Origin of the sequence: Lactobacillus sp. UMNPBX6 (assembly GCF_002553975.1) — a bacterium.
GTDB classification, from domain to species: Bacteria; Bacillota; Bacilli; order Lactobacillales; family Lactobacillaceae; genus Lactobacillus; species Lactobacillus gallinarum.
Genome location: NZ_PCZD01000012.1, coordinates 1 through 40,643 on the forward strand (window position 1 = coordinate 1; position 40,643 = coordinate 40,643).

General features: G+C 36.4%; 34 protein-coding genes and 1 pseudogene. 32 read left to right on the forward strand and 3 right to left on the reverse strand.

The window, feature by feature from the left end; translation table 11 throughout:
• Window positions 1-99 precede the first annotated feature (99 nt).
• Entirely contained in the window at window positions 100-1,128 is a 1,029-nt protein-coding gene (locus tag CP357_RS03310; protein WP_098036535.1) for a lactonase family protein, read from the reverse strand.
• 153 nt (window positions 1,129-1,281) lie between these two features.
• Between CP357_RS03310 and CP357_RS03315 the strand changes: the two genes are divergently transcribed.
• From CP357_RS03315 to CP357_RS03385, 15 genes and pseudogenes are all read left to right on the forward strand, one after another.
• A complete protein-coding gene (locus tag CP357_RS03315; RefSeq protein ID WP_098036536.1) occupies window positions 1,282-1,467 on the forward strand; it encodes a cation-transporting P-type ATPase in 186 nt (61 codons plus the stop codon).
• Between the two features lie 60 nt (window positions 1,468-1,527).
• Window positions 1,528-2,970 (forward strand): annotated as a pseudogene (locus tag CP357_RS03320) (cation-translocating P-type ATPase); the annotation flags it as partial.
• Between the two features lie 70 nt (window positions 2,971-3,040).
• The gene (locus CP357_RS03325; RefSeq protein ID WP_025005491.1) at window positions 3,041-3,421 is read left to right on the forward strand and encodes a PTS glucitol/sorbitol transporter subunit IIA; all 381 of its coding nucleotides are present in this window, start codon (window positions 3,041-3,043) and stop codon (window positions 3,419-3,421) included.
• Between the two features lie 16 nt (window positions 3,422-3,437).
• Window positions 3,438-4,637, forward strand: a complete 1,200-nt coding sequence (locus CP357_RS03330) for an AI-2E family transporter (protein ID WP_098036537.1) — start codon at window positions 3,438-3,440, stop codon at window positions 4,635-4,637.
• Window positions 4,638-4,688: 51 nt separating this feature from the next.
• Window positions 4,689-5,249 (forward strand): tRNA (cytidine(34)-2'-O)-methyltransferase, encoded by a 561-nt coding sequence (locus tag CP357_RS03335; protein WP_025005493.1) that lies wholly within the window; start codon window positions 4,689-4,691, stop codon window positions 5,247-5,249.
• Entirely contained in the window at window positions 5,249-5,638 is a 390-nt protein-coding gene (locus CP357_RS03340; protein WP_098036538.1) for a DUF1149 family protein, read from the forward strand. The genes CP357_RS03335 and CP357_RS03340 overlap by 1 nt, the downstream gene beginning before the upstream one ends.
• A 20-nt stretch (window positions 5,639-5,658) precedes the next feature.
• Window positions 5,659-8,070, forward strand: a complete 2,412-nt coding sequence (locus CP357_RS03345; protein ID WP_098036539.1) for a DNA translocase FtsK — start codon at window positions 5,659-5,661, stop codon at window positions 8,068-8,070.
• Window positions 8,057-9,271 carry a pitrilysin family protein gene (locus CP357_RS03350; RefSeq protein ID WP_025005495.1) on the forward strand — a complete coding sequence of 405 codons (1,215 nt, stop codon included), beginning with the start codon at window positions 8,057-8,059 and terminating at the stop codon, window positions 9,269-9,271. Before CP357_RS03345 ends, CP357_RS03350 begins: the two co-directional genes overlap by 14 nt.
• Window positions 9,268-10,524, forward strand: coding sequence for a pitrilysin family protein (locus tag CP357_RS03355; RefSeq protein WP_087363030.1), 1,257 nt, complete (start codon window positions 9,268-9,270; stop codon window positions 10,522-10,524). Before CP357_RS03350 ends, CP357_RS03355 begins: the two co-directional genes overlap by 4 nt.
• Entirely contained in the window at window positions 10,525-11,253 is a 729-nt protein-coding gene (ymfI, locus tag CP357_RS03360) for an elongation factor P 5-aminopentanone reductase (protein ID WP_098036540.1), read from the forward strand.
• Between the two features lie 67 nt (window positions 11,254-11,320).
• On the forward strand, window positions 11,321-12,436 hold the full coding sequence (locus CP357_RS03365) for a RodZ family helix-turn-helix domain-containing protein (RefSeq protein WP_087175637.1): 1,116 nt from the start codon (window positions 11,321-11,323) through the stop codon (window positions 12,434-12,436).
• Between the two features lie 22 nt (window positions 12,437-12,458).
• Window positions 12,459-13,019 (forward strand): CDP-diacylglycerol--glycerol-3-phosphate 3-phosphatidyltransferase, encoded by a 561-nt coding sequence (pgsA, locus tag CP357_RS03370; RefSeq protein ID WP_025005498.1) that lies wholly within the window; start codon window positions 12,459-12,461, stop codon window positions 13,017-13,019.
• A gap of 183 nt (window positions 13,020-13,202) precedes the next feature.
• Window positions 13,203-14,300 (forward strand): recombinase RecA, encoded by a 1,098-nt coding sequence (gene recA, locus CP357_RS03375; protein ID WP_025005499.1) that lies wholly within the window; start codon window positions 13,203-13,205, stop codon window positions 14,298-14,300.
• A 116-nt stretch (window positions 14,301-14,416) separates the two neighbouring features.
• Window positions 14,417-16,048, forward strand: coding sequence for a ribonuclease Y (rny, locus tag CP357_RS03380; RefSeq protein WP_098036541.1), 1,632 nt, complete (start codon window positions 14,417-14,419; stop codon window positions 16,046-16,048).
• A gap of 105 nt (window positions 16,049-16,153) precedes the next feature.
• Window positions 16,154-17,311 carry a glycosyltransferase family 4 protein gene (locus CP357_RS03385; RefSeq protein WP_056945578.1) on the forward strand — a complete coding sequence of 386 codons (1,158 nt, stop codon included), beginning with the start codon at window positions 16,154-16,156 and terminating at the stop codon, window positions 17,309-17,311.
• 25 nt (window positions 17,312-17,336) lie between these two features.
• Here the strand turns inward: CP357_RS03385 and CP357_RS03390 are convergent, their stop codons facing one another.
• Complete coding sequence (locus CP357_RS03390) at window positions 17,337-17,999, reverse strand: YigZ family protein (RefSeq protein ID WP_056945512.1); 663 nt, start codon at window positions 17,997-17,999, stop codon at window positions 17,337-17,339.
• 44 nt (window positions 18,000-18,043) lie between these two features.
• On the opposite strand from CP357_RS03390, the gene CP357_RS03395 reads away from it, so the two are divergent.
• The 16 genes from CP357_RS03395 (at window position 18,044) to whiA (ending at window position 38,039) form a co-directional block, all read left to right on the forward strand.
• Window positions 18,044-19,330: a DEAD/DEAH box helicase gene (locus tag CP357_RS03395; protein WP_098036542.1), complete on the forward strand. Its 1,287-nt coding sequence runs from the start codon at window positions 18,044-18,046 to the stop codon at window positions 19,328-19,330.
• Window positions 19,327-20,022, forward strand: coding sequence for a ComF family protein (locus tag CP357_RS03400; protein WP_025005161.1), 696 nt, complete (start codon window positions 19,327-19,329; stop codon window positions 20,020-20,022). Before CP357_RS03395 ends, CP357_RS03400 begins: the two co-directional genes overlap by 4 nt.
• Before the next feature lie 80 nt (window positions 20,023-20,102).
• Window positions 20,103-20,645, forward strand: coding sequence for a ribosome hibernation-promoting factor, HPF/YfiA family (gene hpf, locus CP357_RS03405; RefSeq protein WP_087175641.1), 543 nt, complete (start codon window positions 20,103-20,105; stop codon window positions 20,643-20,645).
• Window positions 20,646-20,787: 142 nt separating this feature from the next.
• A complete protein-coding gene (gene secA / locus CP357_RS03410) occupies window positions 20,788-23,187 on the forward strand; it encodes a preprotein translocase subunit SecA (RefSeq protein WP_098036543.1) in 2,400 nt (799 codons plus the stop codon).
• A gap of 66 nt (window positions 23,188-23,253) precedes the next feature.
• A protein-coding gene (gene prfB, locus CP357_RS03415) for a peptide chain release factor 2 (RefSeq protein ID WP_164477382.1) occupies window positions 23,254-24,370 on the forward strand; the annotation gives its coding sequence in 2 pieces (ribosomal slippage) (window positions 23,254-23,325 and window positions 23,327-24,370; 1,116 coding nt in all).
• A 7-nt stretch (window positions 24,371-24,377) separates the two neighbouring features.
• The gene (locus CP357_RS03420) at window positions 24,378-24,653 is read left to right on the forward strand and encodes a hypothetical protein (protein ID WP_025005157.1); all 276 of its coding nucleotides are present in this window, start codon (window positions 24,378-24,380) and stop codon (window positions 24,651-24,653) included.
• Window positions 24,654-24,670: 17 nt separating this feature from the next.
• Window positions 24,671-25,642: an HPr(Ser) kinase/phosphatase gene (gene hprK / locus CP357_RS03425; protein ID WP_098036545.1), complete on the forward strand. Its 972-nt coding sequence runs from the start codon at window positions 24,671-24,673 to the stop codon at window positions 25,640-25,642.
• On the forward strand, window positions 25,635-26,474 hold the full coding sequence (gene lgt, locus CP357_RS03430) for a prolipoprotein diacylglyceryl transferase (RefSeq protein ID WP_198995851.1): 840 nt from the start codon (window positions 25,635-25,637) through the stop codon (window positions 26,472-26,474). Before hprK ends, lgt begins: the two co-directional genes overlap by 8 nt.
• A gap of 40 nt (window positions 26,475-26,514) precedes the next feature.
• Complete coding sequence (locus CP357_RS03435; RefSeq protein WP_025005155.1) at window positions 26,515-27,534, forward strand: NAD(P)H-dependent glycerol-3-phosphate dehydrogenase; 1,020 nt, start codon at window positions 26,515-26,517, stop codon at window positions 27,532-27,534.
• A 236-nt stretch (window positions 27,535-27,770) separates the two neighbouring features.
• Window positions 27,771-29,495, forward strand: a complete 1,725-nt coding sequence (locus tag CP357_RS03440; RefSeq protein WP_098036547.1) for a phospho-sugar mutase — start codon at window positions 27,771-27,773, stop codon at window positions 29,493-29,495.
• A gap of 105 nt (window positions 29,496-29,600) precedes the next feature.
• Window positions 29,601-31,649, forward strand: coding sequence for an excinuclease ABC subunit UvrB (gene uvrB / locus CP357_RS03445; protein ID WP_098036548.1), 2,049 nt, complete (start codon window positions 29,601-29,603; stop codon window positions 31,647-31,649).
• The gene (uvrA, locus tag CP357_RS03450; protein WP_098036549.1) at window positions 31,639-34,485 is read left to right on the forward strand and encodes an excinuclease ABC subunit UvrA; all 2,847 of its coding nucleotides are present in this window, start codon (window positions 31,639-31,641) and stop codon (window positions 34,483-34,485) included. The genes uvrB and uvrA overlap by 11 nt, the downstream gene beginning before the upstream one ends.
• A gap of 57 nt (window positions 34,486-34,542) precedes the next feature.
• Window positions 34,543-35,085, forward strand: a complete 543-nt coding sequence (locus CP357_RS03455) for an HdeD family acid-resistance protein (protein WP_098036550.1) — start codon at window positions 34,543-34,545, stop codon at window positions 35,083-35,085.
• 90 nt (window positions 35,086-35,175) lie between these two features.
• Window positions 35,176-36,057, forward strand: coding sequence for an RNase adapter RapZ (rapZ, locus tag CP357_RS03460; protein ID WP_098036551.1), 882 nt, complete (start codon window positions 35,176-35,178; stop codon window positions 36,055-36,057).
• A 10-nt stretch (window positions 36,058-36,067) separates the two neighbouring features.
• A complete protein-coding gene (gene yvcK / locus CP357_RS03465) occupies window positions 36,068-37,111 on the forward strand; it encodes a gluconeogenesis factor YvcK family protein (RefSeq protein ID WP_025005151.1) in 1,044 nt (347 codons plus the stop codon).
• Window positions 37,104-38,039, forward strand: a complete 936-nt coding sequence (gene whiA, locus CP357_RS03470; protein ID WP_025005150.1) for a DNA-binding protein WhiA — start codon at window positions 37,104-37,106, stop codon at window positions 38,037-38,039. Before yvcK ends, whiA begins: the two co-directional genes overlap by 8 nt.
• Window positions 38,040-38,087: 48 nt before the next feature.
• Here whiA and clpP read toward each other — a convergent pair whose 3' ends face one another.
• On the reverse strand, window positions 38,088-38,672 hold the full coding sequence (clpP, locus tag CP357_RS03475) for an ATP-dependent Clp endopeptidase proteolytic subunit ClpP (RefSeq protein WP_005718663.1): 585 nt from the start codon (window positions 38,670-38,672) through the stop codon (window positions 38,088-38,090).
• Between the two features lie 187 nt (window positions 38,673-38,859).
• Between clpP and CP357_RS03480 the strand changes: the two genes are divergently transcribed.
• The gene (locus CP357_RS03480; protein ID WP_098036552.1) at window positions 38,860-40,485 is read left to right on the forward strand and encodes an SH3-like domain-containing protein; all 1,626 of its coding nucleotides are present in this window, start codon (window positions 38,860-38,862) and stop codon (window positions 40,483-40,485) included.
• The last annotated feature ends 158 nt before the right edge of the window (window positions 40,486-40,643 follow it).

The window sequence follows — 40,643 nt, forward strand, 5'->3', positions numbered from 1 at the left end:
CAAGAAAAAGACGGTCAAGCAACTCAAATTAAGAGTTGGATTGATCGTCTTTTGGTATCTGAAAGTTAGTTTTTTCCCAGACACATTTTTCATTATGGGTTATTTGGTGAAAAGTACGCGAGTGCCTTCAGGAACAGGAATTTTTGTTTGAATTGGAGTTAAAGTTCCATTACCGCCATTTCTGATATACAAGGTAGCGTTATCTGTATTTTGATTTGCAGCTACTACGTATTTTTGATCGGCATCCCAGTTGAAGTCACGAGGGAAATCACCAAATGTAGAAATGCGCTGAACTAAGCTTAGGGTGTGGTCATCATTAATCTTAAAGACGGTGATAGAATTGTGGCCTCTGTTGGAGTTATAAACATATTTACCATCTTTACTAATGTAAAGTGCTGCGGCACCATTGTGTTCAGTAAAATCTTCTGGAATGGTCTTGTATGTAGCGATATTTTCGAAGTCCCAAGTGTCTTCATTAAATTTAACTACGTTGATTTTGCTAGATAATTCACCAACAACGTAGAAGTAGTTACCATCTTTTGAAAAGACGATGTGGCGAGTTCCAAAACCAGCTTCATTTTTATATTGAGCTAGGTGATGTAACTTGCCGTTTTCTAACCGGTAGAAGTCGACAGTGTCATTACCTAAATCGCAGCTAACTAAATTACCTGCGGGTGTTTCATCGAAGAAGTGTGGGTGAGGGCCATCGACTTGTTCTGAACGTGGGCCCAATGTTTCGGCCTTGTGAGTGACTTGATCGAGTAATTCTAACTTGCCGCTTTTATTGTAGTGGAATACAGATAAAACGGCGGTGTGGTAATTTGCGGTATAGATAAGCTTTTGCTCGCGATCAATACCAACATATGCTGGTGAAGCGCCAGGTGTTAAATAGCGATCGACTTCACTTGAACCATGTTCACCTAATTTAAAGACGCTGATACCACCTTCGTCACCTGCGTTGTTAATAGTAAAAATTAAATCGCCATCTTTTTGGAAATAAGTAGGGCCACCTACACTAATAATATTTTCAGCCTTGCCTAACTTAGCTCCATTATCTTCACCAGTAAAAGGCAATTCATAAATACCTTTAGAGGTCTTCTTAGTATAGCCACCGATTAAAACTTTCATATAATGCCTCCGATTTTTTAGAAAAAGTATTAACTGAGATAAGTATAGCATGGAAAATAATGAATCAGATTGTGACTTGTTCTCGTGAAAAGTGCTAGAGTAGGAAATATAAGGGAAAAATAATAATTGTAAAAATGAGAAGGTGCGTATAGGATGGATGAAAATAAAATCCGTAAATTATATGCCCAGAATGAGGTTCAACAAGTTTTTACAAATTTGCAATCTTCTTCTTCTGGATTATCAGATGAGGAAGCCGCTAAGCGACTTAAAAATATGGTACTAATACTATTAAAAAAGCCGCAGCTGAATCAGAATGTTTCAAAAACTTTTTTAGTATGATGGCAATTTTGCTTTGGATATCAGGGTTAATTGCAATAGTTTCCGGAACGTTAGAATTAGGAATTGCCATTTGATTCTGATCGTAAAAGAATGTCAATTGTTCATCGTTGGGATGATACGCATTATATTGTTCTCACTAAAGGTTCTTATAGCGACACGATTAAGCAATGTGATCAAATCCAGGTTGATGGTAAAATTCGTCCGATGACTGAAGCAGATCGTCTTCGCGCTAAAAAGGCAAACGCTGATTATGCTTCTCGCGGATTGCGCAGTATGGCCCTCGCTTATAAAATAATCGATCATGGTGTCGATATTAATAAAATAAGTATTGCGGATGCGGAAAATCATTTGATCTTTGTGGGTTTAGCAACAATGAGCGATCCACCACGTCCAGAAATTTATGATGCAGTTAAACGTTGTCATCAGGCCAAAATTAGAATAATCATGGTAACTGGGGATTCAAAATTAACTGCTAAGTCAGTGGCTGTTCAAATTGGTTTAACTTCTGATCAAGCACGTGTAATTTCCGGTAATGAATTAGATCAAATGAGCGATGAAGAATTGCGTCATGCATTAAAAGATGAGGTAATCTTTGCCAGAGTTGCTCCAGAACAAAAATACCGCATTGTAAAGAATTGTCAGGCTAACGGTGAAGTTGTAGCTTCCACCGGTGATGGAGTTAATGATGCTCCGGCTTTAAAGCAAGCCGATATTGGAATTGCAATGGGAATGACTGGTACTGACGTGGCTAAAGATGCAGCCAATATGATTTTGACCGATGATAACTTCGCCTCGATTGTAGCTGCCATTGAAGAAGGACGTGCAGTTTATAGCAATATCCGCAAGTTCTTAACATATATTTTGACTTCTAATGTACCCGAAGCTATTCCGTCAGTGCTATTTCTTTTCTCGGCTGGATTAATTCCACTTCCTATGACAGTTATGCAAATTTTAACGGTTGATCTAGGTACCGATATGCTTCCAGCCTTAGGATTAGGTGCGGAAGCTGCCGATCAAGATGTTATGAAGCAACCACCACGTAAAAGATCAGAACATTTATTGAACAAGGGTGTTATTATTAAAGCCTTTTGCTGGTATGGTCTTTTATCAAGTATTATTTCTACAGCTGCCTATTTCTTTGTGAACTATCAAAATGGTTGGCCTAACGTAGCTTTGGCTGCTAATGGCTCAATTTATATGCGAGCTACAACTATGGCTTTAGGTGCAATTGTCTTCACTCAGGTGGCAAATGTATTAAATTGTAGAACTAATACAGTTTCTGTTTTTAAAAAGGGATTATTTGAGAATAAAAATATTTGGTACGGCATTATTTTTGAAATCATTCTATTCGTTATTTTGACTATTACACCAGGCATTCAGCAGGTGTTCAATACAACTATCTTGACTGCTAGTGATTGGCTATTCCTATTCTTGTTACCAATTCCTTTAGTATTATTAGATGAACTAAGAAAATGGTTGATGTATCATCACAAAAATATCTAATAATTTGGGCTGCTTAAGTTTTTAAGCTGCTATTCTTATGCTAAAATTATTTTTAAGGAGATATAAGATTATGAAATGGATTTCAACTATTAAAAAAATTGGTAAAAAAGCTATCGATAATAAAGATGGCATGGTAATTTTGTTCGGCGAGGGTGCCAACAAAGACTTAGAAGATGTTTCAGTTATTCAAAAATTTAGTGATGAAACTCCAGTTAATGGCTTTGTCTTTAAAAAGGGTGATACGATTACTGTAGATGGTCAAACTTATGTAGCTAATTATGTAGGTCCAATGGTTGAAAGTAATATGAAGGCTTTGGGTCACGCTACTTTATTCTTTAACCGTCCAATTCCTAAAGCACCTTTAGCAAATGCGGTATATTTTGATCCAGATGTTGCTCAACCACTTCCAACCTTTAAAGTGGATGATGATATTGTTTACGAACACATTTAAATACTAGGACAGGTAGATGGATTATAAACAAAAAAGTAAAAAAGAAACCTTATTTAAAAAATGGTTTTTAGATAATCGGTTTAGTATTGTTTTATTAAACATCTTATTGTTCTTTTTAATTATCTGGATTTTTAATAAAATTTCTTTTGTATTGAATCCTGCTTGGGTATTTTTTAGTGCGATTTTGCCGCCATTACTTTTAGCGGTTATTCAATATTATGTAATGAATCCAGTAGTAGATTGGTTTGAAAAGAAGTTTAAAGTACCTAGAGTTGCTACAATTCTTGTCTTGTTTCTGTTTGTTTTAATAGCTTTAATCTGGATCATCAATATCCTGGTTCCTATTGCCCAGAATCAGATTAATTCGCTGATTAAAAACTGGCCTCATATTTGGAACGATGCTGTTAATGCAACGCAGAATGCTTTGCGTGATCCTCGTTTGCATGAGGTAAAAGGTAGCTTACAAGGCATGATAGACAATACGCAAAAAACTTTGTTTAAATCAGGGCAAAGTACTATCAACGCTACTTTAGGCAATATATCATCTGCGGTAAGTATCATTACAATGATTGTGATGACTCTGCTTACTGCACCGTTTATCTTATTCTTTATGCTCAAAGATGGGCATCAATTGCGTCCTTACATTACGAAATTTGCACCGGAGCATTGGCAACCTAGTTTTAGTCAGCTGTTGTATGATATCAACTATGCATTGGCTTCATATATTCGTGGTCAAATAACAGTTGCTTTTTGGGTAGGCGTCATGTTTGTAATTGGCTACATAATAATTGGCCTACCATATGGATTAGCTTTAGCTATCCTAGCCGGTTTTATGAATTTGATTCCATATTTTGGGACACCATTGGCTCTTATTCCGGTATTCGTAATTGCAATTATGACTTCAGGATCAATGTTAATTAAGGTTTTAGTGGTCTTTTTAATTGAACAAACAATTGAAACTAGAATTTTAAGTCCTTTAGTCATGGGGAATAAAATGGAAATGCATCCCGTAACTACTATTTTACTTTTAATCGGTGCTAGTTCCGTTTGGGGACTATGGGGTGTAATTTTTGGTATTCCGATCTATGCAATCTTGAAGATTATCGTGTCTCGCGTGTACAATTATTATCGAAGAGAATCTGAAATTTTTAGTGAAACAGATGCTGTTTCTTCGACCACGGGAGATGCAGATACAAAAGCAAATAATGCTAAATAAATTAAAGCGTGGTTTAAAAGCTGCGCTTTTTTAGTTTAAGGAGTTTTTGAAATGACAAATCACGTAGTTTTATATGAGCCGTTAATGCCAGCTAATACTGGTAATATTGCACGTACCTGTGCAGGTACCAATACAGTTTTAGATTTGATTGAACCTTTGGGGTTTCAAATTGATAATAAAAAAATGAAACGAGCAGGGCTCGATTATTGGGACAAAGTTGATGTACGTCGTCATGATGATCTGAATGCTTTTTTAAAGACTTTAGGGCCTAATGACGAAATGTATTTAATTTCTAAGTTTTCATCAAAGAATTATGTAGATGTAGATTACACCGACCCAAATAAAAATTATTATTTTGTTTTTGGTAAGGAAACTACAGGGTTACCTGAAACTTTTATGCGTGAATATTATGACAGAAATTTAAGAATTCCAATGTCAGATAATATTCGTTGCTATAATTTGTCGAATTCTGTAGCAATGGTCTTGCTTGAAGCATTGCGTCAACAAGGATTTCCAAATATGGAAACTGCACACCATTATGAAAATGATAAATTGAAGGATGATTATGATCGTCCAGAAAGATATGAACGTAATTTAGGAAGTGAAGAATAATGGATTTTGAGAGAAAAACACCAGTAACTGTACAAGCATTTCACTATGATTTAGTTAATGAAGATACAGAACCAAAGAGCGATGTTAGAACTGGCATTCAAAAATTGGATGTAAGTCAAGATGATGAGCATTCAGAAGAAAATGGCAGCTATTATGATGTAGCTGTGTTCTATGATGTAGTTCCTGCACCAAGTGAATTTAGAGTAAGTGGAACTATTCATCAGGTTGTTCAATTGAAAGATTATCATGGTGATGGTTCTGATATCAGTAGCGCAGATTGGCAACTTTTAAGTCGACCATTGGTTGAATATATTGAGACTTTAACGTATGAAGTAACTCAAGTAACTTTTGACCAACCGGTTAACTTGAACTTTAAAGCCAATTTTTAATCACTAATTAGGGTGAGTACATGCCTGTAAAAAGGAAAAAAAGAAAGACAAAAAAGACATATTCTAAAAAGAAAACAACTAAAAAACAAAATTTAAATTGGAGTATTTTGGGGCTAGTATTTATTTTGCTAGCTGTTTTTGCCTTTGTTAGATTTGGTATTTTAGGTAAACAGATTGCTAATTTGATTCGCTTGTTTTTTGGTGATTCGTATCTATTAGCTGCTAGTTTATTAGCCCTTTTTGGGCTGGTAAATTTGATTTATAACCAGCCAGTTCATTTGTCAGTTAAACGTACAATTGGGCTTTCTTTAGCATTCATTGGTATTTTATTGATTCAAAGTAGCTTGTATTACGAGCATGAATTAGTAAATAGTAATTTCTTGAATTCATTCTGGCATGCGATGACTGCAGAATTTGGTCGTGCCGCTGTTACAGAAAGTGTTGGTGGCGGCCTGATTGGTTCGCTAGGTTATCAGATTTTCTATCCGCTATTAGGACAAATTGGGATCAAGATTTTTGCGTTCTTACTAATTCCTATTGGAATCTTGATGTTCTTTGATGTGAAATTCAGGACGATTATTGAAAAATTTCAATCCAGTAGTCAATTATTTATTCAAAAAAATAAAACCGCTGGTGTTAAGTTGAAGGACAAATATAGCGACGTATTGGAAAAAAGAAAACAAAAACGTGCTAATGACGATGATAAAAATATTTTCCCAGACGTTGCAGATTTTGATTCTGATGACAATGAGGAAGATACTAGTGTTAAACCTTCAAGTGAAGACGTGATGGTCGAACCAGATCCAGAGCCGGCTCCTGAGCCGCAAATCCAAATTGCACCACAGCATGAAGAACCTGACAGCAAGGATTTACCTAAATCGCATTCTTTTGCTCAAGAAGATCAAAAATTGGTGCAAGAATTAGCCAATGTGGATCATGGTGAGTTAAAAACAGATACTATAGTTAACAAGTCATATAAAAAGCCTCCTTTGAGTTTATTAGATCCAATTAAATCAACTGATCAGAGTACAGACCGTGATTTAATTAAGAAAAATACTCAGGTTTTACAATCTACTTTTAAGAGTTTTGGTGTAAAGGTAATTATTAAAAAGGCCATTTTAGGCCCTACTATTACTCGGTATGAGGTTCAACCTGCCGTCGGTGTAAAAGTTAGTCGTATTGTTAATTTGGCTGACGATTTGGCTTTGGCACTTGCAGCCAAGGATATTAGAATTGAAGCTCCAATTCCAGGAAAACCTTTTATTGGTATTGAGGTGCCTAATCGGGCAACTTCAGTTGTATCTTTTAAAGATGTAATGGAACATCAAGATGCAAAGGCAAAAAAGGATCCAATGAATGTGCCATTAGGCAAAGACGTTACTGGAAGTACTATTTCCGCTAATTTGGCAAAAATGCCACACTTATTAATAGCTGGGTCTACTGGTTCTGGTAAGTCTGTTGCCATCAACACTATTTTGGCAAGTATTTTGATGAAAGCCAGACCAGAAGATGTAAAGCTAGTTTTAATTGATCCTAAAATGGTAGAACTTTCTGTTTATAACGGAGTACCACACTTGTTAATTCCGGTTGTAACAGATGCTAAATTGGCTTCTAATGCATTGCGCAAAGTAGTTAAAGAAATGGAACGCCGCTATAAGTTATTTGCGGCAGGTGGCGTTCGCAACATGGGCGAATATAATCAAAAAGTCGCTGAAAATAATCAGGATAAATCTAAGCCTGCAATGAAGCCATTGCCGTATATTTTAGTAGTGGTTGACGAACTTAGTGACCTGATGATGGTTGGTGGCCATGATGTTGAAGGAGCAATAGTTCGACTAGGACAAATGGCTCGAGCTGCCGGAATTCATATGATTTTAGCTACTCAGCGTCCAAGTGTAGATGTTATTACTGGTTTAATTAAAGCCAATGTTCCATCTCGTATTTCTTTTGCTGTATCTAGTGGTGTAGATTCTAGAACTATTTTGGACCAAACAGGAGCTGAAAAACTTCTAGGTCGTGGTGATATGCTTTATATGCCAATTGGTGCTTCAAAACCTGAACGTATTCAAGGTGCTTATATTGCGAGTGATGAAGTTGAACGTGTAATCGATTGGGTAAAGAAGCAACAAAAAGTTGACTATGATGAGACTATGATTCCTAAAAAGGGCGAAAGCTCATCGGCTTCTGATAATGGAAACGATGAACCGGAAGATGAATTTTATAATCAAGCTGTTGATTTGGTTCGTCGTCAGCAAACAGCAAGCGTATCTATGTTGCAGAGACGTTTTAGGATCGGTTATAATCGGGCTGCAAGAATCGTGGATGAGATGGAAGCTAAAGGAATTGTGGGACCTTCTGAAGGTTCAAAGCCACGTCAAGTATTAGTCCCACCAGTAAAGAATGAAGGTAATGGAAATAATGCTAATGACTAATATTACAATTAGGAAAAATAAGAAATTTACAACAGCCGCGTTGGGCTGTTTTTTGCGTTTACCGCTGACAAGTCACAATTTAGCTTTTGCAAGCTTGCTATCACGTTTGCAGTCAAACACCAGTATGTTATATCCACAAATTGCGGAGCAGACTCGAAGATTGGCCGATTTATATGATTTGCAATTGGATATTATGCCTCAGCTTTTTGGTAAAGAAATAATTTTGACTTATTATGCAAATTTTGTTGAACCAACTGAAGTACTGGATCCAGAGTATGTATGTCAAGAAATAATTCAAACTATTAGCGAAATTATTACTAAGCCAGATTGTACTCCGGAGATGTTGGCCTATGCGAAAAGACAACTAGAAGATGATTATCGCGAGTTAATGGAGCAGCCTGCCAATTATGCCATCGATCAATTCTTTAAATTATGGTACCGGGATCAGCCAGATTATGCTGAGAATTTTATGGGACCAATTGATGAAATACAAAATGCTACTGTAGATGAGGTAAATCGTTACATTGAGAGTCTGCGTGATGTCCCTGTAGCCGTAATTGGCATGGGACGTGACCACCAGTTAATGACTAAACTAGCTAAATTTTATTTCACCCAGGCTGGTATTATAAAAAATTTCCAAACCACTGGCTTAACTATTCCTGCTAACAAAAACTTAATTGAAAAAGTTGATGAACAAGGCAATGCGCAAGCACAATTGTTAATGGGCTTTGGCATTAATCATACAATTAATTATCAGGAACAAATTGTAGGCTTACTTTTAAGTCAATATTTAGCAGGAGACCAATCATCTAAGTTGTTTAGTAAAATTCGTGAAGAATTAGGTGCAGCTTATGCTGTCGAGGCTAGCTGTTTTGCTAATAATTCTCTGTTTTTAATTAATGCTGGATTGGATCCCGATCAAGTAGAATCTGCTAAGCGAGTGATATTAAATGAAATAGAGAATTTGGCTGCTGGCAATGTAGATGAAGAACTTTTTAAGAAAGCTCAAAAGGCCTTGTATAGAAATACTAAAATTGGTTTAGACAGTCAAAATTGGCAAATGGGTCAAGCCTTTCGAGGAGAATTATTTTCAGACTATTTAGATTTTGATCGAGAGACTGCTATTAAAAAGGTCACAACTCATCAATTAGTCAGTTTTGTTCAAAATTTATTCTTTAATGAAAGCTATATTTTAAAATGATTACACCAAAAATTATTAAAAGAGAATATAAATCTGGTTTTAAAGCCGAGATTATCCTGAAGCCCCATTTTTATCAACGCTTTTTTGGTATTATTATTGATTTCGGCAGTAGTGATCCCCAAAAAGTAGCGGGTTCTGCCCACTTTTTGGAACATAAATTATTTGCTAAAAAAGATGGAGATATTTCTTCACAATTTGAGGAAATTGGCGCAGATGTTAATGCATTTACCTCCTTCAATGAAACTATGTTTTATTGCAGCGGGATTGAACACACCCCCAAGATGATTGATCTGTTGTTTAGATTAGTAGGCGAGCCATATTTTACTAAACAAAATATTGCCAAAGAGGCTCCTATAATTGAGCAAGAATTGGCAATGTACCAGGATGATCCGATGTGGAAAGTAAACAATGCCATTATGACGAGCATGTTTGGTAATTCCAATTTAGGGACCGAAGTAGTTGGGACTAAAGAATCGATTAATCAGGTAACCAAGCAAAATTTGACTAAGGTTTATACTGAAAATTATGTGCCTACTAAAATGCAATTTGTTGCTTGTGGTGATTTTTCGGATAATCAAGTTCGAACCATTTTGCGTCAAGTAGGTAAATTGCAAACTAAGTATCTAGCTGATCGTAAAGATGTTTCGACTCCGGTTTCTCAACCAGTGGGTGAGCTTTCAGATCAAGTTTTGCAAGCTAAAGGAAATTCAAAAGCTTTTGGATTGGGTATTCGATTTAAAAACTTTAAGAAAGTATTATCTAGTTCTGATTTGACTCAAATTCTGCTAGAAATAATGTTAGAATCAAAATTAAGCGTGATGAGTCCTTGGTTTGAGAAAATGCGCAAGGAAAAGCTGTTGGCTAATCCTTTGCAAATTTCAGTTAACTATACTAGACAAGGCGATTTTGCTACTATTTTTGGAGTTAGTGCAGATAATCAAAGAATAATTGAGGAGATTAAACGCGTTTTAACCCAACCTATAGATCCTAATTCTGAGCAATATCGTTTTATTAAAGAGAATTTTGTTTTGCAGAAGAAAGAATGGCTGGCCCGTACTATTCGGACAATGAATAATCTTTCATATTTTGCAATTGAAATGATTGAAGAAAATCTTGACCATGAAGATTTACAACTTAATTTATTAAAGTTGCAGACGATGGGCTTTGAAGAATTCGATCAAATTTGTCAAAAGCTGATGAAAGATAGCACTATTTGCTCGGCTTATTTAAACTCTGATAAGGAGGAGCAATAAATGAAGCGTGCAATTGTATTCGGTGCTACAGGTGGCATAGGACAAGCAATTTGTCGTGATTTGGCTGAAGATGGCTGGTCTCTTTATTTGCATTACAATTCCAAAAAGGAAGCTGCTGAAGAATTAGGTCAAAAGTTGTTTACTAAATATCCTGACCAGGATTTTATGCCGATTAAGTTAGATTTTGAAGTTGATGATGCACAATTAAGTGAATTTGTTCAGAATTTATTGCCGGTTAATGCAGCAGTTTTTGCTCAAGGGGTCACTAATTACGGCTTTCTAGGGGATGAAAATCTTGATAATATTACAAGATTAATAAAAATCAATCTGACTGTACCCATTAAATTAACTAAATTACTGGAGCCGCAGCTAATGAAACAAGGTTTTAGTCGAATCGTTTACTTAGGTTCGGTTTATGGAGGCTACGGTAGTGCTCTGGAATCGGTATATAGTGCCACTAAAGGTGGGTTAAGTCGTTTTGCGCAGGCTTATGCACGTGAAGTAGCATCAAATAATTTGACGGTTAATGTAATTGCACCAGGTGCTGTAAAGACTAATATGAACAGTATTTTTTCAGAAGATACTATTGAGGAAGTTCAAGAAGAGATTCCTGTTGGTCGTTGGGCTGATGGAAAAGATATTTCATATTGGATCAAAGTGTTGCTGAATGAACGAAGCAGTTACCTTACTGGTCAAACAATTTATGTTACTGGAGGCTGGCTTTTATAACTAAGAAGTTGTAAACGAAATTTTATGGTATACTCAATTTGTTAAATTTAATTTTGAAGAGGTTAATATGGCAGACATCGGAGAGAAATTAAGGAGTGCTAGAGAGGCTAAGGGACTTTCAATTGAAGATATCGAAAAGGCAACTAAGATTCAAAGTAGATATCTAACAGCAATTGAAAAGGATGAATTTGATAAGCTTCCTGGTGACTTTTATGTTAGGGCATTTATTCGACAATACGCTCAAGTAGTTGGATTAGATGGGAAAGAATTACTCAGTGACTATCATGAGGATGTTCCAGAAGCGGATCCTGATGAATATGTAGAGAATTCAATTGACAATAAGAGCGAAGAGGTTCGTGAAACCACAAATAACAAGAAGAATTTGTGGAAGAATTACTTGCCAAGAATCGCAATCGCATTAGGTGTAATTATCGTAATCTTAGTTGTATACGTATTGTATGCACGTATTTCATCAAGTGGTCAGCATCATGATACTGATAACAGCGGCGTAACTGTATCATCACAGAAGACATCATCGTCATCTTCTAAGAAGACTAAGCCAGTTGCTGTAAATACAGTTAAGATTAAAAAGATTAATGACAATGAATACCGTGTTCTTGGTCTTAAGAGGAATCGTCGTTTAGTTGTTAAGGCAGGTTCAACTCAAAATACTTCTGCGGGAGTACAAATTAATGGCAATGCAAATAGCTGGCAAGGAACTTTAATTGCTAAGCAAAAGCATACCCTTACTTTACCTTCAAACGCTGAACGAGTTGTAATTACCTTGGGTAATGATAATGGTAGTTCGATTAAGATCGGTGGCAAGAAGGTCCCATACGTACCTAATAATAGCTACAGAACAATTACTTTGTTAATTGGAAAGGCTAAGAAGACTACTACTCATCATACTGATGACAATACTAGTCAAAATGGAACGACTAGCGATAATAATACTAATAACAGTAATACTACTACTCAAAATCAAACTCAGAGCAGCTCTACTACTAGACACAACACTCAAACTAGTCACCAACAATCATCAGCTGCTCAAAGCAGTCAAACAAGACAAAGTAGTCAAACACAACAATCATCAGCTACTCAATCATCAACAACCACTACGCAAAATAACAATGCCGGTGGAAATGATAATGGTGGCAGCGGTGATGAAAATAATGGTAATTAAAGCTTAGGAGAAAATAAGAAGAATGAATTTACCTAATAAACTTACTGTTTTTAGAATCTTTTTGATTCCAGTATTTATGTTAATTATAATTTTCGGTGGGGATGCTCATACTGAAGCCGCTGGTTCAACTGTTGTTTGGAGCTGGGTAATTGCAGCTATTGTTTTTGCCGTAGCTTCAGCTACTGACTGGTTTGATGGTCATATTGCTCGTTCACGCAACATGGTTACCAACTTTGGTAAGTTTGCTGATCCTTTGGCAGACAAGATGTTGACTATGACTGCATTTATTTTCTTAGTTGAATTGAAGCTTGCTCCAGCTTGGGTTGTTGCAATCATCGTTTGTCGTGAATTAGCAGTTACTGGTTTGCGCTTGATTTTAGCTGAAAACAAGGGCCAAGTTTTAGCAGCTAAAATGCCTGGTAAGATCAAGACTACTTGCCAAATGTTATCCATCATCTTCTTATTGATCGGTAACTTCTGGTACATCGGTACAATTTTACTTTACCTTGCATTGATCTTTACTATTTACTCAGGTTACGACTACTTCCACCAATCATGGGGCGTATTCAAAGGATCCATGTAAAATTAAAGATAAATTAAAAGAAGCATAAAATTGCTTCTTTTTTTATTTTCTCAAAAAAAAATTACCTTTTTTTGCGTATTTAATAGTGTAGGCTAAATACTTTGAACGTTAGTTTGTATATTGCTTGCAAAGTAGATAATGATCAAAGTATAATTACTGAGTACAAAAATTTAGGAGGAAAACATGCCCAAAGATGAAAAAAAGGCTGCTTTAGATGCAGCGCTCAAGAAAATTGAAAAGAACTTTGGCAAAGGTGCTGTTATGCGTATGGGTGAGAAGGCCGATACTCAAATTTCAACAGTTCCAACAGGTTCACTTGCTTTAGATGCTGCTATTGGTGTTGGTGGCTATCCTCGGGGACGTATTATTGAAGTATATGGACCTGAATCATCTGGTAAGACTACTGTTGCTCTTCATGCAGTAGCTGAAGTGCAAAAACGTGGTGGTACAGCCGCATATATTGATGCTGAAAACGCAATGGATCCAGCATACGCTGAAGCTTTAGGTGTAGACATTGATTCACTTATTTTGTCTCAACCTAATACTGGTGAAGAAGGACTACAAATTGCTGATACTTTAATTTCTAGTGGTGCTATTGATATTGTGGTTGTCGACTCTGTTGCTGCTTTAGTTCCACGTGCAGAAATTGAAGGCGAAATGGGGGATGCCCATGTTGGTCTTCAAGCTAGATTAATGAGTCAAGCTTTGCGTAAGTTATCAGGAACAATTTCCAAGACTAAGACTATTGCAATTTTCATTAATCAGATTCGTGAAAAAGTTGGGGTTATGTTTGGTAACCCTGAAACTACACCTGGTGGTCGTGCCCTTAAGTTTTATTCAACTATTCGACTTGAAGTAAGAAGAGCAGAACAGATTAAGCAATCTGGTGATGTAATTGGTAACCGCGTCAAGATTAAAGTTGTAAAGAACAAGGTTGCCCCACCATTTAAGGTAGCAGAAGTAGATATCATGTATGGTAAAGGTATTTCTCAAAGTGGAGAATTACTTGATATGGCTGCTGACAAGGATATCATTGATAAGGCTGGATCATGGTATTCATATAAGAGCGATCGTATCGGCCAAGGACGAGAAAATGCTAAGAAATATCTTGAAGATCATCCAGATATTTATCAAGATATTCAACAACAAGTTCGTCAGGCATATGGTATTGATGAGAAGTCAGTAGCTGATCGTGAAGATCCTGAAAAAATAAAGGAAAAGCGTGAAGAGGCTCAAGCAGAGAAGTCTGCCGAAGCTAAAAAGACAACTGATGATAAATAAAAATGATTTTTACCTTGGAATTATGTTCCAAGGTTTTTTCTTGTGGATTGACATGGACCAACAGGTTCTTTATCATAAAAGTGGTGTGAATAATTCTAAAAAAGGCGATAGTAATCATGAATACAATTATTATGATTCCCGTCGCAACTGCCATTGTTTCAATTTTGGTGGGTACAGTGATTGGCTATGCTATTCGTAAACATTCTTGGGAACAAAAAGCTCAGAATGCACAAAATGATGCTGATCATATTTTAGCCGATGCTCGAGCACAAGTAGCTGCGGTAGAAGCAGAGGTTAATGCACAAAAGCAAGCAGCAGAAGCTGTTAAGCAAAGTGCTGAAAATACTAAGAAAGAAAAAATTCTTGAAGCTCAAGAACAAATTCGTGATTATAAGCAAAAGACTGAAGACAAGTTAAATTTAAAAAAGGATGATTTAGCTCGTCAAGAAAATCGTTTAAAGCAACGTGAAGATACTTTAGATCACAAAAATTCTTTGTTAGATGAAAGAGAAGCTGGACTCACTCAAAAGGAAGATCAATTAAAGCAGCAAGATACTAGCTTAAAGGCAAAATTAACTGAAGCTGATGAATTAGTTGAAGCTAGACGGCAAAAGCTTTATGACGTAGCTAAGTTGGATAAAGAAGAAGCAAAAAAGATTGTGCTTAATAAATTATCTGATGAGCTTGTTAAAGAACGTGCCGAATTGATTAGAAATAGTAATGAAGAAGTTAAAGCGAAAGCTGATCATTATGCTAACCAAATTATAGTTGATGCAATTCAGAGTAGTGCAGCAGATACTGTAGCAGAAACCACCGTGTCTGTTGTTGATCTACCAAATGAAGAGATGAAGGGACGTATTATTGGACGTGAAGGTCGCAATATTCGTTCATTTGAAGCTTTAACTGGTATTGATTTAATTATTGATGATACACCAAAGGTTGTAACTTTGAGTGGCTTCGATCCAATTAGACGTGAAATTGCGAAGAGAGCAATGGAACGTTTGATTAAGGATGGGAGAATTCATCCAGCTAGAATTGAGGAAATGGTTGATAAAGCTCGTAAAGAAGTTAATGACGATATTTATGAAGCTGGTGAAAGTGCCTTAATGGAACTTGGAATTCACCGTATGAATCCAGAACTCGTTAAGACGCTTGGACGACTCAAGTATCGTACTTCATATGGGCAAAATGTCTTGTCACACTCAATTGAAGTTGGTAAATTAGCTGGTACTATGGCTGCCGAATTAGGTCTAGATGAAAAATTAGCAGTTCGCGCGGGATTATTACACGATATTGGTAAAGCCATCGATCATGATATTGAAGGTTCACACGTAGAAATTGGTGTAGAGTTGACCCGTAAATATCATGAATCCGATGTTGTAGTTAACGCGATTGCTGCACACCATGGTGATGTGCCTAAGTTATCGTTTATTGCTGAACTTGTAGTTGCAGCAGATACGATTTCTTCAGCTCGACCAGGTGCAAGAAGTGAGAGTCTAGAAAATTACATCAGGCGTTTGACCGAATTAGAAAAGATAGCTAAGAGCTATCAAGGTGTCAAGCAGGCTTATGCCATTCAAGCGGGACGTGAGGTTCGCGTGATGGTAGAACCTGATGAAATTTCAGATGATCGTACAGTTATTTTGGCACGGGATATTCGTAATCAGGTTGAAAAAGAACTTGATTATCCTGGTAATATTAAAATTACTGTTATCCGTGAAAACCGAGTTGTAGCGATCGCTAAATAAATTTAAAAAGGTTTGAAATTAAAAGTTTCAAACCTTTTTTGTTATTTGTGCAAAACCGACTCTACTTGTATAATTAGAACGAGTAAATAAGGAAAGTAGCCAAATATGTTTAAAATCATTGTTGAATTATTTTTATTGGTAATTATCTCGGCGGCTATTACGCCGTTTATTCGGCGTTTGGCTTTCGTATTGGGAGCTGTTGATAATCCTAATGCACGTAGGGTTAATAAGAAGCCAATGCCTACTATCGGGGGATTAGGAATTTTCGTTACTTTTAATATCGGTGCATTTGTACTGTTACGAGAGCAATTTCCTACCCATGAAATCTTTTCGATTTTATTAGCTTCAAGTGTAATTGTGTTGACGGGATTGATAGATGATATTCTTGAATTAAAGCCTAGACAAAAAATGTTCGGCATTTTTATTGCCTCATTGATCATTTATTTCTTGGCAGGTATTCGAATGAATGTCTTAAAAATTCCTTTTGTCACGCACGAAGTTAATATTGGTTGGTGGAGTTTTCCAATTACCATTTTTTGGATATTAGCTTTAACTAATGCAGTCAATTTGATTGATGGACTGGATGGGCTAGCAGATGGGGTATCAATGATTTCTCTAACGACCATGGGAATCGTAGGATATTTCTTTTTACACACGCATCAGCTATATGTGCCTATAGCTTGTTTTATGTTAGCCGCATGTTTATTAGGTTTTTTACCATATAATTTCCATCCAGCTAAGATCTTTTTAGGAGATACAGGTGCATTATATATTGGATTTATGATTGCGGTTCTTTCACTGAAAGGTTTAAAGAATGTAACTTTTATTTCTTTATTAGTACCGATCATAATTTTAGGTGTGCCAATCACCGATACGGTTTATGCCATGATTCGGAGAAAATTAAATAAAAAACCTATCTCAGAGGCGGATAAACACCACTTGCACCACCAATTGATGAGAATGGGATTAACTCATAGACAAACGGTTTTAACGATCTATGCATTGTCTTTGGTCTTTTCTTTCATCTCATTATTATTCTTGCTTTCTCCGGCTTGGGGAACATGGTTATTAATTCTGGGATTGTTGGTTGCACTTGAATATTTTGTGGAATCAATCGGCTTGTTGGGTGAAAAGTATCATCCATTAATGCATGTTATCCAGAAAATCATTAATCAAAAAAGCAAAACTGATCCTACAGTTGAAGTTTGGCATTTGGGCGACGAGAAGCCTGACCAATTAAAAAATAAAAAGAATACAAAATAAAGAGTTTGGTTATTAGCCAAACTCTTTATTGTTCATGATAATTATTTTGTTCAACTGGAAGTTCGTTGTAGCGTTTTTCACCATTAGTGAAACTGATTTGACCAGCCAAAAGGTTGGTCAAATCTTTTTTTGTTTGTTCTTGATCATCTATATCTAAAAAAATATGAATTTTGATATCTACACCGTATTCAGTATCAGCTATGAAGACTTTATTCGTCTTAAGGTAATGATCAACTTCATCAAACCGATTATAAGGCACGCTGAAAATAAGTTCTTGTTGCAGGACACGTTTAACCACGCCAATTTTTTCTACAGCGTTGGTTACGCTATTGGAATAAGCCCGAATTAAGCCACCTGCACCGAGCTTAATGCCACCGAAATATCTGGTTACAACGACAGTGATATTTTTTAAGTTCATTAATTGCAGCGCTTTTAATTCGGGGATGCCAGCTGTGCCTGAAGGTTCACCGTTATCACTTGCTTTTACTTGATCATCATTTAAACCGATAGTATAGGCAAATGTGTTGTGGGTAGCGTCACGATATTTCTTTGAAATTTCCTGGATGAATTCATTTGCTTCATCTGTAGTAGTGGTTCGTGCCATGTTAGCAATAAATTTACTCTTTTTGATTACTAGTTCAGCAGCGCCATTTTCTTTAATAGTTAAAAAATTTTCTTCTTTTGACAAAAAAATCGCCTCTTTTTGCGTAATAGATAATAGAGGTGAAAAATATGGAAGATTTAACTCTATTATCGGGTCGTCAATGGATTGTTAATCAAAAGGATTCTAGCACACTTGAAGATTGTAGCAAAGTTCCGGTAATTGAAAATGGGTTGTGCAACCGATGTGGCAGTAAAGTCGAATGTAAATTACCAAGTGGAAAATTATACTGCCGTGCTTGTATTGGTTTAGGAAGAGCAAATGAGGGAGATGTTTTGGTTCACTGTCAAAATGCGAGCCAATTTTCAAAGTTACCGAATGGTGGAATGACTTGGAATGGGCAGCTGACTACGTTGCAACAAAAAATTTCAGATAATTTAGTTTTAAATTTTAAACAAAAGAAAAGCAGCTTAGTTCATGCGGTAACTGGTGCAGGAAAGACCGAGATGCTGTTTCAGCTAATTGCGGAGTGCATGAAGAATGGAAAACGTGCATGTATTGCCACACCCAGAATCGACGTGGTTAATGAACTATTTCCACGATTTGAAGCAGCTTTTGCGGAAATTGAGATTGGCAAATATCACGGGCGAGAATACCAAGAACCAAATTTGGATCAATTGACAATTTGTACTACGCATCAGTTATTGAAATTTTATGAAGCTTTTGATTTGTTAGTGATTGATGAAGTAGACTCGTTTCCTTATGTGGGAAATGATCAATTGCATTTTGCAGCTAAAAATGCCGTAAAAAAAGATGGAGTGCGCGTGTATTTAACAGCCACGCCGACAGAAGACTTATTAGAAGAGGTTAAGCAGGGAAAAATTGAAATCTTAAAGCTCAATCGGAGATTTCATGGTGGACTTTTACCGGTACCAAAGGAGAAATTATTTATTAAGCCGTTTTTAAATAAAAAAGGACAAATTCACGCTAATTTGCTTGCCGAAGTAAAAAAGGTAGTAAGAAGCGAGCATCCCTTGTTAATTTTTGTACCTCGAATTGAACAAATTCCGATCTATTTGGCAGCTTTAAAAAAGAAGTTGAAAGATAATAACGTGAAAATCGTTGGAGTGCATGCACAAGATTCTCAAAGAATAGAAAAAGTTGCGGCTTTTAGAGAGCGAAAGTATGACATTCTTTTGACTACTACGATTTTGGAACGTGGAGTAACTTTTAAAAATGTTTGGGTAATTATTGTTGCAGCCGATGATCCTATTTATACTGCCGCAAGTTTAGTGCAAATTGCGGGACGAGTGGGTAGAGCGAAAGAAGACAAAACAGGTTTAGTGCTATATTGCTATCATCGTTACACTAAAAATATTCGCAGCAGTATCAAGCAAATTAAGGGGATGAATAAATGAGACAATGTCTATTATGTGAGCAAGAATTTATTCCTCCAATTAAATTTGCCCAAATTTTCTCATTAAAAAATTTTAGGCAGCCTAAGATTTGCTTTCATTGTTTGAATCAATTTGAAAAATTGACGGGAAATCGTTGCTCAGTATGTTCGAAAATGATGGAGCAAGGGATTATTTGTAGTGATTGTAAAAAGTGGCAAAAGATATATCAAGGTGAAGTTTTGCATAATTCTGCATTATATCGGTATAATTCTGCTTTTCATGATTTGATGGTGGCGTATAAGCGAAGAGGAGATTATGTTTTACGGGAAGTATTGCAAGAATTAAGCTGGGACTATTTATCTAAAACGGAGTTTGATTATTATATTCCTGTGCCTACCTCACCTGGGCACCAGGTTAAGAGACAGTTCGATACAATTTCGGCTGTTTATGGAGATATTGTGTCCCTTACGCCGCTTTTAGCTAAAAAAGAAGGTAGTCATGCTCAAGGTGAGAAAAACAAAGAGGAGCGGCTAAAAACGCCCCAAAGCTTTTTTATTGATAAAACTATAAAAATAAAAGAAAATATACAGACAGGGAAAGTGTTGCTATTAGATGATATTTATACTACTGGACGGACGCTTTATCATGCACGAGATTGCTTAAAATCAAGGTTTCCAGGGATGCATATTGAAAGCTTTTCAATTTGTCGTTAGATTTGTTATGAAACGCTTTCATTTTTTGGTATAATGTAAGTGTAAAGAAAAACCGCATAGCGGTGAAAGGAGAATCTTATATGTTAAAGTACAATGTTCGTGGAGAAAATATTGAAGTAACTGACGCTTTAAGAAGTTATGTTGAAAAACGGTTAAATAAATTAGAAAAATATTTTGAATTAAGTCAAGACGTGATCGCACACGTAAACTTAAGAGTTTACCGTGACCGCTCTGCTAAGGTCGAAGTTACTATTCCTTTACCATACTTAGTTTTGAGAGCAGAAGAAACCACGGACGATATGTATCGTAGCATTGACTTCGTTTCGGAGAAACTTGAACGTCAAATTAGAAAATACAAGACTCGTGTAAACAGAAAGAGTCGTGAAAAAGGTTTACAAGATTTCTTTGTGGAACAACCTCAAGAAGAAAAGAAGCCTAGCGAATTTGATATCGTTCGTAACAAGCGTGTAAGCTTAAAGCCAATGGATCCAGAAGAAGCAATTTTACAAATGGACATGTTGGAACATGATTTCTTTGTATTTGAAGATGCTGAAACCAATGGTACTAGTGTTGTTTACCGCAGAAACGATGGTCGTTATGGTTTAATTGAAACTAACGAATAATTGGGTTAAAACACTCGTTAATTAAAAACCTCGCGTTTGTTTGAGCGTGGTTTTTTTTTGTTTAGAATATTTTTATTTTGCTGATAAACATGTTAAAATTATTCTGTATTTTTAGACTTTACGACATATAAGGACCGATTTAATGGTAAATATTTTAAAGAAACTATATAACGACGATAAAAGAGAACTTAAGAAATTTGAAAAAATCGCAGCTAAGGTAGAAGCTCATGCAGATGAAATGAGCAAGCTATCTGATGAACAATTGCAAGCAAAGACACCAGAATTTCGTGACCGTTTAAAGAAGGGCGAAAGTTTGGATGATCTTTTACCAGAAGCATTCGCAGTTGCTCGTGAAGGTGCTAAGCGTGTATTAGGACTTTACCCATTCCACGTACAAATTTTGGGTGGTATTGCACTTCACTACGGTAACATCGCCGAAATGATGACTGGTGAAGGTAAGACTTTGACAGCAACCATGCCAGTATACTTGAACGCACTTGAAGGCAAGGGTGTACACGTTGTTACTGTTAACGAATACCTTTCAAGTCGTGACGAAGAAGAAATGGGTCAACTTTACAAGTGGCTTGGCTTAACTGTCGGTTTGAACTTGAACTCAATGTCACCAGACGAAAAGCGTGCAGCTTACAACTGTGATGTTACTTACTCAACTAACTCAGAACTTGGCTTTGACTATTTGCGTGACAACATGGTTGTTTACAAGGAACAAATGGTACAACGTCCATTGAACTACGCTATTATCGACGAAGTTGACTCTATCTTAATCGATGAAGCTAGAACTCCTTTGATTATTTCTGGTGAAGCTGAACAAGCAAATAGTGACTATATTCGTGCAGATCGCTTTGTTAAGACTTTATCTGAAGATAAGAGCGATGATGACGCCGACGATGATGAAGATCACGGCGATTACAAGATTGACTGGCCAACTAAGACCATTTCTCTTACTAGAACTGGGATTGAAAAGGCATGTAAGCACTTTGGTTTAAGAAACTTATATGATGTTGAAAACCAAAAGTTGGTTCACCACATCGATCAAGCTCTTCGTGCTAACTACATCATGCTTAAGGATATCGATTACGTTGTTCAAGACGGCGAAGTTTTAATCGTTGACTCATTCACTGGTCGTGTAATGGAAGGACGTCGTTACTCAGACGGTTTACACCAAGCAATTGAAGCTAAGGAAGGCGTTAAGATTCAAGAAGAATCAAAGACGCAAGCTACAATTACTTACCAGAATTTCTTCAGAATGTACAAGAAGTTATCTGGTATGACTGGTACTGCTAAGACTGAAGAAGAAGAATTTCGTGAAATCTACAATATGCAGGTAATCACAATTCCAACTAACCGTCCAATTGCCAGAAAAGATATGCCTGATATTTTGTACCCAACTTTGGATTCAAAATTCCATGCTGTAGTTGAAGAAATTAAGAAGCGCCATGCTAAAGGTCAACCTGTGCTAGTTGGTACTGTAGCCATCGAAAGTTCAGAAAGATTGAGTAATTTGCTTGATGAAGCAGGTATTCCACATGCTGTTTTAAACGCTAAGAATCACGCAAAAGAAGCTCAAATTATTATGAATGCCGGTCAACGTGGAGCTGTTACTATCGCTACTAACATGGCTGGTCGTGGTACTGATATTAAGCTTGGGCCTGGTGTTAAGGAACTTGGTGGTTTAGCCGTAATTGGTACTGAACGTCACGAATCACGTCGTATTGATAATCAGCTTCGTGGTCGTTCTGGTCGTCAGGGTGACCCAGGTTACACTCGTTTCTACTTATCACTTGAAGATGACTTGATGAAGCGTTTCGGTGGAGACCGTGTTAAAGACTTCTTGGATCGTTTATCAGACAATGATGATGATAAGGTAATTGAAAGTCGTTTAATCACCCGCCAAGTTGAATCAGCTCAAAAGCGTGTTGAAGGTAACAACTACGATACTCGTAAGCAAACTTTGCAATACGATGATGTTATGCGTATTCAGCGTGAAATTATTTACGGTGAAAGAATGCAAGTAATTGATGCTGATAAATCATTAAAGAATATTTTAGTTCCGATGATTCACCGTACAATTGATAGTCAAGTTGATATGTTTACTCAAGGCGATAGAAGCGAATGGCGTCTTGATTCATTGCGCGACTTTATTTCTTCAAGTTTAACTTCTGAACAAGTTACAGATTCAATTGACTTTAAGACTATTAGTGTCGAGGACTTAAAGAAGAAGTTATACGACATTGTGGAAAAGAACTTTGAAGATAAGGAAAAGGCATTAGGCGATCCTAGTCAAATGCTTGAATTCGAAAAAGTTGTTATCTTACGTGTTGTTGATGATCGCTGGACTGATCACATTGATGCAATGGATCAATTGCGTCAATCAATTGGACTTCGTGGTTATGGACAACTTAATCCACTTGTTGAATATCAAGATTCTGGTTACAGAATGTTTGAAGAAATGATTTCAAATATTGAATTTGATGTAACTCGTTTGTTCATGAAGGCTGAAATTAGACAAAATCTTAGTCGTTAATAAAGAAAGAGGGGAGTTAACAGCTTCCCTTTTTTTGCAATTATTAGTAAAGGGAATTGAGTTTAAATGGAAATTAGTGAAATTCAAAGTGTGCTAGACGAATTAAAGAAACGCCTAGATCACTTTAGGGGGTCTCTTTGACTTAGATGCAATTGATGAAAGCATCGAAATAAATGAAGCAAAGATGGCTGAACCGGATTTTTGGAATGATCAAGAGAAAGCGCAAAAATTAATTAGTGACAATAATCTGTTAAAAGAAAAACGTGATTCGTTTTTGAAATTGCAACAGGGCTATGAAGATGAAACCACTGCGCTTGAACTTTTACGTGAAGAACCAGATCCAGATTTGCATCAAGAAGTAGAAACTGATTTAAAAAATCTGCAAGAAGCGTTTCATAATTATGAATTAGACTTATTGTTATCAGGTAAATACGATAGTCATAATGCACTCCTTGAAATCCACCCAGGTGCCGGTGGTACTGAAGCGATGGATTGGGGTCAAATGCTTTTCCGGATGTATCAAAGATATTGTGATGCAGCAGGTTTTAAGTTTGAGATTAATGATTATGAACCTGGTGAAGAAGCTGGACTTAAGAGCGTAAGCGTTAGAATAAGCGGCAAAAATGCTTATGGGATGCTCAAATCAGAAAATGGAGTTCACCGATTGGTTAGAATATCACCTTTTGATGCGGCCAAAAGACGGCACACTTCTTTTGCTTCAGTAGAAGTGATTCCTGAAATAGATGACAGTATTCAAATTGATATTGATCCTAAAGATTTACGAGTTGATGTTTATCGTTCTAGTGGTGCTGGTGGACAGCACATTAACAAAACTTCTAGTGCGGTAAGAATTACTCACTTGCCTACAGGCATTGTGACTACTTCTCAGGCTCAGCGTTCGCAGCTTCAAAACCGTGAAACTGCAATGAATGAATTGAGAGCAAAGCTTTTTCACTTAGAAGAGGAGAAGAAGCGGAAGCAAAAGCAGGCTTTAAAAGGTGATCAAAAAGAAATCGGTTGGGGATCTCAAATTAGATCTTACGTTTTCCATCCATATAACTTGGTTAAAGATTTACGCACAGGATATGAAACTGCAGATGTTAATGGCGTAATGGATGGAAAACTGCAGCCATTTATTTATTCATATTTGCAATGGCTTCTTAGTCAAGAAAATCCGGAGTAAATGAAAGATGAGTTTTTTAGGCATTGTAACGTTAGTTTTAATAGCGTTAATCATATTAAGTTTATTATTTGTCTTTTTTAAAGCGTTTATTCTATTGTTGCCAGTCGCTTTAATTGCAATCGCAATTATTTGGTTGATTGGGTTTACGGGAAGAAAAAATAAGAATAATATGCCAAGTAGTGGTAATTACTATGATTGGTTTAAAAATGTTAATTCCACTCAGTCACAATCCCGTCCCCGCAAACAAGCTAAAAATGTGACTACAAAAGATATCGATAAATAGTTGGGAGGTAAAAAACTATGGCCGATGCAGTAAAATTAAGCAAATTAATTGAAGACAATAAAAGTATTCTTGAGGTGTATCAAGGACATGAATATATTAAAGATGATGAAATATATGTTTCTGATATTTATCGTCCAGGATTGGAGTTAACGGGATACTTTGATTTTTATCCTGCACAACGTATTCAATTATTGGGTCGTACTGAAATCTCATATGCTGCTAGATTAGACCACGATATTAGAATGCATGTATTTAATAAAATGGCTACTATGGCTACACCATGCTTTTTGATATCACGTTCTTTACCTGTGCCTAAAGAATTAGCGGAAGCCGCAGAAGAAGCTCAGATTCCAATTTTGCGGACTGGAGAATCAACCACCTATATTTCAAGTATTTTGACTGAATATTTACGTGCGCGTTTAGCTAAAAGAACTAGTATTCACGGAGTTTTGGTTGAAATTAAAGGTATGGGTGTCCTGCTAACCGGCGCTTCTGGTGTTGGTAAATCTGAAACGGCTTTAGGTTTGGTTCAAAGAGGCCACCGTTTGATTGCGGATGACCGAGTAGATGCCTTCCAAAAAGATCACAACACTGTTGTAGGTGAAGCTCCGAAGATTTTGCGTCATTTGATGGAAATCAGAGGGATCGGGATCATTGATGTAATGAACTTATTTGGTGCCGGTGCTGTTAAGAGCAGAACTGAGATTCAATTGGTAATTAACTTGGTTAACTGGGATCCTAAGGCTAACTATGATCGTTTAGGCTTTGAAGAAAATGCACGTACGCTTTGCAACGTCCCTATTCCACAGGTTAATATTCCAGTTAAGGTCGGACGTAACATTGAAAGTATTATTGAAGTAGCTGCGATGAACTTTAGAGCTAAGCAAATGGGTTACGATGCTGCACAAACTTTTGATAATAATTTGACCAGTTTAATTTCAGAACATTCAAAAGAGGATACGAACAAGGAGCCACATCATAATGATTAATATGGTAATTAATCCAGTTGCATTTCAATTAGGAAATTTAAGCGTAAAATGGTACGGTATTATTATGGCCGTAGCAATCGTACTTGCTGCGTGGATGTCCATTGAGGAAGGAAAGAAAAGACAAATAATCAGTGATGATTTTATTGATTTACTCTTATGGGCCGTGCCATTAGGCTATGTAGGTGCTAGAATATATTACGTAATTTTTGAATGGGGTTATTATTCTCAACATCCAGATCAAATTATTGCTATTTGGCATGGTGGAATTGCCATCTATGGCGGATTAATTGCAGGATTAATAGTACTCTTGATTTTTTGTTACAAAAGAATGTTGCCACCTTTTTTGATGCTAGATATTATTACACCTGGTGTAATGGCCGCTCAAATTTTAGGTCGGTGGGGTAATTTTGTAAATCAAGAGGCTCATGGTGGTCCAACTACCCTTCATTTTTTACAAAGTCTTCATTTGCCTGAGTTTATTATTCAGCAGATGAAAATAGGTGGGACATATTATCAACCTACTTTTCTTTATGAGTCTTTTTTTAACTTGATAGGATTAATTTTAATTCTGGCTCTGCGTCATCGAAAACATGTCTTTAAACAAGGAGAAGTTTTCATGACTTATCTTCTTTGGTATAGTGTAGTAAGATTCTTTGTCGAGGGTCTGAGAACGGATAGTTTGTATGCTTTTGGAATGATTCGTGTATCGCAGGCACTGAGCTTGGTTTTATTTATTGCAACAATTATTTTATGGATTTATCGTCGTAAAGTAGTTAAACCAAAGTGGTATTTGCAAGGCAGTGGGTTAAAATATCCATATACAAGAGATTAGTTTAGATAAAAATTTCAATATAGAAAGTTTGAGAGAAAAAATGACAAAGATTTCAGTTTTAGGTAATGGTTCATGGGGTTCAGTTTTAGGTTCAATGTTAGCCGATAACGGAAACGATGTGACTCTTTACGGTAACATTGATAGTGTTAACGAAGAAATTAATAAAACTCATACCAATAGTCACTACATGAAAGATTGGAAATTAAATGAAACTACTAAGGCTACTGGAGACCTTGAAGAAGCACTTGATGGTGCAGAATTAGTTTTATTTGTTTTACCAACTAAGGCAGTAAGAATTGTTGCTAAGAATGTACGTAAGGTATTGGACAAGACAGGTGCTAAGCCACTTTTAGTTACTGCAACTAAAGGTATTGAACCAGGTACTAAGAAGCTTATTTCAGAAATCTTGACTGAAGAAGTTTATCCAAATGATGAAGATAAGATCGTAGCTATTTCAGGTCCAAGTCATGCTGAAAATGTAGCTCAAAAAGATTTAACTGCTATTGCATGTGCTTCAACTGATGAAGAAAATGCTAAGAAAGTTCAAAAGATTTTCTCAAATGATTATGTTCGTTTCTACACAAATGATGATTTAGTTGGTGTAGAAGTTGGTGGTGCCGTTAAGAACGTTATCGCCATTGCAGCTGGTATTTTAGTAGGACAAGGCTACGGCGATGATGCTAAGGCAGCACTTATGACTAGAGGTTTAGCTGAAATTACTCGTTTAGGTGTTAACTACTTTGGTGCTAAGCCAATGACTTTTAGTGGTTTATCAGGTATTGGTGACTTGATCGTAACTTGTACTTCAGTTAACTCACGTAACTGGCGTGCCGGTAAACAAATCGGTGAAGGCAAGAGCTTAGATTACGTTCTTGAAAACATGGGTCAAGTTGTAGAAGGTGCAACTACTGTTAAAGCCGTTCATGAACTTAGCGAAGAAAAGAACATCGATATGCCAATTTGTGAAGCTATTTACCGTGTTCTTTACGAAAACACTGATGTAGCTGAAGAAATTAAGCAAATGATGGGCAGAGATCCTAAGCCAGAAATTCGCCTTTAATTTTTAATAAAATAAGGATGAAAAGACATGTTCAGATGAGCATGTCTTTTATTGTTAATAATATAGATCAGAAAAGACAGAGTCATTCCAGCTAAAAATGAAATAAAAAAATGACTTTTTAGTAGTTAAAGCGTTAAATTAATAAAGCAGAAGTTTTATAATTGTTACTAGATAATAAAAAGTTAAAGACAGCTTTAAAATCCGATACGTATTTATTTTGATGAATAGAGGAAAATATGAACGCAAAAGAAGTTTTTGAAGAATGGCAAAATGCTAATAATTTACCTGATTATTTAAAGGATCAATTAGATACTTTAGGTAAAGATGAAAAATGGATTGAAGATGCCTTTGGTCAAGATATCAATTTTGGAACTGCCGGAATGAGAGGTCGTCTTGAACCCGGAACTAATAGAATCAATCTTTTTACAGTTGGCAGAGTTACTGAAGGCTTAGCAAGATTGATTGATGAAAATGGTGAAGAAGCTAAAAAGCGCGGTGTAGCTATCTCATTTGATTCAAGATATCACTCAAGAGAATTTGCGGAACATGCAGCACGTATTTTAGGTGCACACGGGATTCACGTATATTTGTTTGATGATTTAAGACCAACACCTGAACTTTCATATGCTGTTCGTCATTTGCATACTTTTGCAGGTATTAATATCACTGCTTCTCACAATGCTAAGCAATATAATGGTTACAAGGTTTATGGTGAAGATGGTGCACAAATGGCACCAGAAAACGCAGATCGTTTATTTGCATATGCTCAAAAAGTAACTGACATTTTTAGTGTAAAGGCAGCACCTGTCCAAGAATTACGGGCAAATGGTACTTTGCAATTAATCGGTGAAGATGTTGATGAAGACTATTTGAATGAATTAAAGCAAGTAACGGTTGATCCTGAAATGGTTAAAGCAAATGCTGATAAGTTAAAGATTATTTACACACCACTTCATGGTACAGGTAAGATGCTTTATGATCGTGCCTTTAGACAAGGTGGCTTTGACAATGTAATTCCAGTTCCTAGTCAATCAATCATTGACCCAGAATTTCCAACTACAATTAAGCCTAACCCGGAATATCGTGATGTCTTCAAGCCTGGATTTAAATTAGCTGATGAAGTTAATGCTAACGTAATCATTGCTACTGATCCAGATGCTGATAGAATGGGTGCAGCTGTTAGAAAATCTGATGGCGACTTCCAAGTTTTGACTGGTAACCAAATTGCTACTTTGATGGCTTACTACTTGCTTGTTCATATGAAAGAAAGTGGCAAGTTGACTAGCGATTATGAAATCGTTACTTCAGTTGTTTCAAGTGCTTTACCATTTAAGATTGCAGAAGATTTTGGCATTAAGACTAAACACGTTTTGACTGGCTTCAAGTATATCGGTGAAGAAGTTGACCGCATGAAGAAGGCTGGCGATGTTAAGTTCCTCATGGGCTTTGAAGAAAGTTATGGTTACTTATTCAAACCATTTGCTAGAGACAAGGATGCTATGCAAGGTGCATTGATGTTTGCCGAAGTTGCTAGTTACTATGCTTCTAAGGACATGACTGTTTTTGATGGCTTGCAAGAAATCTGGAAGAAGTACGGTGTAGCTTATGAAATTACCAAGGCTATCGAAATGCCAGGTATCGGCGGTCAAAAGAAGATGGCAGCCCTCATGAGCAAGTTGCGTGATGAACATTTAAGCGAAATCAATGGTGTCAAAGTTAACAAGATTCAAGACTTCTTGAAGAAAGAAACTATTGAAAATGGTAATGTTACACCACTTGAAGAATTCCCAGAATCAAACGTATTGAAGTACTTCTTAGATGATGAAACTTGGGTTGCTCTTCGTCCATCAGGTACTGAACCAGTTATCAAGGCTTATGTTGGTGTAAATAAGAAGGATATCGCAACTGCAGAGAAGGCTGCACAAGACTACCAAGCAGCTTTAGCTGAACTTCTTAAATAAAATGGGCATATTTCGTGCGAAAACACGTTCGTGGTAGTAAAATATAAATACTAATTAGAAAGTTGGACAATTTGGTCCAACTTTTTTCATGAGGAGTTTTTGACCATGATTAAACGACAAAAAGATCGCAAATTTGAATTAGTATCTAAATTTAAACCTGCTGGAGACCAGGAGCAGGCTATTGATAAATTAACTGCTGGCTTTAAAAAAGGCTATAAAGAACAAATTTTGGAGGGTGCAACTGGTACTGGTAAGACTTTTACTATGGCCAATATTATTGCTAACTTGAATAAGCCCACTTTGGTAATTACGCATAATAAAACTTTAGTAGGTCAACTTTATGGCGAGTTTAAAAGTTTCTTTCCTCATAATGCAGTTGAGTATTTTGTTTCTTACTACGATTATTATCAGCCAGAAGCTTATGTTCCTCAATCCGATACTTATATCGAAAAGGATTCGGCTATCAATGATGAAATCGATCAGTTGCGACACGCCACTACTTCAGCTTTAATGGAGCGTAACGATGTTATTGTCGTAGCTTCTGTATCGTCAATTTATGGTTTAGGTGATCCTAAAGAATATGCCCGTAGCGTTTTGATGATTCATGAAGGTCAAGAATATGATCGTAATGTATTATTGCGTGATTTGGTAAACTTGCAATATGACCGCAACGATATCGATTTTCAACGGGGACGTTTCCGTGTTCGCGGCGATGTGGTAGAGATTTTCCCAGCTGGTAACTCGAATCATGCTTATCGTATCGAATTTTTCGGGGATGAAATAGATCGCATTGTTGAAATTGACTCTTTGACTGGAGAAGTAATTGGTGAAAGAGAAAGTATCTCTTTATTCCCAGCTACGCACTTTATGACTAATGATGAACAATTGCGGCGCGCGCTTAAAGAGATTTCTAAAGAAATGAAAATTCAGGTAAAGAAGTTTGAAGGCGAAGGCAAGCTACTTGAAGCCGAGAGAATTAAGCAACGTACTACATATGATATGGAAATGATGAGTGAAGTTGGCTATACTAACGGAATTGAAAATTATTCTCGTCACATGGAAGGTAGAAAAGCTGGAGAACCGCCTTATACTTTGCTAGATTTCTTCCCTGATGATTTCTTGATTTTAATTGATGAATCGCATGCGACTATGCCCGAAATTCGTGCGATGTATAATGGTGACCGCAATCGTAAGCAGACGTTGATTGATTATGGTTTCCGTTTACCATCAGCGCTTGATAACCGTCCACTTAAGTTATCTGAATTTGAAAAGCATGTTCATCAAATACTGTATGTTTCTGCTACGCCAGGTGATTATGAATTAGAGCGAACTGATCATAAGGTTGAACAAATTATTCGACCAACAGGCTTACTAGACCCGAAGATTGAAGTAAGGCCGATTGAAGGGCAGATCGATGATCTAGTTGGCGAAATTAATAAACGGATTGATCGCAATGAACGAGTCTTTGTTACTACTTTGACCAAAAAGATGGCAGAGGATCTGACAGATTACTTAAAGGATCTGGGAATCAAAGTGCAATATTTGCACTCTGACATTAAGACACTTGAGCGAATGAAAATCTTGCGTGATTTACGTTTAGGTAAATTTGATGTGTTAATCGGAATTAACTTGTTACGTGAAGGTATTGATGTGCCAGAAGTTTCACTGGTAGCTATCTTGGATGCAGATAAAGAAGGCTTTTTGCGTGCATATCGTCCGCTAGTTCAAACAATGGGTCGTGCGGCTCGTAATGCAAATGGTGAAGTAATTATGTATGCCGATACGATTACTGATTCTATGAGAGCCGCAATCAATGCCACTAAGAGACGGCGTAAGATTCAAGAAGAGTTTAATAAAGAACATGGAATTACACCTAAGACAATTATCAAGCCTGTTCAAGATGTAATTTCTATTACGAAGCCATCAAGTGATGATAAAGATAAAAAGTCTGATAGTTTTGCTGATTTGAACTTCGATGAATTGACTGCTAGTCAAAAGAAGGCGATGATTAAGAATTTGCAAGAGCAGATGAAGGAAGCCGCTAAAAAGTTGGACTTTGAAGAGGCAGCAAACTTACGGGATGCTATTATCGATTTACAAAAGTCATCTAGAAAACCAAAGACAAAAAAGGGGAAAGCTTTTAATGGTAAATGATAAGATCGTTATTCGTGGTGCACGAGAACATAATTTAAAGGATATTGATATAACTATTCCTAAAAACCAATTAGTAGTAGTTACTGGTCTATCAGGTTCTGGAAAGAGTTCTTTAGCTTTTGATACCTTGTATGCAGAGGGTAGAAGACGCTATGTACAATCACTTTCTAGTTACGCTAGACAATTCTTGGGCCAGATGGATAAACCAGATGTTGATTCAATCGATGGGTTGAATCCCGCTATTTCAATTGATCAAAAAACCACATCACATAATCCACGTTCAACTGTCGGAACAGTAACCGAAATCAATGATTATTTACGTCTTTTATGGGCTCGTGTAGGTCATCCAATTTGTCCGAATGATGGAACTTTGATTGAACGACAATCGGTTGATCAAATGGTAGACCGAATCATGTCTTTACCCGAAAGAACTAAAATCCAATTGTTAGCTCCCGTTGTTCGTGCTAAACGCGGTGAACACAAGGAAGTTTTTAAACGAGTACAACGTGCTGGATATGTTCGTGTTATTGTTGATGGTGAGATGCACGAAATTGGAGAAGAGTTTAATTTAGCTAAAAATAAGCGACATAATATTGATATTGTTGTGGATCGTTTAATCGTGAAAGATAGTATTAAATCTCGTTTGTTTGACTCAATTGAATCAGCTCTTCGTTTATCTGATGGCTACATGAATGTTGATGTTATTGGCGGGGAGATGCTTAACTTCTCTGAATATTATGCTTGCCCTAAGTGTGGTTTTACAGTAGGCGAAATGGAGCCAAGACTATTTTCATTTAATGCGCCATTTGGTGCTTGTCCTGATTGTGATGGATTAGGGATGAATTTAGCCGTTGATGAAGATTTGGTTGTACCTGATAAGACCAAAACTTTGGCAGAAGGTGCGTTAGCTCCATGGAAGACGTCTAATTATTACACTGAAATGTTAGAACAAGCTTGTGCAGCACTTGATATTCCAATGGACAAGCCTTTTAATAAATTAACTAAAAAGCAAAGAGAAACGATTCTTCACGGTTCAACTAAGCCAGTGAAATTTCATGTTACAGGGGATTTTGGCGTTAATGACACAACCCAGCCTTTTGAAGGGGTAATGGATAATGTTGAAAGACGCTATAAACATCCAATGTCCAAATTTATGCGCGATGTGATGGGCAAGTATATGACAGAGCTGACTTGTTCAACTTGTCACGGTAAGCGATTAAATGGAAAAGCTTTGGCTGTAAAGGTAATGGACAAGGATATCGCTGAAGCTTCTGAACTTTCAATCAATAAATCCTTAGATTTCTTTAAGAGCGTCAAATTAAGTGAACAAGAAACTGTAATTGCTAAACCAATTTTGAAAGAAGTGTGTGATCGTCTTTCATTCTTAGACAGCGTTGGATTAGATTATTTGACCCTTTCTCGTTCTGCCAATACTTTATCTGGTGGAGAAGCTCAACGTATTCGTTTGGCTACTCAGATTGGTTCTAACTTATCAGGAGTTATGTATGTTTTAGATGAACCTTCAATTGGACTTCATCAACGTGATAATGATCGTTTGATTGCTTCACTTAAGAGAATGCGTGATTTAGGCAATTCTTTGATTGTGGTTGAACACGATGATGAGACTATGCGCCAAGCCGATTATCTGATTGATATGGGACCAGGCGCCGGCGTTTACGGCGGTAAGGTAATGTCTCAAGGTACACCAGAAGAAGTGGAGAAAAATCCTAAGTCTTTGACTGGTCAATATTTGTCGGGAAAAAAGTTTGTTCCTGTGCCATTAAAACGCCGCAAGGGTAATGGTAAGAAGATCACTATTACCGGTGCACAAGAAAACAATTTAAAGAATATTAACGTTGATTTTCCTTTAGGAAAATTTGTCGTAGTGAGTGGTGTTTCTGGTTCAGGTAAGTCAACTTTAGTTAATATGATTTTAAAGCGAGCATTAGCGCAAAAGTTAAACCATAATTCAACTAAGCCAGGTAAATATAAGTCAATTCGTGGCTATAAAAATATTGAAAAAATTATCGATATTGATCAAAGTCCTATTGGACGTACCCCACGTAGTAATCCGGCTACTTATACTAGCGTTTTCGATGATATTCGTACGCTTTTTGCTCAAACAAATGAAGCTAAAATGAGAGGTTATACTAAGGCTCGTTTTTCATTTAATGTTAAAGGCGGCCGCTGTGAAGCATGTCATGGTGACGGAATTATTAAGATCGAAATGAATTTCTTGCCAGATGTGTATGTCCCATGTGAAGTTTGTCATGGCAGTCGTTATAATTCAGAAACCTTGGAAGTAACTTATCGTGAAAAGAATATTGCTCAAGTGCTTGATATGACAATTAATGAAGCATGCAAGTTCTTTGAAAATATTCCTAAAATTGCACGTAAATTGCAGACTATTGTTGATGTAGGTTTAGGCTATGTTAAATTAGGTCAATCTGCTACAACTTTATCAGGTGGGGAAGCCCAAAGAATGAAGTTGGCTGCAGAATTGCAGAAATTATCAACTGGTAAGAATTTCTATATTTTGGATGAGCCAACGACAGGTCTGCATACCGATGATATTAAACGTTTGCTTGAAGTTTTGCAGCGCTTAGTTGATGAAGGAAACACTGTTCTAGTAATTGAACATAATTTAGATGTGATTAAAAACGCTGACTGGATTATTGATTTAGGACCTGAAGGAGGTGAAGGTGGCGGTAACGTTGTTGCTACAGGAACGCCTGAAGAAATAGCGGAGGTGAAAGAAAGCTATACTGGTCAATATTTAAAGCCAGTTTTAAAGCGTGATACTAAGTTAACTAGGGATGCGGAAAATAAAAAGTAATGCGTAAGTGTTTTTATCCTCGAATAAGTGTAAAATAGGCACCAAGGAGGACGAATAATGGACATTTTTTCAAGTTCTAGAGATAATCATGGCTTCGATTGGGGCGCCTTTATCGCTGGTGTATTAATGGTTGTTGTTGCTTTTTTGCTTCTTAGACATCCAGCCAAGGGATTGCATGCATTTGTATTAATCTTTGGTATTTTGTCAATTTTGCAAGGTTTAGTATGGCTTGCTGGTTATTCACGTTTTCGTGCTTTCTTTGCACGTAGTTGGGTAGCACTTATTTCAGGTATTTTAGATATCATTGTGGGTATTTTGTTCTTATGCTCATATGATATTGGTGGATTGACCATTGCATATTTATTTGCAATTTGGTTCTTTGTCGACTCAGCTGTCGGAATTGTCTTTTCATGGCACTTGCGTGACTTTTCAACAGGATACTTTATCTTTAACTTAGTTTTGAACATTCTAAGTTTAGTTATTGCTATTTTCTTGATCTTTAACCCACTTTTTGCAGCTTTGAGTTTAGTATGGTTAGTTGCATTTTGGTTGTTAGTATTTGGTATCAATGAAATAGTCGTTGCATTTATGCACCGTTAATAATTATGAAAAAGAGGCCGCGATGGTCTCTTTTTTTTGCACTATAATGGAACACCCGGTATGATATAATTTACAGAAGGAGGGCTAACAATGGCTGATGATAAGAAACAATTATTAATTGTTACAGGAATGAGTGGGGCAGGCAAAACTGTTGTGGCTCATGATTTAGAAGATATGGGTTACTTCGTAGTTGATAACTTGCCACCAACATTATTGGGAAGCTTTTGGGATTTAATTAATAATTCAAATGATTTCCATAAGGTAGCAGTAGTAATTGATTTACGTGTTAAAACTTTTTATACAGATTTATTAGATGAGGTAAATTCACTCGAAGATAATGGCAACGTTCAAGCTACTATTCTCTTTTTAGATGCTTCAGATGATGTGTTAGTAGCACGTTACAAGGAAACTAGACGGCTTCCACCACTAGCTAATAATGGTAAGGGACGTTTGTTAGATGGCATTCAAGAAGAACGTCGTATTTTGATGCCAATCAAAAATCGTTCAAATTACATCATTAATACGTCTAATTTATCTACTAAAGATTTAAAACAGAAGTTAATTAATACTTTCAGTGACCGTAAGCGTCAGCCATTTTCAATTGAAGTAATGTCATTCGGTTTTAAGTATGGCATGCCAATTGATGCGGATATTGTAATGGATGTGCGTTTTTTGCCTAATCCATTCTATATTCCGGAGTTGCGTCCATTCACAGGATTAGATAAGCGTGTCTTTGATTATGTAATGAATAAAGAAGAGACACTGGTTTTCTATCAAAAATTATTGGATTTATTAGAAACCGCTATTCCTGGTTATATTAAAGAAGGAAAAGAAAAATTGACAATTGCAATTGGTTGTACTGGTGGTCAACATCGTAGTGTATCAATTGCACAACAACTTGCTCGTGACTTATCCAAAAAATATCCAGTTGATATAACTCACCGTGAGGTAAGTCGCTACATTAGAAAGTAGGTATATCGCGATGTCATATGGAGAAACGCGAATTGTGCGCGTAATTAAAGGCAGACGTCCGCGGGTAGTAGTTATCGGTGGTGGTACTGGGTTACCAGTTATTCTAAATGCATTGAAAGATCAAAATGCGGAAATTACTGCCATTGTTACGGTATCCGATGATGGTGGCTCATCTGGTTCTATCAGAAATTTTATTAACGTTGTTCCACCGGGTGATATTAGAAATGTGTTAGTTTCTTTAAGTGATTTGCCACAAGAAGAAAAAGACATTTTTCAATATCGGTTTGATTCATCTGATGCATTCTTCTCAGGCCACGCTATTGGTAACTTGATCATTGCAGCTTTGAATGAAATGCATGGGAATATTTTTGATGCTGTTCAATCTTTATCTAAAATGATGAAGGTCGACGGCCACGTCTTTCCAGCATCTAACGAACCTTTAACGTTAAACGCCGAGTTTATTGATGGTACCACGGAAGCCGGGGAAACGGAGATTACCTCAAAAGATAAAAGAATCAAACGTGTTTGGGTAACAGATACTAATTCGAATGCCACACCTAAAGCAGTTTTACCTGTTTTAGCTTCGATAATGCAGGCAGATGCAGTTGTCTTAGGTCCAGGTAGTTTATTTACTTCTATTTTGCCTAATTTGATGATTTCTAATTTAGGTGAAGCGGTTCGAGAAACCCCGGCTGAAGTAGTTTATATTTGTAATATCATGACTCAACGTGGAGAAACTGATCACTTTAGCGATGCAGAGCACGTGGAGGTAATCAATCGTCACTTAGGTGGAAACTATATCAATACAGCTTTAGTTAACGGAGCTAAAATTGATATGAGTAAATTCCACCCAGAGGATTATGATGCATATCTTGAACCTGTTAAGAATGACTTTAATGGTTTGAGAGCGCAAAATTGTCGTGTTATTACCGATGATTTTATTGATCAACGACACGGGTTGGTCTTTCATGATGGAGAAAAAGTAGCAAAGGAAATAATGAATTTGGCATTTGAAGCAATGTCACGTAAAAGAATGAAGGAAAATAATGGCTAGTTATGCTAGTGAAGTCAAAAAGGAGCTAACTTCGCTTGAGGTGCATCCAGAGCATGCTAAAGCAGAGTTAGCTGCTTTTTTGCGAATGAATGGGGTTTTAAATCTTCATGATCATCAATTTAGTCTAGATATCACTACAGAAAATCCCGCTATTGCACGAAGAATTTTTAAACTGATTAAAGTTGCATATGGAATTGAACCATTATTGATTGTTTCTCGTAAGATGAAATTAAAAAAGAATAATCAGTATCTAGTTCGACTTAATCGTGACGTGCAAGAAATATTGGAAAACTTAAATATTTGGGATCCTGCTCGAGGATTAGTTACCAGAATTCCACAGAGAATTATGAAGTCACGGGAAGGTGCAATGTCTTATCTTAGAGGTGCTTTTTTAGCTGGCGGTAGCGTTAATAATCCTGAGACTAGTAGATATCATTTAGAAATTTATTCAACTTATGAAGATCATAATGAAGATTTAGCTAAGTTGATGAATGAGTATTTTTATTTGAATGCTAAGATGACGAAACGTCGTCGAGGTTACATTGTCTACCTTAAGGAAGCAGCTAAAATCGGAGATTTTTTGCATGTAGTTGGAGCATTAAATGCTATGCTAAATTTTGAAGATTTACGAATCATGCGAGACATGCGTAATTCGGTTAATCGCTTGGTTAATTGTGATACAGCTAATATGAAAAAGACGGCTTCCGCTTCTGCAAAACAGGTAGAAGATATTCAGTTGATTCAAAAAGAAAAAGGAATCGACAGCTTACCAGAAAAGTTACAGATTTTAGCACGTTTTAGATTAGCTCATCCAGAATTAACTTTAAAAGAAGTAGCGGATCAAATTCCGGATGGACCTATTTCAAAATCTGGTGTTAATCATCGATTCAAAAAGTTACATGAATTGGCTGAAAATTTGAGAGATTAAAAAAAGAGGATTCGCACACGCAAATCCTCTTTTGATTATAATTTATGATTACTTCTTCTTATTAACCATAATTTCATCGATTAAACCGTATTCCTTAGCTTCTTCAGCAGTTAAGTAATTATCACGTTCGGTATCCTTTTGAATCTTTTCCAAAGGTTGACCAGTAGTTTCGTGTAAGATTTCGTTAATCTTCTTGCGACTCTTTAAAATTTCGTTAGCTGCAATTTGAATATCAGTTTGTTGACCTTGTGCTCCACCTAAAGGTTGGTGAATAAGTACAGTAGAGTTAGGTAATGCGAAACGCTTACCCTTAGTACCACTAGTCAAAAGAATAGAAGCCATTGAAGCAGCCATACCAATTGCAATAGTTGATACATCTGATTTAATGAAATTCATAGTATCCATAATTGCAAGACCAGAAGTAATTACACCACCTGGTGAATTAATGTAAAGTGAAATATCCTTAGTGTTATCTTGTGCATCAAGGAAAAGCAATTGAGCAATAATTGAGTTAGCCATTTGGTCGTTAATTTCGCCACTCAACATAATAATTCTATCTTTTAATAAGCGTGAGTAAATGTCATAAGCACGTTCACCACGAGCAGTTTGTTCAATAACTGTAGGTACTAGCATATATTTGCCTCCTAAATTTATTTCGTATTAATTAGCACTCTTTTAAGTACTGTGCTAATTAAATCACTTCGTAATAAAAGTGTCAAATAAAGAGATTTACTTGTATTCAAATTGTATTTTTGAGAATATTGTTTATATATTATAATAACTATGTAAAATATTGTTGTAATATTGTAGGAGGACAAGCTTGAAATATACAAATAAGATTTTAACTGCAACATCAGCTGTTGCAGTTAGTGTTGGTTTATTAATGGGTTATTCAAATCCTGTTTTTGCCGCTAATTCTAAGTCAACTACTAAAACAGACAAAGCTAAAGATAGTTCAACTGCTAAAAAGGGGCCAGTTCAAACCAGTACTTCTTACGATTTGATGGTTAAAGTAGGTAGTAATAAACATTACAATGTTTATAAGAGCATTAAGAATGGTAAGCCTGTTAAGAAGTTAGCAGATGCCAGTGACTATCAATATGCTCATATTCAATCTGATCAACGAATTAAAACTCACAACGGTACCTACTGGCGCATTTATGTTAATGGCCGTAAAGTAGGATATGTTAACCAAAACTGGTTTACTAGAAACACTATTGCTGTTCCTAAGACTGTAAGTTTAGTAAGAAATAGTCATTCTGATTTTGCTCCAGAAGATGCAGTTAGTTATGTAACTAACTATATGGGAACCGTTATTCCTACCCAAGATATTACAATTTCTGAAGATGCAATTGATTGTTCTGAACCAGGTACTTACAAGGTTAAGTATAGTTATGGTAGTGCTAAAGCTACTGTAAAAGTTACTGTAAGAAAGAGTACTAAAGAAGGCGTTGCTGATGCAGATAGTGTTTCAGCACAACCATTTAGTGGTGACCTAAAATCTTGGAAGACTTACTATGGTAGTTCATCTAACTACGTAACTAAGACTGACTTTGCTCCGGATAAAGCAAAGCACAGTTACACTACTGATAATGGTAATATGACCTTTAAGACTCGTTTCTTCCAACCAGTTTTACTTAGTGTTGCTAGAGACATTAAAGACGACGATTACATTAACCGTGTAGGTCATATTCCAGAAGGTATTGCTATGTCAGACGGCTGGCTTTACACTAGTTTACTCAGCAGTACTAAAATTTCTAATGGTCACATCATTGCTTATAATTTAAACCATTTGACTAATGCTTTTAATGGTCAATACTTGCTTGATATGTCTCAAAAGAAGTTCAATTCTTACGTTAAAAATATTAAGGTAAGTCCATATATTCCAATTGGTCACGGTCAAGCTATGGGCGCAACTGATAAGTATATTTATGTAGTTAACTATGATAATAAGACATCATATAAGAGCAATAGATCAGAAGAATTGCTTCAAATCCGTAAGAGTGATATGCGCATTAATAAGATTTGGACATTCAAATGCTGGAATGGTAGCGACTCAGAAGGCCGTTACTTCCACGATGGTGTTATTGTAAGTGATCACAAGATGTACACAACTCTTTACAACAAGCAAAAGAACCAAACTGAATACTGGGAATTCAACCGTAAAGGTGATAACTGGTACCCAACTATGGTAGGTGCAACTAAGACTGGTATTGTTTCAAATACTTATACTCAAGGTTTCACATACGATGCTAAGAATGACAACTTCTATCTTGCATTTAACGATGTAATTGCTAAAATTGCTCGTAATGGTGAAGTCAAGGATACTTATCAATTCCACACTGGTCGTGAAATTGAAGGTATCGCTGTTTCAAACAACAGACTTTACATGAATTTAGCTCAACGTGCTGAATTACTTGAAAGTACAGAAAAGTTGACCAAATAATTTATTTCATTAAAAAAGGCAGTGAACGTTTAGGCAATGTCATTAAGTTAAGACATTGACAATTAAGGGTGCTTTTTTAGAGATCGAATCATTTGGATTCGATCTCTTTTTTTGTATAAAATAAAGGCGAAAAGACCTGCCTTTTCGCCTATCTTATA

Bases quoted from the DNA above. Each gene is read 5' to 3' on its own strand.
- CP357_RS03365 (WP_087175637.1), top strand. From the start codon at position 11,321: ATGGCAGACATCGGAGAGAAATTAAGGAGTGCTAGAGAGGCTAAGGGA.
- secA (WP_098036543.1), top strand. From the start codon at position 20,788: ATGGTAAATATTTTAAAGAAACTATATAACGACGATAAAAGAGAACTT.
- uvrA (WP_098036549.1), top strand. From the start codon at position 31,639: ATGGTAAATGATAAGATCGTTATTCGTGGTGCACGAGAACATAATTTA.
- CP357_RS03385 (WP_056945578.1), top strand. From the start codon at position 16,154: ATGTTTAAAATCATTGTTGAATTATTTTTATTGGTAATTATCTCGGCG.
- lgt (WP_198995851.1), top strand. From the start codon at position 25,635: ATGATTAATATGGTAATTAATCCAGTTGCATTTCAATTAGGAAATTTA.
- CP357_RS03315 (WP_098036536.1), top strand. From the start codon at position 1,282: ATGGATGAAAATAAAATCCGTAAATTATATGCCCAGAATGAGGTTCAA.
- CP357_RS03400 (WP_025005161.1), top strand. From the start codon at position 19,327: ATGAGACAATGTCTATTATGTGAGCAAGAATTTATTCCTCCAATTAAA.
- rny (WP_098036541.1), top strand. From the start codon at position 14,417: ATGAATACAATTATTATGATTCCCGTCGCAACTGCCATTGTTTCAATT.
- CP357_RS03440 (WP_098036547.1), top strand. From the start codon at position 27,771: ATGAACGCAAAAGAAGTTTTTGAAGAATGGCAAAATGCTAATAATTTA.
- hpf (WP_087175641.1), top strand. From the start codon at position 20,103: ATGTTAAAGTACAATGTTCGTGGAGAAAATATTGAAGTAACTGACGCT.
- CP357_RS03420 (WP_025005157.1), top strand. From the start codon at position 24,378: ATGAGTTTTTTAGGCATTGTAACGTTAGTTTTAATAGCGTTAATCATA.
- CP357_RS03325 (WP_025005491.1), top strand. From the start codon at position 3,041: ATGAAATGGATTTCAACTATTAAAAAAATTGGTAAAAAAGCTATCGAT.
- CP357_RS03350 (WP_025005495.1), top strand. From the start codon at position 8,057: ATGCTAATGACTAATATTACAATTAGGAAAAATAAGAAATTTACAACA.
- uvrB (WP_098036548.1), top strand. From the start codon at position 29,601: ATGATTAAACGACAAAAAGATCGCAAATTTGAATTAGTATCTAAATTT.
- CP357_RS03340 (WP_098036538.1), top strand. From the start codon at position 5,249: ATGGATTTTGAGAGAAAAACACCAGTAACTGTACAAGCATTTCACTAT.
- CP357_RS03310 (WP_098036535.1), bottom strand. From the start codon at position 1,128: ATGAAAGTTTTAATCGGTGGCTATACTAAGAAGACCTCTAAAGGTATT.
- rapZ (WP_098036551.1), top strand. From the start codon at position 35,176: ATGGCTGATGATAAGAAACAATTATTAATTGTTACAGGAATGAGTGGG.
- CP357_RS03345 (WP_098036539.1), top strand. From the start codon at position 5,659: ATGCCTGTAAAAAGGAAAAAAAGAAAGACAAAAAAGACATATTCTAAA.
- whiA (WP_025005150.1), top strand. From the start codon at position 37,104: ATGGCTAGTTATGCTAGTGAAGTCAAAAAGGAGCTAACTTCGCTTGAG.
- pgsA (WP_025005498.1), top strand. From the start codon at position 12,459: ATGAATTTACCTAATAAACTTACTGTTTTTAGAATCTTTTTGATTCCA.
- CP357_RS03455 (WP_098036550.1), top strand. From the start codon at position 34,543: ATGGACATTTTTTCAAGTTCTAGAGATAATCATGGCTTCGATTGGGGC.
- recA (WP_025005499.1), top strand. From the start codon at position 13,203: ATGCCCAAAGATGAAAAAAAGGCTGCTTTAGATGCAGCGCTCAAGAAA.
- CP357_RS03335 (WP_025005493.1), top strand. From the start codon at position 4,689: ATGACAAATCACGTAGTTTTATATGAGCCGTTAATGCCAGCTAATACT.
- CP357_RS03395 (WP_098036542.1), top strand. From the start codon at position 18,044: ATGGAAGATTTAACTCTATTATCGGGTCGTCAATGGATTGTTAATCAA.
- ymfI (WP_098036540.1), top strand. From the start codon at position 10,525: ATGAAGCGTGCAATTGTATTCGGTGCTACAGGTGGCATAGGACAAGCA.
- CP357_RS03355 (WP_087363030.1), top strand. From the start codon at position 9,268: ATGATTACACCAAAAATTATTAAAAGAGAATATAAATCTGGTTTTAAA.
- clpP (WP_005718663.1), bottom strand. From the start codon at position 38,672: ATGCTAGTACCTACAGTTATTGAACAAACTGCTCGTGGTGAACGTGCT.
- hprK (WP_098036545.1), top strand. From the start codon at position 24,671: ATGGCCGATGCAGTAAAATTAAGCAAATTAATTGAAGACAATAAAAGT.
- CP357_RS03435 (WP_025005155.1), top strand. From the start codon at position 26,515: ATGACAAAGATTTCAGTTTTAGGTAATGGTTCATGGGGTTCAGTTTTA.
- yvcK (WP_025005151.1), top strand. From the start codon at position 36,068: ATGTCATATGGAGAAACGCGAATTGTGCGCGTAATTAAAGGCAGACGT.
- CP357_RS03330 (WP_098036537.1), top strand. From the start codon at position 3,438: ATGGATTATAAACAAAAAAGTAAAAAAGAAACCTTATTTAAAAAATGG.